Below are 57,671 nucleotides of genomic sequence, written 5' to 3'. Positions count from 1 at the left end.
GTGTTCACCGTCGGCGGCCAGCAACATGGCTTCGAGCTTACGCAGGTATTTGTCGGTGCGCCAGTCCTTGGCCAGTTCCACGGCGGCTCTGAGCAGGTTGCCGGAGTAGGTTTCCAATTTGGTTTCAAAGCGTTCGGACAGCGTGAATGCGTCCGCAGTGGCTCCGGCAAAGCCGACAGTCACCTTGTCTTTGAAGATGCGTCGTACCTTGCGGGCCGTGTGTTTCATGGCAATGGACTTGCCCAGGGTGACTTGTCCGTCACCGGCGACAGCCGTGCCTTTGTCGTCCTTGACTGCAACGATGGTTGTTCCTCTGAGTTCCACTTGTTTACTCCTTGCCTGTATCAGGCGTTACACCACGTCTTGGGCGATTGCGATCCATGTTTCATACGCGGAGCGTCCATGGAGGACCATGATTGCTTCCGTGACCATGTGTGTTTCCAGCCCGTGTTTGAGCGTGGTCAGCGCAATGCGTGCGGCGTCTTTGACTGGGTAGCCATAGACGCCGCAGGAAATGGCCGGGAACGCGATGGTTCCGAGATCGTGTGCGTGTGCGAGCTTCAGGCAGTGCCGGTAGGCGTTGCCGAGCGTCGCGGGTTCGTTATTATGTCCGCCGTGCCAGATGGGACCGACGGTGTGTATTATGTGTTGAGCAGGTAGATCGAATCCGGGGGTTATGACGGCTTCTCCGGGAGGCAGGTGCCCGATAGTGGCGATGATGTCCTGGCAGGCTGCTTGAAGAGCGGATGTACCAGCGGCTTCGTGAATGGCACCATCCACACCGCCTCCACCAGCCAATTGGGAGTTGGCCGCATTGACAAGCGCATCGACGGCGAGTGGTGTGATGTCGCCCTGGCGAATTGTGAGTCGCCCGGCGGAAACGGTCCAGGTCTGCATGATAAGTCGAAAGATAAGACCCCCAGCGGCAAAGGCAAGTCTTTTGGCGTGGATTGCGTCGTATTTGGTGTGATGGGCTTCTGTTTTTGAATTGCTTTCACCTTTGGCAAGGGCGTGATACGCTGTCCGGCATGGCTCCTCGCGAAAAAATATTGATTGTCGATGATCTGCCGGAAAATATTGATGTCATGGTCGAAGTCCTGCAATCGACCTATGATCTCATGGTGGCGACGGATGGACCAACGGCGTTGGAACGGGCCAGGGGCGTTACTCCCCCTGATCTCATCCTTTTGGATGTGATGATGCCGGGGATGGATGGATATGAAGTCTGTCGTCGTTTGAAAGCCGACCCGGGGACCCGGGATATTCCGATCATCTTTGTCACGGCATTGGATGATCCCGAGAAAGAAGCCAAGGGGCTTGAGTTAGGGGCGGTCGATTATACCACCAAACCGATCAGTCCTCCGGTGGTGGCTGCCCGTGTCAGGGCGCATCTGCAACTCATTCAGGCACGTCAGGTTTTGCTGCAACAGAATGATATCCTTGAACAGCGGGTCAATCGGCGGACCGCCCAAGTGGTTCAGGCGCAGGCGGATCGTGTTCAAGGATTGCATAATTTTGCCAATGCCATGGCCCATCAGATTCGTAATCCCATCATGACGTTGGGCGGTATGTCGCGACTGTTGCTTAAGAAGGTGTCGCCAAACAGCCCCTTGTGTGACTATGCCCAGGCTGTTCGCGAAAACAGTTTGCGCTTGGAACATCTTGTCGGTGTTATCAGTGAATATGTGTCTTTGACCGTTGGAGAACGGCAGATTGTGGCTGTGGGGACGCTGGTTGACAACGCTGTGAACGTGGCGCGCGATATTGCGGACGTTTTGGGGAAACGGTTGGATTGCTCGGTTATGGTGGCCGATGGTGAATTGGAGGTCGATGCGGAACTGGCCGTGGTGGCGATCACGGAAGTGCTTCGCAATGCGATTGAATTTTGTGAAGACGAGGCAGTGACGGTGAAGATTGTGGGTGGGCTGGGTGTCTGCGCGAATTCCATGACGGCCTCCGAGCAGTTTTACGCACCGGAAAGTCGGTATGGTTTACGGATAACCGATGCCGGGCCGGGAATTTCGGAAGAGCATCTGACTTTTGTGACCGATCCATTTTTCACGACCAAGGCGTCAGGGGTGGGCCTTGGGCTGACACGAGTCAAACGGCTCATGCACGAAGAATTTGGCGGCGAACTCTGTGTGGAGTCACCGCCAAATATGGGAGCGTCAATCACGCTGCATTTTGTGCTGTATTCAACGTCGGACTAATCGTTTTCCGCATCTCGTTTGACGTCAGCTATAGCTTCGGCATAGGCCTTGAACACGTTGTCCCGGTTGATGAGACCAACAATTTCATTGGTGTCTGTTTTGGAGACGACTGGAATCTGTCCGTAGTCCGTGTTCACGAATCTGAGTAGGGCCTGATACAGATCGTAGTCCGGGCGGACATAGACCGGGCGGGACATGAGGTCTCGGACCACCACCAGATCGTGCAGCTCTTCCTCGAACATCCAGTTGCGGACATTGTGGATCGAAATCATGCCGCAATATTCGCCGTTTTCCGCCCGTCGTACCGGGAAGTACAGTTGGTCCGAGTTGGCGAGAATGTCAGTCAGGGCCTTGAGTGTGGTCCCTTCTTCCAACACGATCACATCGTCCGGATCATAGAAATCGGAGACGTGCATCTGTTCCAACACGTTGATGGTCGCGTCTTCGGTATGGGCCGGAGAGTCGAATTTGTTTTCCACCTGATGTTCATACAACGAATAGTTGCGGCCAAGGACAATGCACATGGCTGAAGCGAGCATGAGCGGCGCGAGCAGGCCATAGCCCTGGGTCAGTTCGGTGACCATGATGAGCGGGCCGATGGGAGCGTTGGCAACGCCAGCGAAAAATGCGGCCATACCCACAAGGATATATGCGCCGGGTTGGGTGACGATATCCGGGAAGAAATGATGACCGGCTTTGCCGACCAATCCACCGGACATGCCGCCCACGAACAGGGCTGGAGCAAACATGCCGCCAGACATGCCGGAACCGATGGTGATGGATGTGGCAACGGTTTTGCCGATGATGATATAACACATGCCGAGTGCGGGAATCTGACCGAGAATAGCCAGTTCGAGCCAGCCATATCCACCGGACAGGATGCCGCCCGTGACCAGACCGTCGGTCGCGGTGTAGGGATACGCAATACCCAGAATGCCCATGGCGAGTCCACCAAGTCCCATGGACCAGATGATGCCTATTTTTTCGCGAAGCGGGAAAAAAATGTGATATTTGATGACGTAGAATGTCTTGATATACATCCAGCCAACAGCAGCGCAGACAAAGGCGAGCAGGGCATAGAAAATCAATTCACGGGGGTCATGGAACGAAAATCGGGGGATGCCAAAGATCGGTTCGGTGCCAAAGAAAAAGGTGAATATGGAATAGGACACTACGGAACTCATGACTGCGGGCAGAATGGCTTCGGCCTCGAAGTCCTCGCGGTAGATGACTTCCACGGCTGTGAGCGCGCCACCCAACGGAGCGCGGAAAATCGCTCCCAGTCCGCCAGCCGCGCCGGACAGCAGGAGCAGACGGCGTTCCTTGGCTGAAAAATTGAAGATCTTGGCAAGCCATGCGCCAACGCCGGCTCCCATTTGGGTGATCGGTCCTTCTCGACCAGCAGAACCACCGGAGGCGATGGTCAGGACAGAGCAGAGTCCTTTGATGATAGCGACTCGTGCCTTGATGATGCCGCCATTATTGTGAAATGCGTTGATGGTGGCATCGGTTCCGTCTGTTCCGCCGTTCATGGTTTCCGGGATGAATCGTTGGACCAGCCAGCCAGTGAGCAGGGCAGTACCAGTGGTGAAGACAGGGATGATCCATGGGCGGAATTCGCCGGTGGGACCGTGAAAAATCCCTTCACCAGCTGGTTCCACGGCAGCAATACCAGCCAGATTGTTCTGGATGATGAATTTGCCGAGTTCGACGAGCCAGAAAAAACCGACCGCGACCAGACCGGACATGACGCCGACCAGAACGCCGATGGTCAACCACCGGAATGAGGTGACCATGCGGTAGGACTTGACGAAGTCCCCCCAGTAATTGATGAGCTTGGAAATGACTTGCAGGGGCATCGGGCTATCCGTCAGAGCGGCCCACGTCGGGGTGCGTCAGTTTGATGGATGCTTCGGGTTGAGACAATAATTGGCGTCCCAGCTCGATATCCTTGGCAATGCGGTCCTTGAGTTCGTCGAGTCCGTTGAATTTCTTCTCATCGCGGATGCGTTGGACAAAGTGGACCTGAATATCTTCGCCATAAATATCGCCGGTAAAATCGAGAATATGCGGTTCCACGGACAGGGCATCGTTACCGAACGTCGGGTTCTTGCCGATGTTGGCTACACCCTTGTGAATGACATTATCCACCTCGACCCAGACGGCATAGACGCCGGGTTTGGGAAAGAGTTCATCCACCAGTTTGAGGTTGGCCGTGGGAAATCCGAGCAGTTTGCCGCCCCGATTCATACCATGAACGACTTCGCCTTTGACTTGATAGAATCGACCGAGCAGCGAACGGACAGCCCAGACCTTTCCGGCCTGGACGAGATCGCGGATACGGGTGGAGCTGACAATGGCGTTGTCAATGGAAACAGGGTCCAGACGATCGACGGAAAAGCCATGTTTTTCACCGAGTTGGGTCAGTGTCTCAAAGTCTCCGACCCGAGCTTTTCCCAAATGATAGTCGTACCCTATGATCATTTCTTTCATCCCCAAACCGTCCACGAGGTATTTCTTGACGAATTCCTCGGGCGAGAGCCTGGCCATATCCATGGTGAAATTCAACAGGAGACAGGCCTGGGGACCGTATTGGGAAATGAGATCGATTTTTTGGTCGGTCAGGGTAATGAACGGCGGTGTCTTGTCATTGCGGAGAACTCGGAGCGGGTGTGGCTCAAAGGTGACAACCACACTGGTGAGGTCCTGTGATTTGGCACGTGAGCACGCCAGTTCAATGAGTTTCTGATGTCCTTTGTGGACGCCGTCAAAGTTGCCGATGGTCACGCATGACGCACCGACCACGTCCTGAAGTTCCGCTATAGTCCTTGCGACGATCATGATAGTCTGTGTCCCTGTTTGAAAAAAAAAGCAACCTACGCCAAAAAGGCGCGGTTCACAAGGTTGGCCTATTTTGTGAGTTCGGCTCTTTCCTTGATACGTTCTTCGAGTTGTTTGACCGTTTCTTTTTGGGCATCGGTCTGTGCCAGTGCCGTGGCCTTTTGGGCGTGCAATTTTGCCTTGCGCATGTTCATGGAGTAAAGACCGCCATAGGCAAGGTGGACATTGCCGCCAAAGGTGTCGCCGGATTCGCCAAGTATCATCCCCAGATGATGATGGACTTCCCAGTCTTCCGGGACCAGTTTTTCGACTTTTTGCATGTTGGCGATCGCCTGCCGGTATTGTTTGGCTTCACTTTGCAACCGGGCAAGATAAAACAGACCGATGGCATCCCTGGAGTTTTGGATGGTGGCCTTTTGCAGCAAGGGGAACGCCTTGTCCGCCTGGCCTGTCTTGAAATAGAATATGCCTGCCTCGCGGGAGATTAATGGATCGTTGCTGTCTTGCGCGAGTGCGGTTTCAAAGGCCTTTTGGGCCTCATCCATTTTTTTGAGTCGGGAAAGAGTAATGCCTCGACCAGCATGTTCCATGGGCGTCAGGCCGGTGGCCATTTTATCATTCCAATATGCCAACGCACTTTTAGGGGGGGACATGTGCCCACGAACGAGCACCTGTACCCGGTGCAATCGAGTGTTGTCATCCGTGCGTTGAGAAAATTCTTTGGGCATTCGGGCAATTCGATCATTGAGATAGGTAATACGGTCATCGGTGCCTGGGTGAGTGGAAAGATATGCCGGCATGTGCGAACCGGAATCAAACCATTTATTTTTTTGCATGATTTCGAACATCTGGGGCATACCCTGAGGATTGTATCCCGCCTTGACCAGTGCGTTGAGACCCACGTGGTCCGCTTCGTTTTCATCCTCGCGAGAATAATTGAGCATGGCTTGGGTCGCTGCACCAGAGCTGCCCATGGCAATGGCAGTGCCAATTTTTCCTGCATCGCCGCTTCCGGACGCGATGCCAAGGAGCAATCCGGTCAAGACACCAACGGTTGAAAGCAGGCCGATTTTTTTCTGTTTTTCGATACGGTGAACCACATGGCGTTGGGAAACGTGTGCCAATTCGTGAGAAATAACGCCGGCCAACTGTGCTTCCGTGGTGACTTCTTGAATAAGGCCGGTAAAAATGTAGATGAATCCGCCGGGAATGGCGAAAGCGTTCATGATCGGGTTGGCGATGACCGCGCTTTTGACCGTGTAGGGCATGGGGCGTTTACCGTCCACGATGCGATTGACAACATCGGTGACGAAATCAGTAATATACGTATCACCCACCATGCCCATTTGGCTTCGGATGACCTGATCGAACTCCCGACCAAGTTTATTCTCATCGCGGAGTGTCAACTTTTCGCCCAGTAAGGGGTTGGCCTGTGCATTGACCATGGGGGTAAAGGTCAAAAGGAGGGCCGCAAAGAATGCGGGCAGTAGTGTGCAAATCCGGTGTGTCATAGTCCTTCCATGTCGTGCATGTTTCACAATGAATCATTTGAACGGGCAAGGCAACCATGTGCACCCGGTTGCCGAAAAAAAGGCGCGACCACAGGTGATCGCGCCAATGAGAGACCTGTAAAAGAGAATTATCTGGCCATGGAATCCAGGAAATCTCGATTGGTTTTCGTGTTTTTCATCTTGCCACGCAAGAATTCCATGGAATCGATGGAATTCATGGGCGAGAGCAACTTTCTGAGGATCCAGACACGGTTGAGTACATCCGGTTCCAACAACAATTCTTCCTTGCGGGTGCCGGAGCGATTGATATCAATGGCAGGGTACACACGTTTGTCGGACAGATGACGGTCCAGATAGAGTTCCATGTTGCCGGTGCCCTTGAATTCTTCGAAGATGACTTCGTCCATGCGGGAGCCGGTGTCGATGAGTGCGGTGGAGATGATGGTCAATGATCCGCCTTCTTCGATATTTCGGGCTGCGCCGAAGAACCGTTTGGGGCGTTGGAGTGCGTTGGCGTCAATACCACCGGACAACACGCGACCACTCGACGGGGTGACGGCGTTGTACGCACGACCGAGTCGGGTGATGGAATCCAGCAGGATGACCACATCCCGTTTCCGTTCCACCAGCCGTTTGGCCTTTTCGATGACCATGTCCGCAACCTGAACGTGGCGCTGCGGAGGTTCATCAAAGGTGGAGCTGACGACTTCTGCCTTGACCGTGCGCTGCATGTCCGTCACTTCCTCAGGTCGCTCGTCAATGAGCAGGACAATGAGGTCCACCTCAGGGTGGTTGGCATTGATGGAGTTGGCGATGGTCTGGAGCATGATGGTCTTGCCGGTTCGGGGTGGGGCCACGATAACGCCACGTTGTCCCTTGCCGATGGGAGCCAATAAGTCGATGATGCGGGAGGAGTAATTCTTGTCCCCATTTTCCAGTTTGAACTGTTCTTCGGGGTAGAGGGGGGTCAGATTGTCGAAAAGGACGAGATTTTTTGAGTGTTTCGGATCTTCAAAACCGATTTCAGAGACGCGGAGTAGAGCGAAATATCGTTCTCCTTCCTTGGGTGGGCGAATCTGGCCGGAAACCACATCCCCCTTGCGAAGTCCGAAGCGACGAATTTGGGATGGCGAGACATAAATATCATCCGGTCCGGCCATATAACTGTACATGGGGGAGCGGAGGAACCCGAATCCATCGGGCAGAATTTCCAGAACACCTTCGCCGAAGATTTGTCCGTCCTGGGATGCACATTCCTGCAACAGGGAGAAAATCAGCTCCTGTTTCCGCATGGTGCTTGGGTTTTCAACACCGAATTCCATGGACAATTCAGTGAGGTCCTGCATGGACTTGAGTTTTAATTCGGTGAGGTTCAGGCTGCCGCCGTTGCCATTGCCGTTCCCGTTTTTAGTACCAGAGGGTTTTGGGGCGACTTTTTTGCCTCGTGGGGGTCTTTTAGGGGCGGGACCTTTGCCTTTGACGTCTTTGCCAGGTTTTTTATTGGCCATAATCGAAAAATGGGTGTTGAGGTTGAAAAAGTATTATAAACAAGTATTCAGTAGACGTATTTGAGCTGTTCGAAAAAAGGGGTGTGTATACGAGTGAGACAGAACCGTCCTCTATGGTCGGTTCACAGGGTAATACTATAAAGCATACCTCTCGTTGAAGTTGTGCTCACAGTCTTTGAAGTCTTTTACAGAAAATCTATGATAGTGGGAAAATAACTACACCGCGACGCGGCATCTTGAATAGGATGTACATGAAAGAGCGGGCCTTGACAAGCCCTGTTACTCGTCTTTCTCCTGTGCTGCAATGACGTCGGCAAACATCTCATTGATGTCTTCTTTGATGGCTTCCTGATCGCGGCCAACAGAGTATGCCAGTTCCATGGAGACCAATCCCATTGCCTGTTCAAGCAGACGCCGTTCACCAAAAGAGAGTTCCTTGTCGCGACCGATCAGAAAGAGTTCTTTCAGGACATACGCCACGTCAGCAAGATCGCCACTTTTCAGTTTTTCGGAGTATTCACGATACCGTCGGTTCCAGTTCTGTCCGGTATACCCGGTGAAACCGGCCCGATCATTGAGGGATTCGAAAATTTCCTGTCCCAGACGCTTGCTGCACACGGACCGGAGTCCGACATTTTCCGCATTCGCCACGGGAACCATAAGGGTCACGTTGTTGCTCAAGATGCGGACTATGTAAAAGTCGGCTTTAACACCGCCGATCTCCTGAGATTCTATACGCTCGACGCGACCGACTCCCTGAGACGGGTACACAACCAATTCATTAACCTTGAACACTTGGACCTAAGCTCCTTGAAAAATGCTTTATTACACACGGCAGAAGAACATCATACCGAAAATACGTGGAGGAGTCCACGGTTACTATATTTACTCTTCATCCAGGGAAAAAGAGTTGATGTGCTGGGTCGCAAACCCCATGCCGCGGCGGTAGAAAATATCTAATCCCTTGGATGCGTGCGTGATGATTTCGGAAAGATGTTCGACATTTTTCGTTTCAAACGGTTCCAGAACCCAATCACTGATCGGTTTGTATGTATCAACCGGACGACCGACTCCGAGTCGAAGCCGATAGAATCCGGGGGTACCGAGTCGTTCCTGAATCGACGCCAATCCGTTGTGTCCGTTATTTCCGCCGCCCTTTTTCAATTTCATTCGGCCAACTGGCAGATCAAGTTCATCATGAACAACGAGCACATCGTCGGGTCGAATGCCGTGACGGCCACAAATCTTTGACACCGCCTTGCCGCTCAGATTCATGTAGGTCATGGGCTTGGCGAGCAGGCGATAGGCCCCGGCGAATTTCATGCGCCACAATTCGTAGTCCCCTGATTCGTCGATCCGTTCCAGTCGCATGGATTTACGGTCGGCTCCCAGACGCAACAAATGATCCACGAGCATGAACCCGATATTATGTCGGGTTTGTTCGTACTTGGGTCCGGGGTTGCCCAGACCAATAATTGCGCTTTTGTACTCCATAATCAGGATGTATTGTGTGAGAGTTTCAGGTGGCTCGGCAGGGAGCAGGATAGCAGCCTCTGTGCGTCGAGGCAAAAAGAATCCCGGAGTGCGAAATCACACTCCGGGAAGGATTCATATTGTACGGAGCTGAATTACTCGGCCTGAGCCTCGTCAGCTGTTTCGACAACGGTTTCAGGTTCATCGGTATCGGCGTCGAGTTCTTCTTCTTCGCGTGCGGGCTGGATACCGACAACAGCGTAGTTTTCATCGAAGACCGGAGAGACACCTTCTGGGAACTGGACGTTGGCAATATGGATGGAGTCCATGATGTCCAATTCAGTGATGTCGATAACGATGGAGCTCGGAATTTCAAGCGGCTTACAAATGACCTCGATGGATTCACGGAAGAGTTCCATGATACCGCCGAGCTTGACGCCCTTGGAGTCTCCAACGATTTCGAAATGAACGTGAACCTTGATCTCCTTGTGCAGATCGACGCCAAAGAAGTCCACGTGTTCGGGGACGCCTTTGACAGGCTCGTTGCGGACGCGCCACAGCAGGGACGGCTTGGTTTCGGTCTTGCCGTCTTTTTCCAGGACCAGTTCAAAGACCTGTGCGTTACCCAGAGAAGCATAGGCTTTCTGCAAAGGGACCATTTCCACCTTGACGGGGATGTTTACACCTTCGGAATCGTAGTAGATGCCGGGGACCATGCCTGTAGCACGGAGACGACGGTTGGGGCCTTTGCCTCTTTCACTGCGTTCCTGAATGTTGAGTTTCAGCAGTTCTGCCATAATGTTTCTCCTGTTACGCTCTGGCCGTTCACTATAAACGGACGCTCACGCTTTAAATGGTCTGTGGGATAATTCCCTTAAACGAAAAGTACGGACACGGACGATTCCGTGTGGACATTATTGATTGCTTTCGCCAACAAGGAAGCGACAGAGCGCTGTTTGATTTTCGAACAGGCCTGAGCCGCTTCGTTGAGCGGGATGGTGTCAGTGACAACCACTTCGGAAAATGCGGATTCTTCAAGGCGTTTGATGGCCGGACCGGACAAGACCGGGTGAGTCGCACAGGCCAGGACGTCTTTGGCACCGTTTTCCATGATGACATTGGCGGCGGCACACATGGTACCGGCGGTGTCGATCATGTCGTCGATAACCACGGCGACCTTGTCTTTGACATCACCAATGATGTGCATGGCCTTTGCCTGGTTCGGGGCATCCCGACGCTTATCGACAATGGCCAGTGTGGCACCGAGGCGCTTGGCGTAGGCCCGAGCGCGTTCAACGCCACCGGCATCCGGTGAAATGATGACGAAATCTTCTTCGTTCCGTTCCCGCAGGTGTTCCAGCAGGGCCGGAGCAGCAAAGAGGTTGTCAACGGGACAGTTGAAGAAGCCCTGAATCTGGCCGGCGTGCAAGTCGATGGTGACCAGACGTTGCATCCCTGCGGTTGAGAGCAGGTCAGCGACCATTTTGGCGGAAATAGGGGCGCGAGGAACGACTTTGCGGTCCTGACGGGCGTAGCCGAAATACGGAACGACCGCTGTCACGCGGGATGCGCTGGCGCGTTTGAGTGCGTCCAGCATCAGACAGAGTTCCATGAGGTGGAAGTTGACCGGTGAGCAGGTGGGCTGAACGACAAAGACATCGTCACCACGGACATTTTCACCAATTTCAATGCGAATTTCTCCATCGGAGAACCGTTCACGCAAAACCGGGGACGCTTTGGTCCCCAGGTGTTCACAAATGGCGTCGGCCAATTTCGGACTTGCAGATCCACTGATGATCTTCAGTTCACCATGCATGATGACTATTACCTCGAGGTTGTAAATAAGTGGCTGGGGCGGGAGGATTCGAACCCCCGAATATCAGGACCAAAACCTGGTGTCTTACCACTTGACGACGCCCCAGCAAAATGTGCCGTGCCCGGTTGATATCCGCGTTTCGTCCACGGTATGGTGTGATACGGTAAGGATATACCCGCACACTGTCCGTGTCTTTCTGTCGCGTGTGCTCTTTTGGCGAACTCTGTTTGGTTATCAGTTGCTGTTTTTCAAGCCGCTGACATCAGTGTTTCGAAGAAGCACGCGATACAACCGTTTCGTTGATGGATCTACTTAATGACATTCCATCATGAAAATTTCAATTCCCTCATTTTCGAGAGCCGTGGCGGCCAGTGCTGCCGTAGTCCGTTTTTGAAAAAGTCCAAAAATGGAGGCTCCCGAACCGCTCATGGCGGCTGTCTCAGCTCCCAGAGTGATGATCTTTTCTTTTATTTCCCGAAGTCTTGGATATTTATCAAAGACAATGGGTTCAAAATCGTTCGTCATTTCTTTGGCTGAAACGGGAGATGGAGTCTTAGTACCAGATTTGCTGGTTGTCAAGGATTCTCGTTGCTTTGCATCGGGATTTTTTTCATCCCAGGCAGCGAAGGCCCATGGGGTGGAGACTTCAATGTCCGGGGATGCTATGAGTAGCGTCATTTCCGAAAGGTTGACCGACGCCGGTTCGAGTTTTTCTCCAATGCCTTCGGCCCAGGCCGGGCCATCCATGAAAAAGAAGGGGACATCGGCTCCCAAAGAGGCCGCTAATTCAAGCAGCTTTTCAGGAGACAGGGCCGCGTCACCTGCTTCGGAATTGAGCCATTTGAGCATGGTCGCGGCATCGGAACTGCCACCGCCAAGTCCGCCACCCATAGGGATGTTTTTTGTCAGGGTGACGAATATTCCAGGCTGAAAGCCAGTGGTCTGCCCGAATTTTTTCCAGGTTGTATACAGAATATTGTCGGTTGTTTCCAAGGCTGGTTTTTCTGGACAGCGGATATAGAAATGTTCGTCATGTCCCGGTTCGATCTTGATGAGATCACAGGGCATGTCCACAGGGAAGAAGAGCGTGCGAAGTTCGTGATAGCCGTCAGGGCGTCTCCCGCGTATTTCGAGATGAAGATTGATTTTGGCAGGGGCGATGAGTGTTGCTGAATTCACTGGATATCCTTGAAAAAAGGGGCTTCGTTTGAAGCCCCTTTGATGTGTTATTTGTCGAGCGGCAGTGCGATGAAGCTGTTCTGGCCCTGTCGTTTGATGAGGAGCATGACCGCGCCGCGATCCTTGTCGCGTTCGATGACTTTTTGTAGTTCGACCACGGTGTTCACGTCCTTCTGGTTGGCCTGGATGATAACATCGCCTTGGCGAATGCCTTCCTCTCCGGCCGGGGTGTTGCGATCAACAGTGACCACAAGCAATCCCTGTGTCGTCTCCAACCCGAGGGCCTGCGCTTCCTGATCGGTCACGGATTTCAACTGCATACCCAGGACCGCACTGGTTTGGGTTGGGCCTTGTTTATTGGGACTCATGGCGGCCAACGTTTTTTCACTGCGTTCGCCCAACGTGACTGTTTTAGTCACTGTCTTGCCATTTCGCCAGAGGTTGAGGCGGACTTTTTCGTTGGGAGAGAGATCCGCGATCTTTTTGAGCAGGTCGTTGTTGTCTTCGACCTTATGGCCGTTGACGCCGAGGATGACATCCCCTTGCTTGAGTCCGCCCTTGGCAGCCGGGGAATTCTTCCCGACCGAGGCGACCAATGCGCCGGTGGGTTCGGACAGACCGAGCGCCTTTGCCTGGGTTTCGCCAACACGTTGAATGGTGACACCGAGCCAGCCGCGTTGGACGGTTTTGCCCTGTTTGAGCTGGCGGATGATTTTTTCAGCCTGTGTGCTGGGGATGGCAAAACCGATGTTGTCGGCTGCGGCATTGATGGCGGTATTGATGCCGATCACTTCGCCGCGCATGTTGAGCAGCGGACCGCCGGAGTTACCGGGGTTGATGGACGCGTCGGTCTGGAGGAAATTGTCAAACGGTCCGGCACCGATGATGCGGTGCTTGGCGGAGATGATGCCTGCGGTGACCGTGTTGTCGAGGCCGAACGGATTGCCGATGGCAAGGACCCATTCACCGACCTGGATGGTGTCGGAATTGCCGAGCGGCAGTATCGGGAGTGGTTTGTCCGCTTTGATTTTGATGACTGCCAGATCAGTTTCGCGATCCGCGCCGACCACGGTGGCTTCGTATATTTTTTTGTTGTCCTGGAAGCGGACAGTCACTTTGTCAGCCCCTTCGATGACGTGATTATTGGTCACGATCAGGCCATCGGTGGAGATGACGAAGCCGGACCCCTGTCCCAACTGTTTGCGGGGTTGGCCCTGTTGCTGTCCAAAAAATTGATCGAACCGGTCAAAAAATTCGCGGAACGGGTGTCCTTCGGGAACTTGTTGCTTGAATTGTTGCCTATGCCCAGGCGCGGCGGTTTTTTCTGTTGAGATAAAAACAACGGCCTTTCCCGCCTTGGCAGCTAATTCCGTGAAAACGGGAAGTCCATTGGCGTGAGCCGCCAGAGGGACGGCCATGACAACGGCAAGTGCGAGAATCAATGTTTTAAGTTTGCGAATCATAATGGCTCCGTTATGGATTCTTGAGGAAACAGGATGGCGGCATACAGCCGCATTCGGGAACTATAGGCCTTTTTTTTCGGTTGTAAACAGTGTGAATGAATTTGCACGCAAGAAAATGTGCATTGCACAGGTTTGGCGATGAAACACTTGCCTTTTCATCCCCGGTCGGATAGGAGAAATTCCCCGTGCCCCCATAGCTCAGGTGGATAGAGCACAGGATTCCTAATCCTGGTGCCGCAAGTTCGAATCTTGCTGGGGGCACCATATTTTGAAAGGCTTCAGGGAAATCCCTGAAGCCTTTTGTCGTTGAGGGCTATTCCCCTGCGGCGCACAGTCGGTCGATGTCGTGACTACAGAGCGCATCAAGGTGTCGTTTCACCTTCTCTTCAGGCCAATCCCACCATCGGAGTCGCAACAGCCTGTCAATGTCGTCATCGCTGAATCGTTGTCGGATGATCTTTGCCGGATTGCCTCCCACGACCGTGTAGTCCGGCACGTTTCGCGTCACCACCGCCCGGGCTGCGATGATTGCTCCGTTGCCGATGGAAATGCCGGGCAGGATCATGGCTTCGGTGCCGATCCAGACATCATTGCCGATGACGGTATCCCCTTTGGGCGTGTACCCATCTGCGGCTTCGGCAAATTCCGGTCTGTAATGGAATGGGTATGTGGAAATCCAGTCATGCCGGTGGCCCTGATTGCCTGCCATGAGAAATATGGCTCCAGAACCGATGGAGCAGTATTTGCCAATGACAAGGCGGTCAACATCGTCCCGTTCGGGATGCAGATATCGCACGTTTTCTTCAAAGTGATGTCCATGATAATAGCCGGAATAATAGCTGTGTTGTCCGACCTGGATATTCTTGTTCGTGATATGATGGCGTATTTCATACCCTTCGAATGGTGATTCAAATGGCGTGTTTTTCATTGTTCTTCTCCTGTGGGTGATCAGCGAAAAGACCGAATTTGTTCGGTCCAAAATGGGGTGCTCGTTCATATGGTGTGAACGATTGACAAGTGGGGGAGGAGGAGAAACGGTCAGACCGCAGTCTTGATCCGACGCGGAACGCGTCTCACTGCATGAAAAGGAAGGATTGTATGATACCGTGTCTTTCGCATGCATTGAATGTATGCCGTGGCATAAGCGGTGTCAATTTTCATGGACCAAAGTGGATTCCGGTCTGTCGGTTGTACTGGGCTTGCCTTCTGTTCGGCATGACGATAGAGCTTCGCCAACCAAATCATTGTGGAGTTATTGCATGAAAAATTCGACCTTTTCCGACCTTTCATTTTCTCTTGATATGCCTGAATGGGCTGCGGATGCGCTGGGTGCGCTCCCATCTCATTTGCCCACGCCGGAAGCGCGTATGGCAGCCGTGATTGAGTTTTCTCGGCAAAACTTTTTACGCAACACGGGTGGGCCGTTTGCCGCCGGTGTTTTTGAACGCGATTCCGGGCGGTTGGTCGTTATCGGAGTGAACCGGGTCATGCCGTTCAATTGTTCGTCGGCCCATGCCGAAATCATGGCCCTGTCTCTGGCGCAGAAGATGCTCGGGACCTACGATCTCGGAGCCGAAGGGGTGCCCGCCCATGAGTTGGTGGTGAACTGGCGACCGTGTGCCATGTGTTTGGGTGCGGTCCTTTGGTCCGGGGTGCGTTCCCTTGTCATTGCGGGGTCCGGTCCAGAATTGGAAGATATTACCGGATTTGATGAAGGGCCTGTCAGTGAGCAGTGGCGGACGGAGTTGGAACGGCGTGGAATTTCGTTGACCGACAATGTTTTGAAAAATGAAGCCATCGCCGCCTATCGGGAATTCACCGCCTTACAAAAAACGGTGTATAACGCGCGACAGGGAAAATAAGGGTAAACGAGATCCTCACGCCGGGCTTTTCCGACGTGAGGATATATTTCTAGATGTCTTTCTGATCGTTTTTGAGAGAATTGATCAATGTTTTGAGTTGGACTGACTGCGAGGCCAGATCCATGATGGCTTCCGTGGCCTGTCCCATTCCTTCTGCCGTTTCGGAGCAGATGGTGTTTATTTCAGTAGCTGCTTGATTGATTTGTTCGCTGGCCGCAGATTGTTCTTCACTTGCCGTGGCGATCGACCGGACCCGGTCGGAACTGTCATTGACCAGACTGACGATATCCTGAAGTTCTTGTCCCGCTTTTTCAGCAAGCCCAGTGGTCTTGTTGACGACTTCATTGGTTTCGTTCATGTGGTCAATATTGCTTTCAGTCAATTTTTGAATCGAGCCGATGGTGCTTTCCACTTCCTTGGTGGCTGACATGGTCTTTTCCGCCAGTTTTCTCACTTCGTCTGCAACGACCGAGAATCCTCTTCCGGCCTCTCCTGCACGGGCTGCCTCAATAGCGGCGTTGAGTGCCAGTAGGTTGGTTTGGTCAGCGATGTCATTGATGACATTGATGATTTCGCCGATACCTAGTGCTCTGTCACCCAACGAATGCAGGCTTTCTCGCATGGTTTCGGTCTTGTTCGAGACTGTTTCGATGGCCGAGATAACCTCTTCAACGACGGTCAGGCCGGATTCTGCCACCTGTCTGGCATTCTCTGTCTTTTCAGCGGCGTTGGCAGCATTGGAGGCGACTTCAAGCACGGTCGCGTTCATTTCTTCAATCGCTGCGCCGGTCTCAATCGCCCGAAGTTTTTGTGTTTCAGCTCCGTTGGCCACCTGCTGGACTTGAGCGGCGAGTTGCTCACTTGCAATGGAAAGGCGGTGTGAGGATTCTTCCAGTGTGATTGCGGCTTCGTGTTTGGCGTCGTCGCCAGCCTGTATCGCGTGTGTCCTGGCTTCGATAGCTATTTCTTTGGCTTTTTGGGCCTGCTTCTCATGAGCTTGGGCGGTTTTGATCTGTTCAATCAGGTTCTCATTCAGGGCGTTGATTTCTTCGGTGCCTTTATCAATTTCAGCATGGAGGAAGGCCTTTTCGTCCTTCGCGTTCCGCCATGATGCCCAGAGGATGGGAATGAGCAGGACAAGCAGTCCGGCCCCCTTGCCGATTGTGCTGAGCAGGTGGGAAAAGAGCATGGCGTTGATGGCATCCATTCGGATGTCGGCTCCGACAATGTATCGAGTGCCGTCCGGTGCCGTAAAGGGGACCAGGATGGAATGGAAGTGGCCTGTGGCATCTTCAAAGTCGTCAAAGGTCGGTTTTGAGGTATTGAATGCCTTTTTCAATGTATTTGTGGCTTCGTCATACGGGGTCATGCATTGGATATAGGTCTGCGATGCAATGGCGTCCCGTGATGCGTTGGCACTGGTGAAAAGCACCTGACCATCCCGGTATATCATGGAATACAGGTTGGCGATTTTCGTATTTTTGATGGCATCGTTCAGATTGATGAGTGCCGTGGTATATGTTGCGTTGGTCGGTCGTTTTTTGGCTATGCCGACATGATATGTTTTTCCGAGAATCGCGGGAACGACATGCGCGGCGTTTTTTAGCTGTTCATTTGTCGATGTCAGAATTTGGTTCTTGGTGGAAACGTATTCAAACCCTGAGATGAGGCACACGCCAAGAATGTAGACGGCAAAGGCAATGGCCAACCGAAGTGCGTTTTTTTTCATGAGAGACTCGTGAGGTGTTGTACGGTGAATGGGGTGCAACAGGGGACGACTGGGCGAGGTGGTCTAAAATAGGCGTTCGCCGGATGCGATGAGAAGCGATGGTGGCCACCTGAACAACCCCGAATCCCTGCCAGTTATTTGTGAAGCGACCGGGAATCGATAACGGGAGTGTCGATATTCAGTCATTTTCATGAAGTCCTTTTGAAGGTGAGTCTGCTCGAAAAATCATGAGAGACGTCATGGTGAACCTATTTTCCGAATTCAATTTTCATGAACGGACTGAATTTATAGGGCATCCATACCGGGTCGTCAACATTTCCTCATATATTCAGGTGGAAAATGGTCTTTACGAAATGTCTGATTGTCGATCGAATATCCCTCCGCGATTATTGATGGCATGAAGCCTCTTTGTGCGTATTTTAAACGCTATCTTTTGTTTGTCGCAAGCATTGTGTGGAGCAGGGAATGAGCCTTGTTGTCATTTTCATATCTATGGTGTTTCAATTCGCTGCCGGAATCATGGCCCTTCGGCTGATCATTGACACGGGGCGGAGTCTGGCCTGGATATTTTTGGCTGCGGGCATCTTTGCCATGGCGTTTCGCCGTGTTCATGCGTTGTATGAGGTATACACTGGCGGTGTTGTTGGCTTCGATTGGAGATGGAACATCATTGTATCTCCATGCGTTCCACTGAGGACGAAGGGACCACCGTGACGGTTCGTCTTTCCATGCTGGGACGGTATGGGGCTGGCGTATGAACCGTGTGCCCTGCGCCGTTGTTTTACCGGTATGTTATGGAACACACGGGATGGAAAAGGAAAAGATACTGCCTGTGCCAATCGATGATTCCACCCAGATGGACCCGCCATAATGTTCCACGATTTCTTTGCAGATGGCCAGCCCCAGGCCGGTTCCTGTGTCTGAAACGTGGAGTGTGTCTCCCAAGGGGGCCTTGTGAAATTTCTCAAACAGGTGAGGGAGTTCTTCCTGGTGGATTCCCGGGCCGGTATCCTTGACAGAGAAGATGGTGCTTCCGCCTCTTTCCTGAAACGAGACGGTCACGCTGCCTCGGGTGGTAAATTTGTACGCGTTGTTGAGCAGGTTGATAAGGATCTGATGTATTTTATCAGGATCAGCATGGATGGGACGGGCCGATGCGGGAATGTCTGAAATGAGCTGAACCCCGGACTTGGCGGCAAAACTGCCAAAAGCGGTGGTCGTGGCTTTGGTGATGACAGCGCATGGATCAAGGGTGGTGTCATGCCACGCTGCCTTGCCTGATTCGATCCGGTTGATGTCCAGAAAATCGTTGATGAGCCGGGTGAGCCGCTCTCCCTCGGTGTCGATGATGGCGAGGTTGTTTTGGATACGACATCCTTTATCCTTGAGGAGCATGTTCTCTGTCAATGGATGAAAATAACGGGCAAAGTCTTTGGCGCAGAGTTTGGCAAATCCTCGGATGGACGTGAGGGGGGTGCGTAGCTCATGGGAGACGGAGGAGACCAGGGTCGATTTGATTTCATCCAGTTTGCGAAGTCGTTTATTGGCGTTTTCAAGTTCTGCGGTTTGTTTTTTGAGTTCCGCAGTCCGTTGATCGACTTTTGACTCCAGCTTTTCGTTCAGCCGGGTCAGGGATTCTTCGTTGGCCTTTCGTTCGATGGCCATGGCCACCTGTTCGGAAACTGCGGTCATGAAGGAGACATCTATTTCTCCATATTGCAGCGGATTGGCATAGTCCTGAACTGCCATGACGCCCATGATTTCACCGTTGAGTTTGAGCGGGACGCCGAGCCATGCTGCCGGCGTTGTCCCGATGATGCCAACATCCTGGGCCAGGGCCACGTCTTTGGGCCGGGCTGCGGAAAATCGGAGGGGTGCGCCTGTCCGGTAGACATGAATGGACAGGCTGTTCATGGTCGAATCGCTGATGCCGGTGATATCGAAGTAGTCGTCCTTTTCATCTCTGAAATAGACGAATTGCATTCTATCGAGTTTCTTGTTGACTTCGGCGATGAAGAAATTTTGGGTGTGGACAACTCCTTTGATAATGGCATGAATGGCTCGGTATAATTCCGAGAGATCATGTGTCATGGTGATGGCGGCCGAGATGGCATACAGGGCCTTGGTGGTGCTCTCATTGAATTTTCTGGTCGTGATATCTTGGAGAAAACCTTCATAATATTCGAGCTGGCCTGCATCGTCATAGATGGCGCGGGCGTTTTCGGATATCCATATCCTGGACCCGTCTTTGCGTTTGATATGGTGTTCGTAGTTTTGGAGTGTGCCTTTTTGAGCCAGCTCCTCAAGGAAAACATCTCGATCTTCGGGGTTGACCCAGAGCTGTTCACGAATATCAGTGATTGTTTCCATGGTGTGCTCAGGACTTTCATAGCCAAGACAGTGGGCCAATGCGGTATTCATGGTGAGGAACCGCCCACCGGGCGTACATTGATAGATGCCGTCCGTGGCGTTTTCGAAAATGGCTCGGTATTGTTCTTCGCTTTTTCGGAGGGCGTGTTCGGCCTGCTTGCGTTTTGTGATGTCCGTATGGGTGCCGGAAATGCGATAGGGGGTGCCGGTTTCATCCTTGGTGTTGCCTCCGCGTCCGAGTATCCATCGGATGGAGCCATCCTTGTGGAACATGCGAAATTCCACTTGAAATTGATCCTGCTTGCCTTCGGCACATCGGCGGTTGGCCTTGATACAACGTTCAAGGTCATCCGGGTGAACCTTGTTGTGCCATGAATCGACATGATTGGGGAAAGTGGCGTCGGTATAGCCGAGAATCTCCTTGTATCGTGGTGAATAATAGACGGCACCTGAATGCAGATCCCAATCCCATAGGCCGTCATTGGCACCTCGGACCATCAGTTCATATCGTTCATCACTTGCCCGGAGAGCGTGCAGGGCCTGGTCCCGTTCCGTGACGTCGATCAATGAACAGACCCGGTCTTCGGTGTCGGCAATGACACCGACAAAAACGTGGACTCGTTTGTGGGTTCCCGTGCGAGTCAAAAATGTGAATTCGTAGTTGTCGGGTGCCCCATTGGTCGAGAGAGTCCGGGTGGCATGGTAGGCCTTCATGCGGTCCAATTCTTCGGGGGGGACAAAATCCCACCAATACATTTTCCCTTCAACCTCTTTGCAAGAGTAGCCGGAAAGTCGTTCATATTGAGAATTGCAGGTGAGGATGACACTGTCAGCCGTGACGATTGTCATGGCCGTACCGGTATTTTCAAATAGGGTACGGTAGTAGTTTTTGCTTTTGGAAAGGGCCTTTTCCACCTGTTTGATGTCCGAGATGTTGACGACAATGCCCCGTATACCCGTCTGTTGCCCGTTTTCGATGATCGGTTGGGAGTACACTTTGACCGGAAAGCTGGTGCGGTCTTTGCGCAGGGCACTGTATTCCCTGCCCATGACTGGTTCTCCGGCAAGGATGGCCTGAATTGATTCACGAGCATGTGCGTATGAATCGGGATGGATAATATCGGAAAGGTGCAGCCCGTTTTTGATGTCTTCTCGTGAATACCCGTAGCTGCTGAGGGCATACTCGTTGGCATATCGTAGAGTACCGGTCGTATCGAGTTCAAAGATGAATTGAGGAAGTCCCTCGACAATCTTGCGATATTTGTCGTCTTCCGAAGTCGCAAGAAGGGCACGGAGCCTGTCGAGTTCCGCGATGAGTTCTTCTTTGGGAGTGTCATAATCGTTTTTCATTACTGCCTCACCGGCAAACTTTAGCAAAAAGAAATCAAGGTCGGCAATCAGAAAGAGTTTATTCGGTCAGAGTCGGAAGGCAATGGACGCAAATTGAGGCTGAGAATAGACAAAAGCCGGCGAATGCTGATGCATTCGTCGGCTTTAATTGTGGATTTGTGTTGGATGAATCCGGGCGAGTCCATGATTTGGACTATGAGGACGAAGAGTCCCTTTTCTTGCCCCGGTTCATGTAAGGCCGTTTGCCTGGGCGTTGGCCACCCTTTTTGTGAAAGTCGCGGCGATACGAGGGCTTTTTCTTATATTCACCAATGGAAATAAGCGGTTTGCCGTCGCGGCTGTTGACCTTGTTCATGACCTTTTCCGATTCGTGGGCGGGGACGGTGAACGTGGTCTTGTTGCCTTGGACCCGGACATGTTGAATAGACCAGGGTTTGATATGAGCTGCCTGGGAAACGAAATCGACGAATTCCTTGGGAGACATGCCATGGGCACGTCCAAGGGCGCAGACCAGATCGGTGCGGCCATGTCCGCCAGATTGCGCGTTGGCACTGTGACGGGTGATGTCGATTTCACGATAGCTTGAAGCATCCAGCTCATTGCCGAAGCTATTTTTGAGCAGGGCTGCCACGACTTCAGTCGGTTCGTGTTCTTCCAGAAGTTCTTTGGCCATGGCCAGGTAATTGCTGTGGCCAGCAGATTCCATGATGGTCTTCAGTTCTTCGACCACCCGGCTTTTCTTGGAGTAGATGACATCTTCAATACGCGGCAGTTTTTCTTTCTTGATTTCAATGCCGGATGTTTTGGAAATGTACATGAGGCGGCGGAATTCATTGGGCGCTATCAAGGTGATGGCAACGCCCTGTTTTCCGGCGCGGCCTGTGCGGCCTGTTCTGTGAACAAAGGTCTGCGGGTCCTGCGGCAAGGCAAAGTTGACCACATGCGTCAGGTCCGGCACATCGATGCCGCGAGCTGCCACATCGGTGGCCACCAGAATGGTCGCTCTCTTTTTGCGGAAACTTGCCAGAATCTTTTCGCGTTGTCCCTGTGACAGATCGCCGTGGATCGGTTCGGAAGGATATCCACGTTGGGTGAGTCGTGCAGCGACCCGGTCCGCGTCGGCGCGGGTTCGGGTGAAGACCAGACCATAGAAGTCCGGCTGGGCATCAATGACCCGGCACAGGGCTTCAAATCGGTCTGAATCAGCCATTTCATGAAAAATCTGACGGGTGAGCGGAATGTCGCTTTTTTCCGGTTTGACCGAAACGACTTCGAAATCGCCCATGAATTCCTTGGCAATACGCATGACCTCGCGGGGCATGGTTGCCGAGAAAAGCAGGGTGCGTCGGTCGTCGTTGGCCGAGGCCAGAATCTCACGAACATCATCGACAAAACCCATGTTGCACATCTCATCCGCTTCATCAAGGATGAAGAAATCGAGATTGTCGATCTGCAACGAGCCACGTTTGAGATGGTCCATGATACGGCCTGGTGTGCCGACAACTACGTCAACGCCTTGTCGCAACGCCTTGAGCTGCATGTGAATGGCCTGTCCACCGTATACGGGGAGAATGCGAATTCGTTTGCGGCCCTTGAGCGAGTTGATTTCCTCGGCGACCTGGATAGCCAGTTCGCGAGTGGGGGCCAGAATGAGCGATTGGACGTGGCGCACTTTTTCTTCAGCCGCTTCAATGACCGGCAGGCCAAAGGCCGCGGTCTTGCCTGTTCCTGTCTGGGCCTGGCCGACAATATCGACGGAGCCGTTGAGAAGTTTGGGGATGGTCAGTGCCTGAATTGGGGTGGGGTCCGAAAACCCCTTGGACTCCAGAGCGGTCAGCGTCGCGGCCGACAACCCGAGTTCCTTGAAACTGGACATAAAAATTCCTTTTAAAAAATATACGATGAAATCCGCTAATGGGACGTTAGCACAGATATCCGCAAACGCACAGACGCGCGTATGCGCATTCAGATAGGCTTGAGGAAGGCGGGAAAAGATGAATGGCTTGGGGGGAGAGGAGAATATGGAACCCGTTCTGCGAGTTCTTCTTCTCTCCTCTTTCCCCAACCGCCGAAATGACTACCGGGGACGGAAGGTGATTCTACCTCGGGTGAGATCGTATGGGGAAAGTTCCACGGTGACGGTATCGCCGGGCATGACACGGATGCGGAATTTACGCATTTTACCAGAGATATGTGCCAGGACCGTGTGACCGTTTTCAAGTTCGACGCGGAACATGGCGTTGGGCAAGGCTTCTTCAACTGTGCCTTGAACGACGATTCCTTCTTCTTTTGCCATCGAGTGCTTCCTCTTGTTTGTTGGAGACGGGAAAAGCCCGCCCTTTTTTGGACAGGGCGGGCTTGTTGTGTCGTAAATCGACGTGAGTGTCAACGTTTACCAGCGGGGACGTTCGGGGCGGGGGCGGGCTTCATTGACTTTGAGATTGCGACCACCAAAATCGGTGCCGTCCAGGTTCTCAATTGCTTCGAGCGCGCCGTGATCTTCCATTTCCACGAAACCGAAACCTCTGGGGCGGCCTGTCTCGCGGTCATTGATGAGTTTTACGGAAATTACTTCACCGTATGCTTCAAATGCTGCGCGTACATCCTCTTCCGTGGAACTCCAGGGCAGATTGCCCACATAAATGTTCTTAGCCATTACGTATTAAACTCCAAAAAAATAAAAATATAGACTTGGCGAATTTTCGCCCGGTGAAATAAGCGTTGAGGAAATTAAAGTGCGCGAGCCCTTCACAACCAATAATCATTTCACCAATTGTCAGTGAAATCCGGTGAAATACCGGCTGCATCCCCATGAATGCCACCGACCCCTGTAGTAAAGGTGCATACGCGGGGTGGTCTGAGCCGTCAAGAAAAAAAATAGCAGAGACGGCTGGCTCTTTTCTTTGGATTTAGATCATGAATTCCATGTCGTTGAATATTTTTTCTGCGTCATACAGTCCCGGATATCGGTTTGCAACTGTCTCCATGGTTGTGAAAAAGTTCACCCATTCAAGCACTTCGGCCACTTTTTTCTTGTTGACGAAAATTTTGAATGTAGTGCCTTTGGGACATTTGGTCAGGTTGATTTCAAGGGTGCCGTCGGGGGTAATTTCTGTCCAGAAAGCGGACCACGCTTTTTTGTCACCTTCGGTTTTCTTATATTTTTCGAAGTAGGCTTCAAAAATACGACGAATATTTTTCTGATCCATGAAATACCTCCGGTCGTCTGGGGTTAAAAATCCTCCAGCGAGAACCGTGTTCCCGCAATATGACTGGAATGGAGTGGCTCATATCCCGGTTCCGTGCCCCCGCCGTGATGATACGCACAGAAAAAAGTCCCATCCGCCAGCCGTGTCCATCCTGAATACCCGAAATCCGGTGTGGCTGCATGACGGTCATTGCGGAGTTCGAGCACGGAATCTCGAACCCACTGGTCCGGCAGTCCCTGTCTTGGTGTCCAGTGCCATCGCTCTTCCCGGTCAAAAGCCGGCTCGGTGACGTGCAGGCTGATGCGATGCCAGCAACAGTCAACGCCATTGTCTTCAAAAGGGGAGGGCGCGCCGATCATGATGGGGCGGGTCTCCGCATGATCCGGATCGATGGCAATCGTGGTTGTTGTGTCGTGATTGACTCGCGCGGTCACGAATCCATTCGCATAGTGCAATTGAATATGATTGACGGTCCCTTTTCGCAAGGGCAGGGCCTGTGCGTCGTATCCGTCTGGCGTAATATGGGTCGTTGTCAATTTCCACCATGTGCCCAGTCGGATGCCGCATCCGTTGGCATCTGCCGCGTGAACGGTGATATCGGTTTCAAGTGTGGCCGTGGCCGTGCGAGGATCTGTCATGGGACGTAGTGCGTATCGAACCACGGATTTTGTCCCTGGTGTCGTTCGGATGCGCAACCCTGCGTCGGTCAATGTGGGATTGGCTGGATTCGTGGTCAGTCCGTGGACCCGGAAGCCGGACATGAGTTCCTCCACCGAGCCGATCCAGGCGCAGGTTCCCTGATCCGGGCCGACGTTTCGGTATGTCACGAGCAATTGGCCGTCCGGCAGGGTGCCGAGCGTCGGGCGATGGCCGATGAGCGGGGTGGCTGTGGGAGCGGACCACGAAATCCCATTGTCTGTGCTGAGAACGCAATACATGGGTTCAAAGACGAAACTGTTTTCCCGCATGAGGGCGAGGATGCATCCGTTCGGCAATCGGGTCATGGACGCCTCGCACAGGACAAGATTGCGGTGTTGGGCGAGAATGGACCATGGTCCCCAGGTCTGTCCGTTGTCCGTGGACCGAAAGACCTTTTGCTGTGTCGGTCGCTGGCGGATGGCCGGGTGCTCGGTGGAGCCGATATGACAATGGCCGGTCGTCAAATATCCGGTGTCACCGAGGGCCATGAGCCGGTCGTGCATATCATGGCTCAGGCCGTGCGTGTGTATCGGCTCCCATGACTGGCCGTTGTCCCGACTGCGATGATAGACCCGCGAGCTGTCCGATATGATGAGGTCCCTGCTCGGTGTCATGACTATTCGGGGACAATGGCTTGACGTGGTTTCCGGATATATCGGTTCCGACCACGTCAATCCGTTGTCCCGGCTCGTTCTGACTACGAGAATCCGGCTGGTGGGCCGGACATGCTTGTCCGCTTCGTTGTATGCCACGACCAGGGTATTGTCTGGCGTTCGGATGACATCCGGGAAGGCGAGATACCGGTCTGATCTGCGGTCGATGACCACATGCCGGGTCGGATCGTCTGACAGACTGGCCATGATACCCTATGCCTCGCCGCGTTCGTCCTGCACTCGTTTGGCCTTGGCAAAACTGCGCGGCAATTCGCCCGGATTGAGGATACGGACTTCGCTGCGGACCAGAATGTGCTTGCGGATTTCCGAGGCCAACCGTTTGGCGAGGGAGTCGGAATCGGCAACCCGTGCTTCGGGCGTGCGTTCCACGTCAACGGCCATGTGATCCAATCCGTCACGGCGTGTCAGGGAAATCTTGTATTCGGCAGACAGGTCGTTGAACTCTTCGAGGACAGCACCGATCTGACCTGGATAGATGTTGACGCCCCGGAAGATGAACATGTCGTCGGAGCGGCCCATGATCTTGTCGATACGCGGCATGGTTACGCCACAGGCGCATTGACCGGGAAGACTGCGGGTCAGGTCGTGGGTCCGGTATCGGATGAGCGGAGCCGCTTCTTTTTGTAATGAGGTGACGACCATTTCTCCCACTTCGCCCGGTGCAACGGGTTTGAGGGTTTCCGGGTCCAAGATTTCCAGAATGAATCGGTCCGCCCAATAATGGATGCCATCATGAGCCTGACATTCCAGCCCCGCTCCCGGACCGTAGAGTTCGGTCATGCCGATGATGTCGAAACTGTCTTCCAGTCCGAGCGCGTCTTCGAATTGGCGACGCATTTTCGGGGTGTGGGCTTCGGCTCCGAAGATCGCTTTTTTCAGGGCGATTTGTTCGAAAAGTCCCTGCTTCTGGACTTCTTCACCCATGAGCAACGCCATGGATGCCGTGGAACACAGGCAGGTGGATTTCAGGTCGGTCAGCATCTGGAGTTGGATTTCCAACAATCCCGGACCAACGGGCAGGGTCATTGCGCCGAACCGTTCACAGCCGTGCTGGAACCCGGCTCCCGCTGTCCATAATCCATAGCCGACACAGATTTGGACACGATCTTCGGTGGTCAGGCCTGCCAGTTCATAGCAACGGGCAAACATGTCCTGCCACAGGTCGATGTCGTTTTGGGTATAGGCGAGAATCTTGCGTTTGCCCGTGGTGCCGCTGGAGCCGTGGATACGCACGACATCTGATTCGGGGACCGAAAGCAGGGGCAGGGGATATCCGTCTTTCAGGTCATCCGCTGTGGTGAACGGGAGTTTCTGGAGATCGTCCAGCGATGTGATATCGCCTGGTTCCAGGCCAATCTTATCGAATTGGGCGCGGTAAAAAGGGCTGTTCTTATAGGTGTGGGCCGTTGTCCATTGCAAGCCTTTGCTTTGAATGTCGGCAATCTCTTCTTCTGTCAGGTTCGGAATGAAACGATGGTCCATTGGTGGCTCCCTTGATGCGTTCGTCGGGCATTCCTTGTGTCGGACTGCAAAATTCGGTAGTCCTCGAAATGCTGCTTACGCAGTATTCATGCAGTAAAAATGGCAACTCTTCAAGTGCCGAAGGGCGTATATGGATGTAATCCCTCACTGGTTTTTCTTTGTGGCCGCTGGAATCCTTGGTTTGGAACTGGGCGGAATCGCCTCGATTTTCATCCAACGATGGATCGATGAAGTTCCGATTCTCAAACCGGGACGGTCTCGGTGTCCGTCCTGCCTGCACAAACTCGGCCTGACGGAAACCATTCCGCTAGTGAGTTTCTTGTGGCTCAAGGGCCGGTGTCGTCATTGCAATGCCGCCATCGGTGCTCAATACCTGCTGGTCGAGCTTGCCTGTATGGCCTGGTCCATTGCCGTGGCGTATCGGTTCGGCTTATCGCCTGAATGGGGCGTGTATTTGGTGCTCGGCGTCATGCTCATTGTCGGGAGCCTCATTGATATCGAAACTTTTTTGCTCCCGGATCGGGTGACGCTTGGTGGGACCTGTCTGGCGTTGGTGGCCAGTTTCTTTCTGGAGAACGGAGTGGATTGGCAGCGTGCATTTCTTGGCGCGGCCATGGGGGCTGGTCTCTTTTGGGTGTTGCAGCAGGGGTACCGGCTGATGCGTGGTCAGGAGGGATTGGGAACCGGAGACATCAAGCTGATGGCCATGATTGGTGCCATGGTCGGTGTGGGCGGCTTGCCCCTGACCCTGTTTGTTGGCTCATTCACCGGAGCTATCGCCAGTCTTTTCTATACCTTTTCTTCTGGAAAGGACGGCATTCATGGCAAAGTGCCGTATGGGCCGTTTCTCAGTCTCGGATGTATGGTAACTGTGCTGTACGGTTCGGACATCATGGCCTGGTGGAAAGTATGAACCGTTTGATCGTTTTTTGGGTGTGTCTTGTGACAGGAAGTCTGTTAGGGATACAGCCTGTTTTTGCTGCGGGTCCTTCTGTGTTGGAGGAATGGGACTGGACCGAAGGCCGTGCTGTTTCCGAAGAAAATCAGGTGAAGTTGTTTGCTGCTGCGAACCCATCCAAGGAACCAGAGTATTTTATTCTCGAAAATCCTGAAGACAAAGAGAGAGTTTCTGTTGAACCCTCGACGCGGGTGTTGCCTTTATGGGGAGAGGAAGCTCGAGCACAGGGGTATACGCTTCCGTTGCCGTTTGGGTTGAGTCTGACCAGTTTGGTGCAACGACAAGAACCGAAAATTACGGATTTGAAGTTCGGATTTGGTACTCCTTCAGCCAGGCCGGGAATCACTCTTGACGGTTCTGAAGTCATCAGTGCGACCATGTTGGCCAGGGCGGATGTCTGGCTGTTTCCCTTCATGAATGTCTATGGTTTTGGTGGGGTGATTGCCGGTCATGCCGATCTTGATATCAACGTGAACGGGTTTACGCTCGGTGGTGTTGCCGTGGACGATTTTCAGTTGAATATCGAGAGTGATTATACTGGATATACCGGCGGTATTGGGGTGACGTTTGCCGGTGGGTACAAACAGTATTTCGGCTCGGTCGATATGAACATGGCCCGGACACAACTCGATTTTCTCGACGGGGAAATAGAAACATATACCGTGACCCCGCGAGTGGGGATACTGGTGGATTCAGAACAGTATGGCAAAGGCAACGTCTGGGCCGGAGTCATGTATCTCAACTTGGAAGAACGGCTGCATGGCTCGATTGAAACCTCTATTCTACCCGGTCCTGGGACTCGGAGTTTTGACTATGATTTGATTTTTACCACCAAGGAAGCGTATTCTGTTCTTGTAGGTGGCATGTGGGAGTTTTCCGAGAAAACACAGGCTTTGGTCGAAGTGAGTTATGGTGGCCGTACCAGCTTGACGGGACAATTCATGTATCGATTCTAGTGGAAGAGGTGTGTCTTTTGGGAATTTTTTTTTTGAGGCACCGTTTTTTCAGAAATTTGACAAGGAGGAAATGGTGCCTTGCGGTTGAATACGTGGTGGAAGAAGTTCTGTATAAAAACCAGGCTGTGCCTTTAAAAGAAAAGGCACAGCCTGGTTTTTTGTGATTTTGATGGGGCTTTAATATTCGCCGAGTCCGTTTTGTGGCCAATAGCCATTGAACCCCTTGCAGATGAGAATGGTGAATTTTCGGGCTGGCTGGCCGTTGAATCGGGACTGATAGAAAATGGGTTCACTGACAGAATCGAACATGTTTTTGAGTTCGGGAACGGCCCCTGAACGGAAGCGTTTACGGACCATGATGGCATCCCATCCCAGTTGACCATTGGTCGCTGGATCGGGCCAGAGGTCGTATTGATTCATGCGTCGGGAATCGGTCCACGGACAATAGGTGATCGGTTGGCCCGGAATGTAGAATGCGAGTTCCGAGGTGAAACCGTAGTTGTCACTCATGGCAAAGACTTTTTCGGGATCGTCGAATTCAGTTTGGGTCAACTGTGCGATATGTGTCCCGAGATCATTCCACCCTTTGAGTCGGTGGGTGGGATTCAGGCTGTCCGGTATTGGCAGGACCGGGGTGATATAGATCAGGGCGGTCAAGCCAATGGCGGTCAGGCTGAGGATGAGTCGGCCTCGGGTTTTGCGACGAGGCGCGTGCCACCAAGTATCCAGTGCCATGCCTGCGAGCAGGGCCCCGGCCATGAAGGCCACGGCGGTCCAGTTGGCTTCGACTTTCGAGAACAGGGCCTTGCCGGTGATGATCGCCCAGAGCGGCCAGAAAAAGAGCACGGATTGCAAGTCGCGGCGGTAGTCCGCATCGAATGCGCCAATGGGACCGACACAGGATTTCGCCAGCGCGCTTCCACTGCCCATGAGGATGAAGACAAACCACCATGGAGCCAGCAGGCCGATCTGTGCGCCGAGCATTTCCAGAAATGGCATGAAGCGGAATGCGAACTCCCGGCCCACGCCGGAAGAGAGTTTGGCAACGTGTTTGTATGCCACCCAGTCGTTGTGCAGGTTCCAGAGGATGATGGGTGTCAGTCCGATCACGGTTCCCACAAGGGATGCCAGGAAAAAGCGTCCCCAGAATCGCGACGGCATTTGACCGCGCATCTGAAGAATCAGGGCATAGATCACCGCCAACGCCAGAAAGGTGAGCATCATGTATTTGGCGAGGATGCCCACGGCCATGCACAGTCCCAGAATGAGGAATGGCCAGTGTGACGGTGTGCGGTCCGGGGCGTTGCGCGTGGCTGCGGCCAGTGCGAAAAAGGCCACGGTCCAGCAGAAAATCAGGGGATTGTCCGTGGTGGCGAGGATGCCCAGTCCGTTGAGCAACGGCATGGTCGAGGCCACGAGCAGGACAAAGATGGCCATGGAATATTCTTTCCAGACCCGTGAAACGCCAATGTACAGGGCGGCCTGAATACCGGCCATGCCGAGGATGGAACCGAAGCGCACCCCCAGTTCCGTATTGCCGAAGACATTGGTCCAGGTCGCGATCATCCAGGCGATGAGCGGTCCTTTTGAATAATAGGACAACTGCGGGCGTCTGATCCAATCCCAGTATTGGGCTTCGTCCTGAACCAGATTCAGTTGACCGGAATCGACAAACCAGTAGCGGACGGCAAAGGAGATGACGATGATCATCAGGGCAAGGACGTCACGCGTGGGTGTATATGTATTGTGGGGCGAATTCATTGTGCTGATGAGGTATAATAAATGAAGGGCAGTTGGCAAGGCCGAACCCGTTTGGCCCCGGGCTTTGCTTTGAGTGGCGGTTTCTCTTGGGGGCTTTGGAAGAACATTCTTTGTTTGTGACGGGAAACGGTGTGGTGAGGACAGAACAAGGGGGAAACCTCTGTGCAGAGATTTCCCCCACTGGATGTGTAACGGTTTTTATGCCCAGGGCTGCATGAATTCAGCACTTGATTTGCCGGATTCGATGTGACTGATGAGGGCGGAACCGAACACGGCGGCGTCCATCAGTCCGTCAAATCGGGCGAGTTGGGCGGGATTTTCAATGCCGAAGCCAAGGGCGATCGGGATGTCGAAGACCGCTTTGGCTTCTGCGAGTTTTTCTTTGATACGGTCGGGCAGGGCCTTCTGCTGGCCCGTGGTGCCGAGGACGGAGACGAAATAGCAGAATCCCGAGGCGTTTTCGGCGTAGAGTTGCATCCGTTCCCGGCTCGTGTTCAGTCCGATCAGGGGCACCAGGGCCACACCGTGCGGTTCGATGGCGTCCTTGACGAATTGGGACTCCTCGTGCGGGATATCGGCGAGAATCAATCCAGATATTCCGGCGGCTTCACAGTCCGCACCAAAGGCCTCCAGTCCGTATTGATAGACCGGGTTCAGATAGCCCATGAGCAGGAGCGCGGCATTGAATTGTCCTTTGCGCGCCTTGAGTTCCGTAAAAATCCAGTTGAGATCGATGCCGTCAGCCAAGCTGCGAAGCGAGGCCTTTTCCACCACCGGACCGTCGGCTACTGGATCGGAAAAGGGCATCCCGATTTCAATGACGGCGGCTCCGGCCTTGTCCAGTGCCTCCAGTTCCTTCCAGAATTGTTCCCGGTTCGGAAATCCGGCGGGAAGGAAGGGGATGAGTCCGACTTTGCCGTGTTGGGTTGCATCGTTTATTTTCATGTGCATATGATTCATATTCTTGCTCCATTCACAGGCTGCACGCGGCTCATGAAGCCGTCGTGTGCCAGAAAAAGTTCGAAGGGGTGCCGTTGTCCCGTCGCTGAGCGGGAGGCCGGGCTGCCCGTATTTTTATAAAATGCGGTCGAGGATACCGAGATCCTTGTCGCCACGTCCTGACAGATTTACGAGCACGGATTGGCCTTTGAGGGCGTCCTTGTTCTCGATGGCATAGGCCACGGCGTGGGAGGATTCCAACGCCGGAATGATGCCTTCACGGCGGGACAGGGTCACGAACGCATTCAGGGCCTGATTGTCGTTGATCGTGACGTATTGGGCGCGACCAATGTCCTGCAAATGGGCGTGTTCCGGGCCGACGCCGGGATAATCCAGCCCCGGGGCCACGGAATGTGAGGGCATGATCTGTCCTGCGTCCGTCTGCAACAACTTGGTTTTCATGCCGTGCAATACGCCGCTTGAACCGAGATTGAGCGGCGCGGAGTTGTCACACCCGGGTTCGCCGGTTCCAGCGGCTTCCACGCCGATCAGTTTGACAGAGGCATCCGGCACGAAATGGTGGAACATGCCGATGGCGTTGGACCCGCCGCCCACACAGGCCACGACCACGTCTGGCAGTGCGCCGTCGGTGCGGTCCATGAATTGCTGACGGGCTTCTTTGGAAATGACCTGCTGGAATTCGCGGACCAGTTCCGGGAAGGGATGGGGACCGGCGGCCGTGCCAAAACAGTAATGGGTGTTTTCCTGGTCGGCCAACCAGCGGCGCATGGCCTCGTTGATGGCATCCTTGAGGGTCCGGGTGCCGGATTCAACGGCCACGATTTCCGCGCCCATGAGTCGCATCCGGTTGACATTGGGGGCTTGGCGCACGACATCTTCCGCGCCCATGTAGATGACGGCTTTCATGTCGAGCATGGCTGCGGCCACAGTGGTCGCCACGCCGTGCATTCCCGCGCCGGTCTCTGCCAGCAGGACTTCTTTGCCCATCATTTTGGCGAGCAATCCCTGTCCGAGGGTATTATTGATCTTGTGCGCGCCCGAATGATTCAGATCCTCGCGTTTGAGCCACAGGTCCAGACCGAGGTCTTCTGACATGTGACGGCAATATGTCAGGGCCGAGGGGCGGCCAACGTTTTCCTTGAGCATCTGGATGAACCGTGTCTGGAATTCCTCGGAAGGGAGGATGGTCTGCATGGCTTCTTCCAGTTCTATGAGCGGTGGCATGAGCAGTTCCGGGATGAACTGTCCGCCAAAATCGCCAAAATATCCTTTTTTCATTCTGTGTCCTCAGCGAGAATCGTCAGGATTTCTCGCAGTTTTGATGCGTCCTTGATACCCGGACGGCTCTCCACGCCGGAGTTGATGTCCACTCCGGGAGAATTGAGGGTCAGGGCCTCCTTGATATTGTGCGGTGCAAGTCCGCCAGCAAGGAACCAAGGTGTATGTATTTCAATATCTTGCAGAGTCTTAAAATCAATAGTCGTGCCGGTGCCACCCTGGCCTGTTCTGCCTGCGTCCAAAAGGAAATGGCCGCAGACTTCTGCGTATCGGTCCAACGCGCGGAGCAGATCGTCGGATGAGGCGTAGGCCTCGGGCCAAAAGACCCGAATGACCCGGTCCGGTCCGATTTTCCAGCACGCGTCCATGTCGTGTCCGCCATGCAGTTGGGCTGCATGGAGACCGCAGCGATCCATGGTCTCGATGATTTCGTCTGCTGTTTGGTCAACGAAAACACCGACCTTGGTGACCTTGCCCGTTTTGACCGAGGCCACGAAATCGGGATCGGCCTGTCGAGGGCTTTTGGGATGGAAGATGAATCCGAGCAGGTCCACGCCGAGATCGACGCAGAGCTCGACATCCTCCATGCGGGTCATGCCGCAGACTTTGACCAGGGGGCGTGACACTAGCGTGCTCCAGTCAACTCGGCGAGGGTTTCGCCAGGATTGTCCGCTTCCATGAGACAGGTGCCGATGAGGATGGCGTCGAAACCGAGTTCGGCCATTTCCTCGACCTGTGCCCGTTTCGACACGCCGCTGGCACAAATCCAGTGTTCACCATCACGTTTTTGCGTGATGAAGTTCCGGCTTTGGTCCAGCGAAGTTTCGAGGGTGTCCAGATTGCGGTTGTTGACTTGGATGATGTCGGCACCGGCTGCACGGGCCATGTCGAGGTCCGCCTGGTCGAATATTTCGACCACGGGACTCAGGCCGGGCATCCGTGCCAGTTCCACCAATTGCGTCAGGTGGGTGGCGTCTTCGCACATGCGGGCGATGAGCAGCACGGCAGAGGCCGGGCTGGACGCGGTCATGGCCACCTGGAGCGGATCAAAGATGAAATCCTTGCGCAACAAGGGGATACCGGGTTGGCTCATCATGAACAGATAGTCCGGGGTGCCGCCGAAGTAGTGGGGTTCCGTGAGGACGGAGATGGCCGCCGCACCGTTGTCCGCGTAGATATCTGCGAAATCCAGTGGGTTGGCATTTTCACGTAAGACACCTTTGCTGGGGCTGGCCGGTTTGAATTCGGCGATGATCGCCCCGGGACCCTTGGCTGTGATGGCGTCCACAAAAGACGGACGATCGCCCTGATAGACGGCAGGCACACGGCCTTCCATGAAGTCCTTGCGGAGGGATTCGATTTCAAGTTGCTTTGCTTCTCTGAATTTATTCAACATACGGAATTCCTTTTGTGAGTCCGGTGTATACGGTGTCTCGGGCCAGTTCGGCACATTCGGCCATGGTCCCCTTGTCCAGTAGGTGCAAGCACCCTGCCAGATTCAGGGCGACCATGTCCATCATGGCAGGGGGACCATCTCCCGCGAGTATCTCCTTGATTTTGACCACTGCGTCTTCCTTGCTGGTGACCACCACGTCTCTGGGATCATGGGGTTTGAAGCCGAGCTGTTGCGCGTTGACCGAGGTCTTTTCCATCACGCCGTCGTGGATGATGTACCCTCGGTTGACGCCCCAGGTGGTCAGCTCGTCAAATCCCCCGGCCCCGGAAAAGAGCAGTGCCCTGTTCACGCCGGTCAGCAGCAGGGTTTCACCCATGAGTCGCAATCGTTCAGGATCGCCAACGCCCATGAGTTGATGTGAGGGACGGGCCGGATTGAGCAACGGTCCCATGAAGTTGAACAGGGTCCGGATGCCGAGTTGTTGGCGCACGGGCATGACGTGTTTGAAAGCCGGGTGATAGGCCGGGGCGAACAGGAAGGCGAAGTGGTGTTTCTCCATGCCTTCAGCAGCCTGCTCCGGGGTCAGGCCCAGTGGAATGCCGAGGGCTTCGAGCGCATCGGCAGAGCCACAGGAGGACGACAGGGCGCGGTTGCCGTGTTTGGCGACCGTGTATCCCATATCCGCCAGAAATAATGACACTGCCGTGGAGTTGTTGAAACTGCATTGTCCGTCGCCGCCTGTGCCACAGGTATCCATCACGGGCTCTTCGCGGGTGCCGTCAAAACCGGGAATCTTGATGGCATGGGCCACACCGGCACGCACTCCGGCTGCCAGATCTGTGGAGTCTTCGCCCTTGACGCGCAGCCCCATCAGAAAGGCACCGGTTTGGGCCTCGGTCATGGAGCCTGACATCAGTGCGGTAAACATGAAGTCGGCCTGGGCATCGGTCAGCGGTTTTCGTTGGGCGATGATTTCGAGTATTTCAGGAATGGTCATATCGTTATCCTTGTATATTCAGAAAGTTCTGGAGCAATTTCGGGCCGTCCGGGGTGAGAATGGATTCCGGGTGAAACTGGACGCCGTGCCATGGACGGTCCGTGTATTGGAGTCCCATGATTTCCCCTTGGCGGGTTCGGGCCGTAACGGTAAGCATGTCCGGGGCCTTTTCTGCCGGGACCACGAGCGAATGGTATCGACAGACCTCGAACGGCGAGTCCAGCCCGGCGAAGACGCCTTGGCCGTCATGGACGACCTGCGAGGTCTTGCCGTGCATGATACGGGCTGCTCGTTGAACGGGTGCTCCGGCAAAATGACCGAGGGTCTGGTGTCCGAGGCAGACGCCGAAGACCGGCACTGTTTTGGGCAGTCGGGCCAGAAATTCCAGACAGAATCCTGCGTTTTCCGGCGTGCTGGGACCGGGCGACAGACAGACGCGTTCAAGCGTGCCGCTGGTGGCCAGATCGAGTATTTCGTCCCGGTCATTGCGAATGACCGTGGGGTCGGCCCCGAGCTGCTGGAAGGCCTGCACCAGATTGAAGGTGAAGGAATCGAAATTATCGATCAGCAAAAACATCGGTGCCTCCCTTGCCGGAAATGACTTCCAGCATCACACGCGCCTTGTTGTGACATTCAATCCATTCTGATTCCGGGTCGGAATCATGGACGATACCGGCTCCGGCTTGCCAATGGCACAGACCGTCTCGAATCCACATGGAGCGAATGGTGATGCCGGTATCCAGTGACACTTCGCCGTCGTCCAATCCCATCCAGCCGATGCAGCCGCCGTATGGCCCGCGTTCTTGCGGTTCGAGGTCGGCGATGATTTCCATGGCACGGATTTTCGGGGCACCGGACAAAGTTCCGGCAGGGAAGGTGGATTGGAGGACATCCACGCCGTCCAGTCCGTCTTTGAGCGTTCCTTCCACATAGGATGTGAGGTGCATGACATGGGAGAACCGTTCGACATTCATGAATTTTTCGACAGACACCGTGCCGGGTTTGGCAATGCGTCCAAGGTCGTTGCGGCCCAGATCGACGAGCATGACGTGTTCGGCCCGTTCCTTGGGATCGGCCAGCAGTTCCTTTTCCAGTCGGCGGTCTTCCTTTTCGGTTTCGCCTCTGTGGCGTGTTCCGGCAATGGGGCGGACTTCGAGTTGTCCTGCCGTGCTTCGGACCAGCAATTCGGGCGATGATCCCAGCAGGGTGGTCCCGCGTGTTTTTCCCATGGACAGGGAGTCCGGGAATTTCATGTAGAACATGAACGGTGAGGGATTGGCCTGTCTGAGACGGCGATATATTTTGAAGGGTTCATCCGGTAACGGCACGGTGAACCGGGTGGACAACACCACCTGAATGCATTCGCCCTGCGCGATGAGGTCCTTGCAGTGGTTGACGCTCCGCAGATATGCGTCCTTGCCCGGGTGAACCGTGGGCATCCCGACCTCGGGAGCGGTCAAGTCCGCACCCCATTGAACCGGAGCGGGCATGGGGGTCGCGCCTTTGTCGAGGCTCAGATAGCAGCAGGAGTGGCGCAGGTGGTCGAACAGGACCATCTGACCGGGGAGGACCAGACAGGCTTCGGCGTCTTCGGGCTTGCAACACTGCGTGAGTTTGCGTTCGAACATTCCGGCCACACCGTAGCCGAAATAGCCGTACAGCCCACGAGTCAACCCGGGGAGTCCATCCCGTCCGATAGCCGTGGATGTATCGCCCGAGGTCTCCTGCGTGATTGAGAGGTATTGGACGGCTTTTTTGAGGCCGGACAGGTAGTCCATGCCGCTGAGTTCCTTGAGTGGAGCGAGCCGGTCGTCGGTGGTTTCGACCACGAGTTTGCCGTCCACGGGAAAGAGCATGAGCCGATAGTCCCAGGCGAGCAGACTGTATCGACCAAGGCGACCATCCACCTCTGCTGATTCCAGCAGAATACCGGGTTGGTCACCTACCAGTCCCATGTAGAGGGAGATGGTGGTCTGGACGTCAGCCGGGAGCCATTTCCCGTACTGCGTCAGTGAAATTGTATTCATCATGTTTCCTTGTTGGGTATGATGCCGTTAATGTAACGGGCGGGGAATGACATCCCATCCCTTGATCTTCTTACGGTTTTCATATGTCTTTCACGTCTTGTTCATTGTGTGCTCCTTTATGAAAAAGGCCGTCCCCTGTGTGGGTGCGGCCTTGGTGTTGTTCGATTCCAAGTTACGGCAAAAGCCGCACCATTTATGGTGTTTCGTGATGCCACCACCACTGTGCCCGGTCTGCGAGCAGATCGAGATCGCCACCGGCGGCCAGGCTGAGATACGCCATGAATTTGCGGTTGACTTCCTGAAGGAACGGATTGGATTCCGAAATGGTTTCAAAAAGTTCCGTATCCTGCGTGAGCATCTTGTGCGCCGAGTCGAGGCGACGTTTGAACGAGGGGGTGATGAAATTATCGATGCCGTCCACGTCTCGGGCTGCGGCCAGAAAGGCCACGGTTGACGTGAAGTTCAATCCCTGGACAAAGGCCATGGCCCGGTCGTGTTCTTCGGCTGTTGTCGAAAAACATTCATAGCCGCAGGATTGCATGAGCCGGGAGACTGCGGAGGCAGCGTCGCGGTCAGTTTCTCGGCCCGGGGCAATGGCGATTCTGGGAGTGAATTCATCCGGAAGAATCGGTCCGAACAGTGGATGTGTCCCCACAACCGGTCCCTGATATCGTCGGATCATGGTTTTCATGGGATGGATTTTGACCGAACCGACATCACAGAGAATGGTGCGTCCATTCAGGTGTGGTGTCATGTGGTCCAAGACGGAATCCATGGCCGTGACCGGCACACTGAGCAACAGCATGTCGCAATCGGTCAGTGCTTCGCGGATTGCAGCTTTGGAAAAGGGGCGATCAAGGGGCACGACGTCGCACCCCTGATCGGTAAAAGCCTGTGAAAAGACCTGCCCCATCTGGCCGCTGGCGCCCACGATGGCGAGTGTCTGTATTGCTGGTTCGGTCATGACCTTATCCGATGATCTTTTTCCATTCGTCCCAGAAGCCGGGGAATGATTTGTTGACGCAGCCGGGGTTGTCCAGAATGACGTCAATGCCACCCAGTTGGAACAGGGACATGGCCATGGCCATGCGATGATCCCCATAGGTGTCGAAATTGATGCAGTGGCCGTTTGGCACCCGGCTGGGCCGAATGATGAGCGAATCATCCACTATTTCCGTTTGGGTCTGGGTTCTGGATATTTCCAGTGCGCAGGCCTTCAGTCGATCGGTTTCCTTGAGTCGCAGATGGGCCACATTGGTGATGGTGGTCGGTGTGGACGCGAACGCCGCGACCGTGGCAACCGTGGGCACTAGGTCCGGGCAGCGGCCCATGTCCACGGTGATGCCGTGCAGGGAACCGGGTTCCACGAGAATGCCGTCAAAAGAGACTTTGATGGACGCGCCCATTTGACTGAGAATGTCCATGATGGCCCGGTCACCTTGCAATGAGTCCGCCGCCAGCCCCTTGATGAGAACAGGGCGTCTGCCAATGGCCCCGGCGGCCAGGAAATAGCTGGCGTTGGACCAGTCGCCTTCCACCTGATAATCCGTTGAATCATACCCGGTGGGTTTGACGATGAATCGGATGGTGCCCGGTGTGACGGCCTTGACGGACCGCCATGGGACGGACTCCCACTGTTTGCCGTCCTTGATCTGGACGTCAAACCCGGCCTTGAAATCTTCCATGATCCGAAGGGTCAGGGCCACATATGGCCAGGAAACCGCTTTCTTGCCGGTGACGGTAATGGTGGTTTCGTGGGAGGCCAGTGGTGCGCCCAAAAGTAGGCCGGACAGATATTGACTGCTTTCTTCCAGTGAAATTTCGACTTTTTTCCCGGTGTATCCCTTGCAGGTCATGACAAAGGGAAGGTGACCGTCCTTTTCCTTGAATTCAAAGGAGGCACCGAGCTTTTTGAGGGCCTTGACCAGTTCGGCCATGGGGCGTTCGTGCATACGGGGGGCACCATGAACCAGGAAGGTTCCGTGTCCGGCAGCAGCCACGGCGGTCATCAGACGGCAGGTGGTCCCGGATTCGTGCATGAACAGTTCGTGCGGCGCGTCTTTCTTGTGTTTGCGGTCGGCATTGCCCCCCTTGGGACCGGATTCCATGCCCGAGACAACGAGATTCCCCGCCTTTTCCGCGATGGTCGCGCCGCAGGCCGTGAGGCAGTCGCGCGTGCGGGTGATGTCGTCGGAGTCGAGCACAGAGGATATTTCCGAAACCCGGTTGGCCAATGCGGCCGCGATAAGAGTTCGGTGAGAGAGTGATTTGCTGGCCGGGGCATTGATGATGATCGGTTCCTTGCTCATGATCTGTTCTCCTGGGTGGGGTATGTGCCGAGGACGCGCAGTGTATGGCACTGCTGGCGAATTGCTTCGAGCACGTCTTGGTGTCTGTCTCCGCTCAAATCACATTCGAGATCGGTGAAAAAGACATATTTCCATTTTTCTCCCTTGAACGGGCGGGATTCAAGCTTGGTCATGTTGATTCCCTGTAGGGCCAGCGTCGTCAGGACCCGGGCCAATGCGCCGGGTTTGTCCGGCAGCGTGAAAAGAATGGTGGTCTTGTCGCGTTGGTCTTCCAGCGAAGGGGCCGCGCCGATAATCAGGAATCGGGTCCAGTTGTCGGGTTGGTCCTCGATGGATTGGGCCAGAATGTTCATGGCGTGCATATCCGCCAGCTTGGCATGACCGATGACCGCAGCGGTCTGTTTCCCTGCCACGACTTCGGCGGCTTCGGCGGTGGATTCCATAGGGATGGTCGGTACCTCGGGCAGATGGGTGCGGAGCCAGTCCCGGCATTGTCCCAACGGTTGAGGGTGCGAGTAGATGACCTCCACGTCATTGAGTGATTCGACTTTGGACATGATGGAATGACTGATTCGGCTGAAGACTTCGGCCTGGATATAGACCTTGTATTTCATGAACAGGTCCACCACCTGACCGATGGTGCCTTCAATGGTGTTTTCCAGCGGAATGACACCGAGTTCCGCGCCTTCTTCGGCAACGGCCCGAAAAATATCCTCGAAATTCGTTTTTGGGGTCAAGGCAGCGGCACTGCCCATGTGTTCGATGGCTGCGAAATAGGAAAACGTGCCTTCTGGACCAAGATAGACCACGCGCTCGGGGCGTTGCAGGTGGCGGGATGAACTCATGATTTCACGATAGATGGTACGCAGGTGCTTGTCCGGCAGTGGTCCGGGACTGGAGCCTGCGATCTTGTTCATGACTTCCTGTTCACGGAACGGCTTGTAAATCGGTTCGCCCCGGGACGCCTTGTATCGCCCCACGCCAAGGCTCAGGTCGGCCCGTTGGTTCAGGAGATCCACGATCTGGCGATCTACGGAATCGATTGATTGCCGTAGTTCGCCGAGGTCCGGGATATTCGTGTTGTCTGTGCCTTTCATGTCTTTCTCCAGATGAAGCTCCGGCCAGTGGGGCCGGGCGTCTGTTTCCGATTCGTTGATCCGAGCCGGTGAAGGCGGGATCATTTCCTATCGAAACAGGACTAGCCTTCCTTGATTTCTTCCGTGATGCGCATACCGAAGTGTCGGCCAGCTTCATCGGTTTTGACCATGATTTTGTCGCCAATTGCGAGATTGACCACCGAGATCGGTTCACCTGTGTCAGCCACGACCCGGATGGTTTCGGCGTTCTGGAGGAAAACTTGTCCTTCAGTGACGCCGGTGTCCGTGGTGATGGCTGCCTTGATGAGCAACATGGGGCGGACTTCTACCTTGACCCGGCCTACCGTGGAAATGGTCGTTGCTCCATCGGCCCCGACGATCAGGACCTCGTCACCGGCCTTGAGTTCATCCAGATAGGTGGTTTTGTCGCTCGGCATTTGGGTATAGGCATGGACCGCCCCCGCATTGATGCGAAATGGCCGCGCCGCCACATAGGGGTTGGATTCAGTCTCGGCATGGACCAGAAAAGAGAAGGCCGAGGAGTTGCCCACGAGCATTCCCTGTCCCTTTTTCAAGATCGAAATGGTGTCCACACAGACGCGATGGCCCAACCCGGTGGGTTCGATGGCGGTGATTTCGGCGGTTTGAAGATCCATGGTTCCCTGCGAAAGTTTGAGTTCCGAGACGATCTGTTTGAGGTCGGCCGCACCTTCCGGCAGGACGACCACGGTGTCACAGCCGCGTTCCAGAATTCCGGCGGCCAGTCTGGCCCGGTCCAGAGATTCGCATTCCAGGGCCAGAGTTTCCACCTGTGCGAGAATGTTTTCGACCGGAATGATCTCCCATCCCTTTTTGAGCACGACGTTTTGACCATCCCGGATTCCCTTGATGGCGGTCGCTTCATCGGCTTTTTCAGTCAATTCGACCACGGGCATGTCTTCGGGAGTGATGACCGTGACGCGGCCAAGAGCCTGAACGGTCTTGACCTGATCCTTTTCGACCATCACGGCGTCCACACCTGATTCCAGAGCCAACGTAACGAGATGCTTGTCAAAGGGGACTGATTTGAAAATGACGTTTTTCATGGTTTTGTACCGTTATCCGTTAAGATGCGTGAGGGCGGCTGCCACTGTTTTGTCTTCGTGAACGATCATGTTCAATGCCTCGACCAGACGTGTCGGGTTCTTGTGTTGGAAAACGTTGCGCCCGACGGACAACCCTGCGCCACCGGCCTTGATCGAGTCGTGGACCATCTGGAGGAAGTCCGTGGTGTTGTCGAGCTTCGGTCCACCTGCGATAACAACAGGAATGCAACAAGAGTCGCACACATGGGCAAAGGTGTCTATATCGCCGGTGTACGGTACCTTGACCACGTCCGCACCGAGTTCGGTTCCGACCCGGGCACAATGCGCGACCACATTCGCGTCGAATTCATTCGGGATCTTGGGACCGCGAGCGTAGACCATGGCCAGCAGCGGCATTCCCCAATTGGCGGCGTCTGAGGCCATTTTGCCAAAGTCGTTGAGCATGGCAGCCTCGGTCTCGTCACCTAAATTGCAGTGGATCGACACCGCGTCCGCACCGAGTCGAACCGCGTCTTCCACACTGGCAACCAAGGTTTTCGCATTGGGGAAGGGGGACAGGGACGTGGACGCGGACAGGTGGACGATGAGGCCGATGTCTCTGCCTTGGGCACGGTGACCGCAGCGAACCAGCCCTTTGTGTTCGATGACCGCGTTGGCTCCGCCATCAACCACTTTACCTACGGCATCACGCATGTTGACCAGACCGTCGATGGGACCGACGGTGACGCCATGATCCATGGGGATGACGATTGTCCGACCCGTATTCCGATTGAAAATTCGTTCCAGCCTGATGGCTTTACCAATGTGCATTTCGTTCTCCTTGCGGTTGTCCCTTCACAGAGCGGGCTTTCCACCGACGAGCAAAAAACAAGGGCCGCCGGCTTATGCCCGCGGCCCTTGAAGAGGTTGTATTCAGTTTGTATCCACCGTCTGGCTACAACGTACCTCTCCCAAGACCACGAGCGTGGCTATACCAATACCAAAAGGTAAAGTTGGAAAAGGATGCGTTAAAGACAGTTGTGGAATTCATGCCTTATTAGCTACACAGCGAATGGCGATCTGTCAACAAAAAGATTCCCAATGATATCAGCATTTTAAAAGAAAACAGTCAAAAATGATGACCTGCGGTCACTTTTTTTGGCTGTTTTTCGGCTGGTGTTGCACCTGGTGTGTGTTGACCTGCAATGGGTCGTCATGGAGTGAATATATATGTAATGGGTCGTGCAGGAAAAGTAGGTTTTGGGAGCATGGTGAATGTGGTTGAGGGAGCAAGTCGTGTTTTACCATTTATGTCATTTTTGAGCGAAGCTGGCTGCGTCAAATGACGAAAACGTAAAATGTGACGATAAAATTTAAAGAGGAAAAAGCTAATTTTACATAAATAGCAAGACAAATCACCTTTGGCACAGGTCTTGATAGAGGGTGCTTGGTGAGCAACGATTTTTACGAAACGAGGAGTACCCAATGTTTTTGAAAAAGACCCCGACCCATGTCACTGGACGGCTTGTGCTCGGAGCGGTTGTCATGGCCGCGATTTTTGCCCCGTCTTTTGCCCATGCGGAAGAGGTGGAATATCTCACTCAGTCAAATGCCAACATTCTGTGGACGCTGATCGCAGCGTGTCTCGTGATGTTGATGCAGGCCGGGTTCGGTTGTGTGGAGGCCGGGTTTACCCGCGCCAAGTCCGCCGGGAATATCATGATGAAAAACTTCCTGGATTTTTCCGTGGGATCGATCATCTTTTTCCTGTTCGGTTTTGCGCTCATGTTCGGCCTTGACGTTGGTGGGGTGTTCGGTTCCTCCGGGTTTGGCCTGACTGGCGTCGGTGACGGTGACATGATGTGGACCTATACCTTCTGGTTCTTCCAGTCCGTGTTTGCGGCCACTGCGGCGACGATCGTGTCTGGTGGGATGGCCGAACGAACGAAGTTTTCGAGCTATATCCTGGTCTCAATCGTGATTACCGGGGTGATTTATCCCATTTCCGGTCATTGGGCGTGGGGATCACTGTGGTTGGGCGATGATGGTGCCGGGTGGTTGGAACGGCTCGGGTTCTGTGATTTCGCTGGGTCTTCCGTGGTTCACTCCGTGGGTGGATGGATTGCCTTGGCTGGAGCTATCGTTCTTGGCCCTCGTCTCGGCAAGTATGGTGAAGACGGCTCGACCAGGGCTATTCCCGGACATAACATTCCGTTGGCTGGTCTGGGTGTTTTCCTGCTCTGGTTTGGATGGTTCGGTTTCAATGCCGGGTCCACGACCACGGCTGATAACACCATCGGACTGATTGCCATGAATACGTCACTCGCTGCCTGTGCTGGTGTGCTCGGAGCCATGGCCGTGTCCTATCTCAGATATGGAAAACCCGACATCTCCATGACCTTTAACGGTGCATTGGCCGGTCTGGTCGGTATCACGGCGGGATGCGCCACTGTTTCTCCGGTCTCATCCGTGTGTATCGGTGCGATTGCCGGTGTGCTGGTGGTCCTGTCCATCGAGTTCATCGACACGGTGCTCAAAATCGATGACCCGGTGGGGGCCACCTCTGTTCACGGTGTCTGCGGTGCCTGGGGAACCATTGCCTGCGGCCTATTCAATGTCGATGGAGGACTGTTCTTCGGCGGCGGTGTGGCACAGCTTGGCGTACAGTTGATCGGTGTCGGGACGTTCTTTGTCTGGGCCTTTGGCTGCGGGTTGCTGCTCATGATGGGCATCAAGGCCATTTTCGGACTCAGGGCCGGGAAGGCGGATGAATTGAAAGGATTGGATATCGCGGAACACGGTTCTGAATCATATAATGGATTCCAGCTTTTTTCCAACGAATAGCCAACGAGTCAATGATGAGAAAGAAGGAATCACCACATCGGATATTTTACGAGGAGAAGACGAAATGAAACTTATTATAGCCTATATCAGACCTGAAAGATTGAATGTCGTGAAGCAGGCACTGTACGCCCGGGAAGTCTATTCCCTGTCTGTCACCAATATCCTTGGATCGGGCCGACAGAAAGGGTTCACCGAGACCTATCGCGGGGTGCAGATGGAAGTGAATCTGTTGAAAAAAGTCCGTCTGGAGATCGGGGTGAATGACGATTTTGAAGTTTCGACCATTGAGGCGATTCAGTCAGCCGGACAGACCGGCAACGAGGGCGATGGTGTGATTTTTGTGCAGGAGCTGTCCAAGGCCTTGCGCATTCGAACAGGGGAGGACGGTATCTTGTAAAGAGAGAGGCACTTTGAATGGCCGGGAGAAGGTGCTCCCTGACTCCCGGTTCTCTTGAGGGAGAGAACAAAGGCCATACCTCCACCCCCACCCCTTCGGCCTGTCTTGGTTCATGACATCTTTCCTGTCGTGCCCCGGACAGGCCGATTCTTTTGGAATTAATCCGCGTAAAGCATCGTATGATACTCAAATGGCAGCGTCACCGATGTTTGACATATCGCGAATGTTCCCGCATACTTAATATATGTATAGAGCTGTAGTTTACAGGGTTTTTCTATATTGCATTTTGTGTATGCTGATTACTGCCTGTCCGGTTTGGGCAGAAGACGTTGTGGTGGCGTATGATGAATACCCTCCATTGAACTATACGGAAAACGGAGAGGCGCGCGGGGACGTTATCGACCGTGTGCGTGAGGCTGGTCGTCGTTTGGGAGTGACGCCGATTTTCGTCAAGCAACCATTTGTTCGTGCTATTCAGGAAGTGGCATTTCGGGGTGTCGATGGCATTTTGAGTGTCGTGAAGACTGAGGAACGAGAAAAATATCTTCATTATCCGACTTTGGCACATTTTTTTGATGGACCGGCCTTGTTTGCCCATGTGAACAGCGGTGTCTGTGTGTCATCTTTGGCAGAGACCAAAGGGTTGAATATCGGAGTGATCCGAGGGTATCGGTACGGTGAAGGTGTTCTGGATTCCGTGGCTGGGAATATTCATTTTGTCAAGGATGGAGAGACCTTATACAAGATGCTTGTGGAGCGTCGGTTTGATCTTGGTTTGGGATATAGGCAATTAGGGACGTATTATCTGGATCGGTTGCCAGGAGGGAAGCAGGTCAAAATCGTCTTGCCCTTTCCTCAACTGCCCATGTATTTTGTGTTTGCCAAAAAGCTCGGGAGCAGAGGCAAGGAGCTTGCCGAACGATTTTCAGTGGAAATGCAGCGAATTCAAGAAGAACGGGATACGCGGCCGAGCCGATGAGAAAAAACCGCCGCCATCAGTTGATGGCGGCGGTTTTTTTATTGATGCTTGAGTTTGGCCCGGGCTGATAACACGATGCCAAGGACGTTGAAACTCGTCAGGACAATAAAGGAAAGATGCATGGCCTTGATGAACAGGGGAGCACTTTCCGTATGCAGGTCGGAGGGACCGACCATGCTGGCCAGAACTGCGCTGATGAAGACCAGACTGATGGTCATGCCGGTGGTCCGCATTCCGGCAACCATGGCCGAGGCGATACCGTAATGTTCCTTTTCAACAGCACCCATGATGACCGCCGTGTTGGCCGTCGCAAAAATGGCACTGCCTGATCCGCAGAGTCCGAGGATGGCGAGAATATGCCACAATGTCGCTTGATCTCCCACGAAAATGGCTGCGCCTAGTCCTGCTGTCGCAAGAAGCATTCCTACGGTTGCGATATGATGTGCTGCCCATCGTTGACATAATTTTCCACTGATCGGCGAGAAGAGCGTCTGCATGAGGGGCTGGGCCATGAGGATGGTTCCGGCCTGGCCTGGCGTCATGCCTTGGGCAATCTGAAGATAAAGCGAAAGCAGAAATGTCACCCCAAAGGTCGAGGCATAGCTGATGAACTGGACCATGCTCCCCAAAGCAAATGAGTGATTGGTCTGAATGAGCGTCATGTCCAGCAGGGGTGCCTTGACATGCTTTTCCCAGAGCACGAAGGCAATGAGGGCGATGATCCCCACGGATAGCATTATTTTGCCTGCGGTCGTGTCAAAAAGTGAACCACCTTGGGAAAGCATGACCATGCCGATGGCAATGAGGATCGCGCCACCCCAGTCAAACGGAGGGCAGGGGGTGCGTTTCGGTTTGACCGGGAGCGCGAAAATTGTGACGACGAGGCAGAGAAAACACGGAATGGCACTGATGTAGAATATGGCTCGCCAGCCCATGGCTGAAGCGATAATGCCACCGAGCCATGGCCCGGCGGAAAGGCCGACATAGATACCTGCCGAGGCAATGCCCAGGGCCATGGACCGTTTTTGGCCGGTGAAAAGATCAGCAAGAATGGCCAGCCCTGTGGTGACCATCATTGCGCCGCCAGCCCCTTGAAAGACGCGGAGCAGGATGAATTGCTCGATAGATTCGGACAGGGGCAGGATCAGACTGATGGTGGTGAATACGGCCATGCCCATGGCAAAGATGAATCCGCGTCCCGTCATGTCGGCCAATCGGGTCACAGGGAACAATAGCATGGTCACTGCCGCGATATATCCTGATTCGACCAATCCGAGTTGTGCGGCGGTTGCGCCGAATTCCTTGCCAAGTGACGGGACAGCCACGGCAACGGATGAAAGCATGAACACCAACGAAAATTGGGTAATGGTAATGGCCCAAAGTCCTGCGGTGCGTTCTTTTTCCGAAATCATGTATTTTTCACTTCCTTGAGTTTGCTGTGAACATTGTCATAAATGCGGTCAAGCATTGTGCGTGCCTGGACCCTTTCCGCGTGGGAAAATCCGTTGAACATGACGTGGTTGTGGGTGTCGAGCAGTGGGATCAGGACAGTGTACAACTCTTTGGCCTTTTCTGTGGGATAGACCAGTTTCTGTCGCCGATTGTTTGGATTTCCCTTTCGTATGACCAATTCCGAAGCCTCCATGTTTTTCAACATGCGGGCTGTTGCGGCTGGACACACGCTAATGAGTGTCGAGAGGGTTTCTTGGGTTTGCCCTTCTTTTTCCACGGTGGAGATGATGTAGGGGATTTGTCCGGAACACAGACCGTGTTTTTCAAGCCAGGCATCAAGAAGACAACTGTTGAGTCGGGAAAGACGACTGATTCTATACCCCAGACTTGTGCTGCGGCGTGTGTCGTGATCGGTCATGTGAACCTTTTGTTGACATGTTAATTGTTCTCGTGAGAAATGGTTTTTAGGGGACAATTGTTGCAATGTCAACAATTGTGTGGAGCGGGGGCTTGATTTTGTATGAGATGGTGGTCGAGGAAAAAGGCTGGCAGGAATGAAGTGGGTCAAATCATGACGCACAGTGACACGTATCGCTAAAAAAAAGCCCGGTCCGACAGTGTCGGACCGGGCGTGTATCTGATGTGTTTTGTCCTTAGATCTTGCAGGCAGTGCGGAGATCGTCAACAGCGTCGGTCTGTTCCCAGGTGAATTCAGGCAACTCGCGGCCAAAGTGACCGTAGTTGGTGGATTTTTGGAAAATGGGACGGCGCAGGTTCAGGCGTTCCAGAATGTAATAGGGACGCATGTCAAAGACTTCGGTGACGGCCTTGGTCAACTGTTCGTCGGAAACCTGGCCGGTGCCGCGTGAGGACACGACTACGGAAACGGGATCAGCGACGCCGATGGCGTAGGCGATCTGGACTTCGCATTGGGCGGCCAGACCGGAAGCGACCACGTTCTTGGCGACGTACCGAGCCATGTAGGCACCGGAGCGGTCCACCTTGGACGGGTCTTTACCAGAGAATGCGCCACCACCGTGACCACCGGCTCCACCATAGGTGTCGTTGATGATCTTGCGTCCAGTCAGGCCGCAGTCACCAACTGGGCCACCAATGACGAAACGGCCTGTGGGATTGATATATGTCTTGAGATTTTCGTCGATGAGCGATTCAGGGAGGGTCTTCATGATGACCTCTTCCTTGATGGCGGCCTGAAGATCGGCCAATTCGATGCCCTCGGCGTGCTGAGAGGAGACCACGACGTTGTCGATGCGCACGGGTTTGCCGTTGTCGAACTCAACGCAGACCTGGGTTTTCCCGTCCGGGCGCAGATAGTCGATGATGCCTTGTTTGCGAACGTCGGTCAGGCGTTTGGACAGCTGATGTGCGTAGTAGATGGGGGTCGGCATCAGGGTCGGGGTTTCGTTGGTGGCATAGCCAAACATCATGCCCTGGTCACCCGCTCCCTGTTCTTCAGGCTTTGCGCGGTCAACGCCCTGGGCGATATCCGGGGACTGCTTATCAACCGCAGAGATGACAGCGCAGGTCTGCCAGTCGAATCCCATGGTGTCGGCGGAGTTGTATCCGATGTCCTTGATGGTGGCACGGACGATCTCGGGGAAATCTGCATATGCGGTGGTGGATATCTCACCAGCAATGAAGGCCATGCCGGTTGTCACCAATGTTTCGCAGGCAACGCGGGCCATGGAATCCTGGCCGATAATGGCGTCCAGAATGGCGTCGGAAATCTGGTCGGCGACTTTGTCGGGGTGCCCTTCAGTCACGGATTCGGAAGTGAACAGGTACTTGCCTTCAATCTGCATCAGAGTCCTCCTTTAAGGATACTGCTGTAAGAAGCGTCGATGAATTCGGGGTGAGATCGCACTCGAGAATTTCGTCGATGCCGTTGTTTTCATCAGCTATGATAACGCGTGGTTTGCGGGTTTTCATTTCGTCTTCATCCAACCAAATGTAGGATGCGATGATGACCCGTTGGCCGACTTTTCCCTTATGGGCGGCTGCTCCGTTGAGACAAATCTCACCGGGACCGCCGGAAATGGCGTAGGTGGTCAACCGTTCGCCGTTGTTGACGTTGTACACATCAATCTGTTCATAGGGGAGAATGCCGACTTCCTGCATCAGGATGGGATCGATGGACAGGCTGCCTCTATATTCCAGATTGGCACACGTAATGGTGGCACCATGGATCTTGGCACTCAAAAAACATCGTTGAGCCATTCGATCATACCTCTATCAAAATGTTGTCTATGAGTCGGGCCTTGCCAAGGTGGATAGCCACTGCGGCCAGGACCGGGGAGGTGATGGTCGTGACGGGTTCAATGGAATCCGGTGTGACCAGTTCTATATAATCCACGGTCCCCATGGGCAGCGTGGAAGCATATTCGTTGGTGAGAAATTCCGTCGCCTTGTGGCCGTCGCGTTCGCCTTCACGGATTTTTTCGGCGAGGCGAAGCAGTCCCTGGCGGATGGCTGGGGCAGCGGCTCTTTCCGATTCGGTCAGGTACGCATTGCGGGAGCTGAGAGCCAGTCCGTCGGCTTCACGGACAATGGGATGTCCGATGATTTCGACTGGAATATTCAGGTCGCGGACCATGCGTCGGAGAATGGCCAGTTGTTGCCAGTCCTTTTGTCCGAAAACAGCGGTGGTGGGCTGAACGAGCTGGAACAATTTGGTGACGACCGTGCAGACACCACGGAAATGAACGGGCCGTGATGCGCCGCATAAATGGGTGCCGAGGCTCGGCACGGTGACCCATGTGGCATGGTCCGGGGCATACATGGCATCCGGTGCCGGAGCAAAAATCAGGTCTGCGCCATGGGCCTTGGCCTTGGCACAATCCCCGTCGAAATCGCTGGGGTAGTTGCCGAGGTCCTCGTTTTCGCCAAACTGTGTCGGGTTGACGAACAGGGTGACAACCAGCTTGTCGCAGGAGGCCCGGGCCATGTCGATCAGTGAAAGGTGCCCGTCGTGCAGGAACCCCATTGTCGGCACCAGACCAATGGTCAGTCCCTGGTTTCGCCATGACAGGCAGTGCTTTTGCAATTCTATTGGATCGGTGAATATTTTCATTGCTCTCTCGAAGTATGATGAACACCTGACAGATTTGCGGGGTGGCGTCAAACAAAATGTTTATATCAAGATGTATTGATATAGTTGAATCAGCCGCCAAGTCGAGCGGGGAGTCTTGGGCGGCAGCGGTTTGCGTAGATTTGGGGCGTGTGCCTGTCAATATCGATCAGCCCATGAGGGTGGGGGCAACTTAATGTTTGAGAAAAAAACGGTCACGTTGTAGTCTCCCGTATTATGAGGACAAAAAAAGATATCTTTGCGGATGGGACCATTTCGTTCACCCCTCAGGAGTTGATCGATTTCGAGCATACCATCAAGGATTGTATCGCTGAATTCCTTCCTTTTACTTCCTACAGCCTGTTTTTCCCCCGCGAGGAAGCCACGACCATTCCCGAACCGGAATATCGGGCCGAGGACAAGGAACTGATTCTGCCGTTGGTGTTTCAGGGCAAGATGCTGTGCTTTTTTATTGCCAAGGGCGTTCGGCTCACGGCTCCGGCCACGGCTCCCAAATACATCATGGCCCTTGCCGGGTCTGTGTTGGAGAAACTCGCCCTGTACAAGAAGGCGATCACGGACCCGTTGACCGGTCTGTATTCGCGAAATTTCTTTTTTGGAGAACTGGAACAGGCCATAGAGCAGGTTCAGGGATGTCTGGCTGCCGGCAGTTGCCGGAGTGGGGTTGAGTCCCGAACGACAGATCTTTCCTTTTCCGGGACCTTTGGTGTCCTTTTTCTTGATTTGGATACCTTTCAGCCGGTGAACGAACGGTATGGGTATTTGAAGGGCGATGATATCCTTGCGGAAATCGGCCATTTGCTCCATATGGTGTGCCCCAAATATACGACTGTCTCCCGTTTTGCCAACGACAAGTTCGCCATTTTGGTGCCGGATGCCAAGCCGCGTGCGTGTTTCCAGCTTTCCGAAGTCATCCGGTCCGGTATCAGCAAGTTGTCTTTCATTGATGAGATGACCCGCGATACCCTTCGCGTGACCGGCAGTCTCGGCTACGTGTGTTACCCGCAGGGGCTTGAAGGGGCGCAATTTCGGCGAACCGGATCGGAGCAGGCGCGGATGATCGTGCGCAAGGCTCGTGAAGGCATGGCTGTTGCCAAGGCTCAAGGTCGGAACCGGGTGTTTGGCTATGCTGACATCCTGGCTCGGGGTGGACGTATCCTTGAAGTGTTGCCCATGAACAGACTCATGGTTTCTCTGGGCGAAGCAGCAGGGGCCAAGGTCGGCCAACGGTTTCTCGTGCGTGCTCCCAAGGGTGGACAGACAGTGGTTCCATCGCCTTTCAAGGGAGAGATTGTTCTGGTTGAGGTTCGGGATGATGTGGCATTTGCCGAAATTTTACATCTTGGCGATGCGGCGTGGACGATTGAAGAGTCTGATCGACTCAAATTGATAGAGGGCGAGGAAAGCCTGTTCACAGATATGGAGGACGTCAAGGACGAGCGTATGCCAAATACGGATGCAGCCACCAAACTTTACCGATATTCAGATTTTGTTTCCTGGTTTTCCGAGGCTCGATTGACGCCTGAAACCTTTGGATTAATCCTTATTCGCATTCTCGATCAACCCGACGAACAGACAGACGGGTATCAGGACGGCATGGATCAGATGGCCATGAATGTGGCCAGACTGGCTCAGGGGGCGTTCGGCGAGACGGCAACCGGCGGCCGATATGGCCTGAATGGTATGATCTTTTTTCAAGAGGGAATCGCCCGGGAGACCCTGCTTGAACGGTGTCTCGAAATAGAGAAACAGGCTGAGGACGGCTTGGGAATCAAGATTTCCATCGGTGCCAGTCATTATCCTTTCTTGAATTTCGACAGGGCTGACATTCTTGAAAATTCCCGCAAGGCTCTGGAACATGCGCTCTTGTTGCCCGAACCGCACGTGGCCGTTTTTGATTCGATTTCCATGAATCTGTCGGCGGATCGAAAATTCATGGACGGCGATATTTACGGGGCGATTGAGGAATTCAAACAAGCCCTGTTGGCTGACGAGAACAATTTGCTTGCCCGGAATTCCCTTGGCATTTGTTATGGCCAACTTGGTCGTTTTGAAGAGGCCCGTCACGAATTCGAGAGTGTGGTGTCGCTGGACAAGAACGACGTGCTCGCCCTGTACAATCTCGGGTGGGCCAACCATCGTCTTGGCGACCTCAAACGTGCGGCAACCTCGTATCATCAGTGTCTCAAGGCGGAACCGGGACATGTCTATTCCTTGGTGCGGCTCGGTTCGATCGAGGAAAAGGGTGGGCGTTTGGACGCAGCGACCGCGTTGTACAAGAAGGCCATTGTGCAGCCGGGCGGTGAACGCATGGTGTATCGCTCGTTGGCTCGTGTTTCCTACAAGTTGGGAGAGGTTGAGGGGACTCGCGAATATCTGCATCTTGCCCTGAAGGCGGATCATAATGACCATCAGGCCATGCACATGCTCGCCAAGCTTTATCTCGATCAGGGAGAAGATCCACAGATTGCCGAGGTCCTGGCTCGACAATCTGCTGCGTTGTCCCCGGGAAGCGATGCCTATTGGGAGACGCTTGTGGAAACGCTTGAAGCGCAAGGCAAGGCAGAGGAGGCCGCCAAGGTTGCGGCTCGTGCTGCGGGCTAAAAGCCTCTCAGTTTTTTTGGACGAAAAGACGGCGCGTCATGGAAGTCCCATGGCGCGCCGTTTTTTGTGGAGTACTTTCTATGGCCGAAGCGAGTGCAACGCCTTGATTCGGTCAATGACCGGCGGGTGACTGTATTCAAGCCAGACCGTGAACGGGTGTGGGGTCAGATTGGACAGGTTGGTGGCCGAGAGCTTTTTCAGGGCTGAAATCAGGCTGTCCGGGTGTCCCGTACTTGACGCGGCAAAGGCGTCCGCCTGGTATTCGTGCGTCCGTGACATCCGATTTGAGATCACGGCCATGACCAGGGATATCGGCGTGTAGAGCAACATGAAAAAGACCAATCCGGCATAGATGGATGGCTGTTTAATGCCAAAGGCGTCAAAAAGTGGGTGCGAATCGAGAAACAGGGACATGAGAAAGAAGACGGCCCCGGTTTTGACGATGCCGGTGAAGAGGCGTTTTTTGATATGCCCCAATTGGGCGTGTCCGACTTCATGGGCCAGGACAGCCACGATTTCATCGGTGGTCATTTCCTTGATAAGTGTATCAAAGAGGGCAATGCGTCGCCGTTTGCCGAATCCCGTGAAAAACGCATTACTTTTGGTAGAGCGTTTGGAACCGTCTATGACAAAGATGCCAGTCAGTTCGAATCCCGCAGACTCAGCATACGCTTCCAGTGCGGACCGGAGTTCTCCCGCTTTCAGCGGAGTGAAGGTATTGAACAGGGGGAGAATCCAGGTCGGGGCCACATAGGTGAGTCCGAGTGAGAACAGGACCGCGAATCCCCAACAATACAGCCAGCCGTAACTTCCGGTTTTTTGGAAAAAGAGAAGAATCGCGGCCACCAGCACACCACCAATCACACCGGTCAGGATCAGCCCTTTTAGTCGGTCCATCACGAATGTGCCCAATGAGGTGGTATTGAAGCCGAATGTTTTTTCGAGCACGAAAGTGTGGTATGTTTCAAAGGGGAGATTCAGGATGCCGCTGGCCAGGGCAAGGGCACCGATATACACGAGACCCGTGGACAATGCGGAGAGATCAAGCGCACGGACCGCCTGATCCAGCAGGTGGAATCCTCCGCCCCAGATGAAGAGCAGCACAATGGCTGTGGTGTATGTGTCGTTCCAGGAGGCAAAGCGCATTGAGGCCCGGGTATACGCTTGTGATTGGCGGTATTTTTCCGCGTCAAAAACATCACTGAATTCTTCGGGCAGAGAAGGCGTTAACGCCCGTGTGTTCATGGTATTGGAAAGAATGCCGAGCAGCCATGCCACGATGAGAGACGCCACGATAATAACGAGATAACTGTTCACAAGTAACTCCGAAAGGCTTCTTGATACGATATATAATGGAAGAGGCTAGCGTGGGCGTATACGGTGCGTCAACTCCTTGAGGAGGCACGCTGCGGTAAAAAAAAGAAGGTCGCATCGGCCTTGCTTGATAAAATGTGGAGCGTGTAGTACTTTCAGTAAGAATCTCAGTGTATTTGATAGAGAAATCGATGTTTTTTTCAGGGGTGAAGATGACTGCCAAGGAAATTCGGGAAGACATTGCCCGTGCCCGTGCATACGCCAAGAAAAGTGATTATTTACGGACTCTTCGCTGTTTGGCAAATGCGATACGAGGACTGATGACCCGTCAGGTCTTTGGGGCGGAAAAGTTCGAGATTCATGCCCATTTGGATGAGGCTCTGCGTGATCTGAACAAGATGAAGATGATGCAAAAGCTTTTCCCCAAAGGACTGAAGTATGAAAAAGGCAAGGAGAAAGCCTTTTATCAGACGTTGATGCGGCTTCATAAGAAGCTTGGGGAAGCCATGGAAAAGGCCCGTGTGGCCAAGATTCGGAAACGATTGAGCGTCTTGGATGACAATCTCATCAAGGCCGCCAATCTGGCTCAGTCCGGCCATCAGCTTGAAGCGCGCAAATTGTATTCGAAGATTTCCGAATATTTTCAGGATATCGACGGTATCAATTCTGATATCGGCAACAGGATGGCGATGTCCGGCATGTTCTCCGAGGCCGTGCCGTATCTGCTCAAGGCCCTGGAGACACAGAACAACGACGCCCGTGCCCACAACGCCTTGATCCTGAGTTATGAAGGAATGCACGAGACCATGAAGGCCATTGCCGCCACCAAGGACGCCATGCGTTGGCTCGGGCCGAGTGAAAGTCTGTATTTGAGGCTGGCCAAATTGCATCTTGCCCAACGCGAATGGGGAGATGTCTACAACAATGCCAAATCGGCATTGGATCGAAATCCACTCAACGCTGAAGCGGCGAAGCTCATGAAGATGGCCGAGCCAAAAATATTCAGTTCCACCAAACAGTCCGGTGGCAAAGGTCGAACCGCCAAGAAGGTCCACACCCTCAATTTCTGATTACGGTTGGCTGTCCAGCCGTTTTTTTGCGGGCACCCGCACCAGTGTGCCATCTTCCATTGCGATATGCAGACCCGCATCCCTGTCTATCCCTATCCCGACAATACGTTGTGTGCCGCGATATACCTCGTCTATCCGGCCATCCAAACGCACCGCGAATATTCGTCCTGATTGCGTTCCGACATACACGATCCGTTCATGATCCACAGCCAGTGCCGTCGCGGTTTCGTCCACCGTTGCATACAGGACGGTCTTCCCGCCAAATGTCGAACAGAATATCTCACCTGTTTGAGCGCAGGCCGTATACACGGTGTGTTTCTTATCCATCACCATGTCCATCGGAGACGCTCCATTTGGACATATGCGTACCGCTGTGTCCCCGGTGGTCTGATTTGCCGATCCGATCCCCGCACTGAGTAGAACTATCATTATTCCCCACAAAAGACGCCGTTCAAATTTTGAATTCCTGTGCATTGGATGCTCCCTTCAGTTTGTTTCAACGATAAAAAAGGAGCTATCAATATGTCCAATATATATTTACACCACGATTGATATGTTGTAGCTCTTAATCATGGAACTCAGACAACTCAGGTATTTTATCGCAGTGGCAGAGGAATTGCATTTTGGTCGGGCCGCCGAGCGGTGTCACATTGCGCAGCCCCCGCTTTCTCAGCAGATAAAGCGGCTCGAAGAGGAGCTGGGGGTCATGCTCCTTGAGCGGACCAGTCGCAAGGTGTCTTTGACCGATGAAGGAAGCATGTTTTTGGCCATTGCCCGCGATACCCTTGCGACCCTCGAAGGGGGAATCGAGAAAATGCACATGATGGCCGACGGGCTTATCGGCAAGTTACGTGTCGGATTTCTCAGTTCCGGTCTGCACACAGATTTTTTCAAGGGAGTGACTGCGTTTCGTAAGAAATATCCCGGTATCATGTTGGATATCAGAGAGATGCAGTCCTCTGACCAGAACAACGCCTTGCGGGCCGGCGATCTCGATGTCGGGTTTTCTCATTATTGTTACGCCAATCATTACCATCTCAAGGCCAAGACGTTCATGGCGGATCGGTATTTCCTTGCGGTTCATTCCGACCATCCTCTGGCAACCAAATCCCTCGCGGGATACAAGGATATCGACAAGGAACCGTTCATCATGTTTTCCCGAGAGCATTATCCCGATGCGTATGATCGGGCGATCGGCCGATATTACAAATATGGTGTGCAGCCCCGCATTGTCCAAGAAGCCAAAACGCATCAGACCAAGCTTTCACTCATTGCCGCAGGCATGGGAATCGGATTTGTCCCGGAACGGATGCGCGCGGTGCTTCCCCATGGCGTTCGGATGGTCCCTTTCGATTTTCAGGGCGAAGTTCACAATACCCCCCTCAAACTCGTGTGGCGCAAAAACGACAAATCCCCAGCTCTCAAGTGTTTTTTGGAGGTCCTTTTCGAGTTTTGCAGCGAGTCCGACGAGGATGAAAATCCCATATGAGTCGGGGGCGGTTGAACTGGTTGGAAGTGTAAGGTTGGGGAGGGAGTGCCTACCGGCGGTCTCCTTCGGAGAGACCAGGACGCTGTCCTGGACCTGCCAAAGGCCGAGGGCCTTTGGAATCCCATGTCGCCTCTCGGCGAGGGGTGCCCGATGACGTGAGGTCAGGGCATGGAATGTCCGCGACAAAAAAGCGCGGGAGACTTTCTTTTATTGGAAAGCTCTCCCGCGCTTTTT

General features: G+C 53.9%; 52 protein-coding genes and 2 tRNA genes (1 of these 54 running past the window's edge). 12 read left to right on the top strand and 42 right to left on the bottom strand.

The genetic code is table 11. The features are described from left to right. Nucleotides 1-324, bottom strand: the 5' portion of a protein-coding gene (gene hslV, locus GO013_RS08315) for an ATP-dependent protease subunit HslV (protein WP_163810047.1). 216 nt of this gene lie to the left of the window's left edge; the window shows 324 of its 540 coding nt (coding positions 1-324); its start codon is at nt 322-324; its stop codon lies beyond the left edge, outside the window. 27 nt (nt 325-351) lie between these two features. Next, on the bottom strand, nt 352-897 hold the full coding sequence (locus tag GO013_RS08310; protein ID WP_203529463.1) for a macro domain-containing protein: 546 nt from the start codon (nt 895-897) through the stop codon (nt 352-354). 131 nt (nt 898-1,028) lie between these two features. Between GO013_RS08310 and GO013_RS08305 the strand changes: the two genes are divergently transcribed. Further along, complete coding sequence (locus GO013_RS08305) at nt 1,029-2,210, top strand: hybrid sensor histidine kinase/response regulator (RefSeq protein ID WP_163810045.1); 1,182 nt, start codon at nt 1,029-1,031, stop codon at nt 2,208-2,210. Here the strand turns inward: GO013_RS08305 and GO013_RS08300 are convergent. The 11 genes from GO013_RS08300 to GO013_RS08250 all read right to left on the bottom strand — a co-directional run bounded on the left by GO013_RS08300 (nt 2,207) and on the right by GO013_RS08250 (nt 14,001). After that, a complete protein-coding gene (locus GO013_RS08300; RefSeq protein WP_163810043.1) occupies nt 2,207-4,069 on the bottom strand; it encodes a chloride channel protein in 1,863 nt (620 codons plus the stop codon). The genes GO013_RS08305 and GO013_RS08300 overlap by 4 nt on opposite strands. A 4-nt stretch (nt 4,070-4,073) precedes the next feature. Next, on the bottom strand, nt 4,074-5,051 hold the full coding sequence (locus GO013_RS08295) for a bifunctional riboflavin kinase/FAD synthetase (protein WP_163810041.1): 978 nt from the start codon (nt 5,049-5,051) through the stop codon (nt 4,074-4,076). Between the two features lie 68 nt (nt 5,052-5,119). After that, nucleotides 5,120-6,562, bottom strand: coding sequence for a M48 family metallopeptidase (locus GO013_RS08290; RefSeq protein WP_163810039.1), 1,443 nt, complete (start codon nt 6,560-6,562; stop codon nt 5,120-5,122). A 128-nt stretch (nt 6,563-6,690) separates the two neighbouring features. Then, nucleotides 6,691-7,938, bottom strand: coding sequence for a transcription termination factor Rho (gene rho, locus GO013_RS08285; protein WP_275406345.1), 1,248 nt, complete (start codon nt 7,936-7,938; stop codon nt 6,691-6,693). 411 nt (nt 7,939-8,349) lie between these two features. Further along, the gene (locus GO013_RS08280) at nt 8,350-8,865 is read right to left on the bottom strand and encodes a CarD family transcriptional regulator (protein ID WP_163810035.1); all 516 of its coding nucleotides are present in this window, start codon (nt 8,863-8,865) and stop codon (nt 8,350-8,352) included. A 90-nt stretch (nt 8,866-8,955) separates the two neighbouring features. Then, the gene (gene pth, locus GO013_RS08275) at nt 8,956-9,639 is read right to left on the bottom strand and encodes an aminoacyl-tRNA hydrolase (protein ID WP_343219549.1); all 684 of its coding nucleotides are present in this window, start codon (nt 9,637-9,639) and stop codon (nt 8,956-8,958) included. Between the two features lie 59 nt (nt 9,640-9,698). After that, on the bottom strand, nt 9,699-10,340 hold the full coding sequence (locus tag GO013_RS08270) for a 50S ribosomal protein L25 (RefSeq protein WP_163810033.1): 642 nt from the start codon (nt 10,338-10,340) through the stop codon (nt 9,699-9,701). Nucleotides 10,341-10,417: 77 nt separating this feature from the next. After that, complete coding sequence (locus GO013_RS08265; RefSeq protein WP_163810031.1) at nt 10,418-11,359, bottom strand: ribose-phosphate pyrophosphokinase; 942 nt, start codon at nt 11,357-11,359, stop codon at nt 10,418-10,420. A gap of 30 nt (nt 11,360-11,389) precedes the next feature. Then, nucleotides 11,390-11,464: transfer RNA gene (locus tag GO013_RS08260), tRNA-Gln, on the bottom strand. A gap of 207 nt (nt 11,465-11,671) precedes the next feature. Next, on the bottom strand, nt 11,672-12,538 hold the full coding sequence (gene ispE, locus GO013_RS08255) for a 4-(cytidine 5'-diphospho)-2-C-methyl-D-erythritol kinase (protein WP_163810029.1): 867 nt from the start codon (nt 12,536-12,538) through the stop codon (nt 11,672-11,674). A gap of 47 nt (nt 12,539-12,585) precedes the next feature. After that, the gene (locus GO013_RS08250; protein ID WP_163810027.1) at nt 12,586-14,001 is read right to left on the bottom strand and encodes a Do family serine endopeptidase; all 1,416 of its coding nucleotides are present in this window, start codon (nt 13,999-14,001) and stop codon (nt 12,586-12,588) included. Between the two features lie 187 nt (nt 14,002-14,188). On the opposite strand from GO013_RS08250, the gene GO013_RS08245 reads away from it, so the two are divergent. Further along, nucleotides 14,189-14,265 (top strand) — tRNA-Arg (locus tag GO013_RS08245). Nucleotides 14,266-14,314: 49 nt separating this feature from the next. On the opposite strand, the gene GO013_RS08240 is transcribed toward GO013_RS08245, so the two are convergent. Beyond that, complete coding sequence (locus GO013_RS08240) at nt 14,315-14,929, bottom strand: CatB-related O-acetyltransferase (protein ID WP_163810025.1); 615 nt, start codon at nt 14,927-14,929, stop codon at nt 14,315-14,317. A 331-nt stretch (nt 14,930-15,260) separates the two neighbouring features. Here GO013_RS08240 and GO013_RS08235 point away from each other — a divergent pair, with 331 nt between their 5' ends. Further along, on the top strand, nt 15,261-15,863 hold the full coding sequence (locus GO013_RS08235) for a nucleoside deaminase (RefSeq protein WP_163810023.1): 603 nt from the start codon (nt 15,261-15,263) through the stop codon (nt 15,861-15,863). A 49-nt stretch (nt 15,864-15,912) separates the two neighbouring features. On the opposite strand, the gene GO013_RS08230 is transcribed toward GO013_RS08235, so the two are convergent. Further along, entirely contained in the window at nt 15,913-17,592 is a 1,680-nt protein-coding gene (locus tag GO013_RS08230; RefSeq protein WP_163810021.1) for a methyl-accepting chemotaxis protein, read from the bottom strand. Nucleotides 17,593-18,057: 465 nt separating this feature from the next. Between GO013_RS08230 and GO013_RS08225 the strand changes: the two genes are divergently transcribed. Next, on the top strand, nt 18,058-18,306 hold the full coding sequence (locus GO013_RS08225; protein WP_163810020.1) for a hypothetical protein: 249 nt from the start codon (nt 18,058-18,060) through the stop codon (nt 18,304-18,306). 78 nt (nt 18,307-18,384) lie between these two features. On the opposite strand, the gene GO013_RS08220 is transcribed toward GO013_RS08225, so the two are convergent. The 7 genes from GO013_RS08220 to GO013_RS08190 form a co-directional block, all read right to left on the bottom strand. Beyond that, nucleotides 18,385-21,312, bottom strand: coding sequence for a PAS domain S-box protein (locus tag GO013_RS08220; RefSeq protein ID WP_163810018.1), 2,928 nt, complete (start codon nt 21,310-21,312; stop codon nt 18,385-18,387). Between the two features lie 193 nt (nt 21,313-21,505). After that, nucleotides 21,506-23,188: a DEAD/DEAH box helicase gene (locus GO013_RS08215; protein WP_163810016.1), complete on the bottom strand. Its 1,683-nt coding sequence runs from the start codon at nt 23,186-23,188 to the stop codon at nt 21,506-21,508. A 201-nt stretch (nt 23,189-23,389) separates the two neighbouring features. Then, a complete protein-coding gene (infA, locus tag GO013_RS08210; protein ID WP_163810014.1) occupies nt 23,390-23,608 on the bottom strand; it encodes a translation initiation factor IF-1 in 219 nt (72 codons plus the stop codon). Nucleotides 23,609-23,704: 96 nt separating this feature from the next. After that, nucleotides 23,705-23,968 (bottom strand): RNA-binding protein, encoded by a 264-nt coding sequence (locus GO013_RS08205; protein WP_163810012.1) that lies wholly within the window; start codon nt 23,966-23,968, stop codon nt 23,705-23,707. 253 nt (nt 23,969-24,221) lie between these two features. Beyond that, nucleotides 24,222-24,521 (bottom strand): hypothetical protein, encoded by a 300-nt coding sequence (locus tag GO013_RS08200; RefSeq protein ID WP_163810010.1) that lies wholly within the window; start codon nt 24,519-24,521, stop codon nt 24,222-24,224. A gap of 23 nt (nt 24,522-24,544) precedes the next feature. After that, nucleotides 24,545-26,080 (bottom strand): sialidase family protein, encoded by a 1,536-nt coding sequence (locus tag GO013_RS08195; protein ID WP_163810008.1) that lies wholly within the window; start codon nt 26,078-26,080, stop codon nt 24,545-24,547. Nucleotides 26,081-26,086: 6 nt separating this feature from the next. Further along, the gene (locus tag GO013_RS08190) at nt 26,087-27,376 is read right to left on the bottom strand and encodes a phenylacetate--CoA ligase (protein WP_163810007.1); all 1,290 of its coding nucleotides are present in this window, start codon (nt 27,374-27,376) and stop codon (nt 26,087-26,089) included. Nucleotides 27,377-27,506: 130 nt separating this feature from the next. On the opposite strand from GO013_RS08190, the gene GO013_RS08185 reads away from it, so the two are divergent. Both GO013_RS08185 and GO013_RS08180 read left to right on the top strand, forming a co-directional pair. Then, entirely contained in the window at nt 27,507-28,289 is a 783-nt protein-coding gene (locus GO013_RS08185; RefSeq protein WP_163810006.1) for an A24 family peptidase, read from the top strand. Beyond that, complete coding sequence (locus GO013_RS08180; RefSeq protein ID WP_163810005.1) at nt 28,286-29,290, top strand: hypothetical protein; 1,005 nt, start codon at nt 28,286-28,288, stop codon at nt 29,288-29,290. The genes GO013_RS08185 and GO013_RS08180 overlap by 4 nt, the downstream gene beginning before the upstream one ends. Before the next feature lie 177 nt (nt 29,291-29,467). Here the strand turns inward: GO013_RS08180 and GO013_RS08175 are convergent, their stop codons facing one another. The 13 genes from GO013_RS08175 to GO013_RS08115 all read right to left on the bottom strand — a co-directional run bounded on the left by GO013_RS08175 (nt 29,468) and on the right by GO013_RS08115 (nt 43,010). Then, nucleotides 29,468-31,051, bottom strand: coding sequence for a glycosyltransferase family 39 protein (locus GO013_RS08175; RefSeq protein WP_163810004.1), 1,584 nt, complete (start codon nt 31,049-31,051; stop codon nt 29,468-29,470). 198 nt (nt 31,052-31,249) lie between these two features. After that, on the bottom strand, nt 31,250-32,011 hold the full coding sequence (gene trpA / locus GO013_RS08170; RefSeq protein WP_163810003.1) for a tryptophan synthase subunit alpha: 762 nt from the start codon (nt 32,009-32,011) through the stop codon (nt 31,250-31,252). 114 nt (nt 32,012-32,125) lie between these two features. Next, the gene (gene trpB / locus GO013_RS08165; RefSeq protein WP_163810002.1) at nt 32,126-33,289 is read right to left on the bottom strand and encodes a tryptophan synthase subunit beta; all 1,164 of its coding nucleotides are present in this window, start codon (nt 33,287-33,289) and stop codon (nt 32,126-32,128) included. Continuing rightward, on the bottom strand, nt 33,286-33,915 hold the full coding sequence (locus GO013_RS08160) for a phosphoribosylanthranilate isomerase (RefSeq protein ID WP_343219548.1): 630 nt from the start codon (nt 33,913-33,915) through the stop codon (nt 33,286-33,288). Before GO013_RS08160 ends, trpB begins: the two co-directional genes overlap by 4 nt. Continuing rightward, nucleotides 33,915-34,685 carry an indole-3-glycerol-phosphate synthase gene (locus tag GO013_RS08155; protein WP_163810001.1) on the bottom strand — a complete coding sequence of 257 codons (771 nt, stop codon included), beginning with the start codon at nt 34,683-34,685 and terminating at the stop codon, nt 33,915-33,917. Before GO013_RS08155 ends, GO013_RS08160 begins: the two co-directional genes overlap by 1 nt. Then, the gene (gene trpD, locus GO013_RS08150; RefSeq protein ID WP_163809999.1) at nt 34,675-35,682 is read right to left on the bottom strand and encodes an anthranilate phosphoribosyltransferase; all 1,008 of its coding nucleotides are present in this window, start codon (nt 35,680-35,682) and stop codon (nt 34,675-34,677) included. Before trpD ends, GO013_RS08155 begins: the two co-directional genes overlap by 11 nt. A gap of 4 nt (nt 35,683-35,686) precedes the next feature. Continuing rightward, on the bottom strand, nt 35,687-36,259 hold the full coding sequence (locus GO013_RS08145; protein WP_163809997.1) for an aminodeoxychorismate/anthranilate synthase component II: 573 nt from the start codon (nt 36,257-36,259) through the stop codon (nt 35,687-35,689). Beyond that, entirely contained in the window at nt 36,240-37,709 is a 1,470-nt protein-coding gene (locus GO013_RS08140; RefSeq protein WP_163809996.1) for an anthranilate synthase component I family protein, read from the bottom strand. Before GO013_RS08140 ends, GO013_RS08145 begins: the two co-directional genes overlap by 20 nt. Nucleotides 37,710-37,902: 193 nt before the next feature. Next, the gene (locus tag GO013_RS08135; RefSeq protein ID WP_163809995.1) at nt 37,903-38,673 is read right to left on the bottom strand and encodes a prephenate dehydrogenase/arogenate dehydrogenase family protein; all 771 of its coding nucleotides are present in this window, start codon (nt 38,671-38,673) and stop codon (nt 37,903-37,905) included. 4 nt (nt 38,674-38,677) lie between these two features. Continuing rightward, nucleotides 38,678-40,018, bottom strand: a complete 1,341-nt coding sequence (gene aroA, locus GO013_RS08130; protein WP_163809993.1) for a 3-phosphoshikimate 1-carboxyvinyltransferase — start codon at nt 40,016-40,018, stop codon at nt 38,678-38,680. Further along, nucleotides 40,015-41,115: a prephenate dehydratase gene (gene pheA, locus GO013_RS08125; RefSeq protein WP_163809991.1), complete on the bottom strand. Its 1,101-nt coding sequence runs from the start codon at nt 41,113-41,115 to the stop codon at nt 40,015-40,017. The genes aroA and pheA overlap by 4 nt, the downstream gene beginning before the upstream one ends. A 101-nt stretch (nt 41,116-41,216) precedes the next feature. Continuing rightward, on the bottom strand, nt 41,217-42,200 hold the full coding sequence (locus tag GO013_RS08120; RefSeq protein WP_163809989.1) for a 3-dehydroquinate synthase II family protein: 984 nt from the start codon (nt 42,198-42,200) through the stop codon (nt 41,217-41,219). A 12-nt stretch (nt 42,201-42,212) separates the two neighbouring features. Then, entirely contained in the window at nt 42,213-43,010 is a 798-nt protein-coding gene (locus tag GO013_RS08115) for a 2-amino-3,7-dideoxy-D-threo-hept-6-ulosonate synthase (protein ID WP_163809987.1), read from the bottom strand. A 654-nt stretch (nt 43,011-43,664) separates the two neighbouring features. On the opposite strand from GO013_RS08115, the gene GO013_RS08110 reads away from it, so the two are divergent. The 3 genes from GO013_RS08110 (at nt 43,665) to GO013_RS08100 (ending at nt 46,399) form a co-directional block, all read left to right on the top strand. Beyond that, nucleotides 43,665-45,023, top strand: a complete 1,359-nt coding sequence (locus GO013_RS08110) for an ammonium transporter (protein ID WP_163809984.1) — start codon at nt 43,665-43,667, stop codon at nt 45,021-45,023. Between the two features lie 64 nt (nt 45,024-45,087). Next, nucleotides 45,088-45,420: a P-II family nitrogen regulator gene (locus GO013_RS08105; RefSeq protein WP_163809983.1), complete on the top strand. Its 333-nt coding sequence runs from the start codon at nt 45,088-45,090 to the stop codon at nt 45,418-45,420. A 292-nt stretch (nt 45,421-45,712) separates the two neighbouring features. Continuing rightward, nucleotides 45,713-46,399, top strand: coding sequence for a transporter substrate-binding domain-containing protein (locus GO013_RS08100; RefSeq protein WP_163809981.1), 687 nt, complete (start codon nt 45,713-45,715; stop codon nt 46,397-46,399). A gap of 38 nt (nt 46,400-46,437) precedes the next feature. Here the strand turns inward: GO013_RS08100 and GO013_RS08095 are convergent, their stop codons facing one another. The 5 genes from GO013_RS08095 to panC all read right to left on the bottom strand — a co-directional run bounded on the left by GO013_RS08095 (nt 46,438) and on the right by panC (nt 50,942). Beyond that, nucleotides 46,438-47,811, bottom strand: a complete 1,374-nt coding sequence (locus GO013_RS08095; protein ID WP_163809980.1) for an MFS transporter — start codon at nt 47,809-47,811, stop codon at nt 46,438-46,440. Then, entirely contained in the window at nt 47,808-48,269 is a 462-nt protein-coding gene (locus GO013_RS08090; protein WP_163809978.1) for a MarR family transcriptional regulator, read from the bottom strand. The genes GO013_RS08095 and GO013_RS08090 overlap by 4 nt, the downstream gene beginning before the upstream one ends. Before the next feature lie 235 nt (nt 48,270-48,504). Next, nucleotides 48,505-49,677 (bottom strand): methionine adenosyltransferase, encoded by a 1,173-nt coding sequence (metK, locus tag GO013_RS08085; RefSeq protein WP_163810201.1) that lies wholly within the window; start codon nt 49,675-49,677, stop codon nt 48,505-48,507. Further along, nucleotides 49,664-50,089 carry an aspartate 1-decarboxylase gene (gene panD / locus GO013_RS08080; RefSeq protein ID WP_163809976.1) on the bottom strand — a complete coding sequence of 142 codons (426 nt, stop codon included), beginning with the start codon at nt 50,087-50,089 and terminating at the stop codon, nt 49,664-49,666. Before panD ends, metK begins: the two co-directional genes overlap by 14 nt. Before the next feature lie 4 nt (nt 50,090-50,093). Continuing rightward, on the bottom strand, nt 50,094-50,942 hold the full coding sequence (gene panC / locus GO013_RS08075) for a pantoate--beta-alanine ligase (protein WP_163809974.1): 849 nt from the start codon (nt 50,940-50,942) through the stop codon (nt 50,094-50,096). Nucleotides 50,943-51,176: 234 nt separating this feature from the next. Between panC and GO013_RS08070 the strand changes: the two genes are divergently transcribed. Beyond that, complete coding sequence (locus GO013_RS08070) at nt 51,177-53,564, top strand: diguanylate cyclase (RefSeq protein WP_163809973.1); 2,388 nt, start codon at nt 51,177-51,179, stop codon at nt 53,562-53,564. Between the two features lie 78 nt (nt 53,565-53,642). Here the strand turns inward: GO013_RS08070 and GO013_RS08065 are convergent, their stop codons facing one another. Continuing rightward, entirely contained in the window at nt 53,643-54,881 is a 1,239-nt protein-coding gene (locus GO013_RS08065) for a M48 family metallopeptidase (protein ID WP_163809971.1), read from the bottom strand. A 209-nt stretch (nt 54,882-55,090) separates the two neighbouring features. Between GO013_RS08065 and GO013_RS08060 the strand changes: the two genes are divergently transcribed. Beyond that, a complete protein-coding gene (locus tag GO013_RS08060) occupies nt 55,091-55,948 on the top strand; it encodes a hypothetical protein (RefSeq protein ID WP_239057793.1) in 858 nt (285 codons plus the stop codon). Here the strand turns inward: GO013_RS08060 and GO013_RS08055 are convergent, their stop codons facing one another. Next, entirely contained in the window at nt 55,949-56,275 is a 327-nt protein-coding gene (locus GO013_RS08055) for a hypothetical protein (RefSeq protein ID WP_163809966.1), read from the bottom strand. It abuts the gene before it with no gap. Between the two features lie 244 nt (nt 56,276-56,519). Between GO013_RS08055 and GO013_RS08050 the strand changes: the two genes are divergently transcribed. Then, a complete protein-coding gene (locus GO013_RS08050) occupies nt 56,520-57,437 on the top strand; it encodes a LysR family transcriptional regulator (protein WP_163809964.1) in 918 nt (305 codons plus the stop codon). Nucleotides 57,438-57,671: the final 234 nt, after the last annotated feature.

Origin of the sequence: Pseudodesulfovibrio sp. JC047 (assembly GCF_010468615.1) — a bacterium.
Lineage (GTDB): Bacteria > Desulfobacterota > Desulfovibrionia > Desulfovibrionales > Desulfovibrionaceae > Pseudodesulfovibrio.
The sequence above is the reverse complement of the archived record's forward strand: the minus strand, read 5'-3'. Positions and strand labels throughout refer to the sequence as shown.

Bases quoted from the DNA above. Each gene is read 5' to 3' on its own strand.
- GO013_RS08145 (WP_163809997.1), bottom strand. From the start codon at position 36,259: ATGTTTTTGCTGATCGATAATTTCGATTCCTTCACCTTCAATCTGGTG.
- GO013_RS08115 (WP_163809987.1), bottom strand. From the start codon at position 43,010: ATGCACATTGGTAAAGCCATCAGGCTGGAACGAATTTTCAATCGGAAT.
- GO013_RS08225 (WP_163810020.1), top strand. From the start codon at position 18,058: ATGAGCCTTGTTGTCATTTTCATATCTATGGTGTTTCAATTCGCTGCC.
- GO013_RS08230 (WP_163810021.1), bottom strand. From the start codon at position 17,592: ATGAAAAAAAACGCACTTCGGTTGGCCATTGCCTTTGCCGTCTACATT.
- GO013_RS08215 (WP_163810016.1), bottom strand. From the start codon at position 23,188: ATGTCCAGTTTCAAGGAACTCGGGTTGTCGGCCGCGACGCTGACCGCT.
- GO013_RS08190 (WP_163810007.1), bottom strand. From the start codon at position 27,376: ATGGACCATCGTTTCATTCCGAACCTGACAGAAGAAGAGATTGCCGAC.
- infA (WP_163810014.1), bottom strand. From the start codon at position 23,608: ATGGCAAAAGAAGAAGGAATCGTCGTTCAAGGCACAGTTGAAGAAGCC.
- GO013_RS08240 (WP_163810025.1), bottom strand. From the start codon at position 14,929: ATGAAAAACACGCCATTTGAATCACCATTCGAAGGGTATGAAATACGC.
- GO013_RS08095 (WP_163809980.1), bottom strand. From the start codon at position 47,811: ATGATTTCGGAAAAAGAACGCACCGCAGGACTTTGGGCCATTACCATT.
- GO013_RS08270 (WP_163810033.1), bottom strand. From the start codon at position 10,340: ATGGCAGAACTGCTGAAACTCAACATTCAGGAACGCAGTGAAAGAGGC.
- aroA (WP_163809993.1), bottom strand. From the start codon at position 40,018: ATGAGCAAGGAACCGATCATCATCAATGCCCCGGCCAGCAAATCACTC.
- GO013_RS08180 (WP_163810005.1), top strand. From the start codon at position 28,286: ATGAACCGTTTGATCGTTTTTTGGGTGTGTCTTGTGACAGGAAGTCTG.
- GO013_RS08205 (WP_163810012.1), bottom strand. From the start codon at position 23,968: ATGGCTAAGAACATTTATGTGGGCAATCTGCCCTGGAGTTCCACGGAA.
- GO013_RS08310 (WP_203529463.1), bottom strand. From the start codon at position 897: ATGCAGACCTGGACCGTTTCCGCCGGGCGACTCACAATTCGCCAGGGC.
- GO013_RS08155 (WP_163810001.1), bottom strand. From the start codon at position 34,685: ATGTTGAATAAATTCAGAGAAGCAAAGCAACTTGAAATCGAATCCCTC.
- GO013_RS08290 (WP_163810039.1), bottom strand. From the start codon at position 6,562: ATGACACACCGGATTTGCACACTACTGCCCGCATTCTTTGCGGCCCTC.
- GO013_RS08135 (WP_163809995.1), bottom strand. From the start codon at position 38,673: ATGACCGAACCAGCAATACAGACACTCGCCATCGTGGGCGCCAGCGGC.
- trpA (WP_163810003.1), bottom strand. From the start codon at position 32,011: ATGAATCATATGCACATGAAAATAAACGATGCAACCCAACACGGCAAA.
- GO013_RS08120 (WP_163809989.1), bottom strand. From the start codon at position 42,200: ATGAAAAACGTCATTTTCAAATCAGTCCCCTTTGACAAGCATCTCGTT.
- GO013_RS08090 (WP_163809978.1), bottom strand. From the start codon at position 48,269: ATGACCGATCACGACACACGCCGCAGCACAAGTCTGGGGTATAGAATC.
- GO013_RS08140 (WP_163809996.1), bottom strand. From the start codon at position 37,709: ATGAATACAATTTCACTGACGCAGTACGGGAAATGGCTCCCGGCTGAC.
- pheA (WP_163809991.1), bottom strand. From the start codon at position 41,115: ATGAAAGGCACAGACAACACGAATATCCCGGACCTCGGCGAACTACGG.
- trpB (WP_163810002.1), bottom strand. From the start codon at position 33,289: ATGAAAAAAGGATATTTTGGCGATTTTGGCGGACAGTTCATCCCGGAA.
- trpD (WP_163809999.1), bottom strand. From the start codon at position 35,682: ATGACCATTCCTGAAATACTCGAAATCATCGCCCAACGAAAACCGCTG.
- GO013_RS08220 (WP_163810018.1), bottom strand. From the start codon at position 21,312: ATGAAAAACGATTATGACACTCCCAAAGAAGAACTCATCGCGGAACTC.
- GO013_RS08070 (WP_163809973.1), top strand. From the start codon at position 51,177: ATGAGGACAAAAAAAGATATCTTTGCGGATGGGACCATTTCGTTCACC.
- GO013_RS08265 (WP_163810031.1), bottom strand. From the start codon at position 11,359: ATGCATGGTGAACTGAAGATCATCAGTGGATCTGCAAGTCCGAAATTG.
- panC (WP_163809974.1), bottom strand. From the start codon at position 50,942: ATGAAAATATTCACCGATCCAATAGAATTGCAAAAGCACTGCCTGTCA.
- GO013_RS08185 (WP_163810006.1), top strand. From the start codon at position 27,507: ATGGATGTAATCCCTCACTGGTTTTTCTTTGTGGCCGCTGGAATCCTT.
- GO013_RS08200 (WP_163810010.1), bottom strand. From the start codon at position 24,521: ATGGATCAGAAAAATATTCGTCGTATTTTTGAAGCCTACTTCGAAAAA.
- panD (WP_163809976.1), bottom strand. From the start codon at position 50,089: ATGGCTCAACGATGTTTTTTGAGTGCCAAGATCCATGGTGCCACCATT.
- GO013_RS08300 (WP_163810043.1), bottom strand. From the start codon at position 4,069: ATGCCCCTGCAAGTCATTTCCAAGCTCATCAATTACTGGGGGGACTTC.
- GO013_RS08235 (WP_163810023.1), top strand. From the start codon at position 15,261: ATGAAAAATTCGACCTTTTCCGACCTTTCATTTTCTCTTGATATGCCT.
- GO013_RS08175 (WP_163810004.1), bottom strand. From the start codon at position 31,051: ATGAATTCGCCCCACAATACATATACACCCACGCGTGACGTCCTTGCC.
- GO013_RS08110 (WP_163809984.1), top strand. From the start codon at position 43,665: ATGTTTTTGAAAAAGACCCCGACCCATGTCACTGGACGGCTTGTGCTC.
- GO013_RS08050 (WP_163809964.1), top strand. From the start codon at position 56,520: ATGGAACTCAGACAACTCAGGTATTTTATCGCAGTGGCAGAGGAATTG.
- GO013_RS08305 (WP_163810045.1), top strand. From the start codon at position 1,029: ATGGCTCCTCGCGAAAAAATATTGATTGTCGATGATCTGCCGGAAAAT.
- GO013_RS08195 (WP_163810008.1), bottom strand. From the start codon at position 26,080: ATGGCCAGTCTGTCAGACGATCCGACCCGGCATGTGGTCATCGACCGC.
- GO013_RS08055 (WP_163809966.1), bottom strand. From the start codon at position 56,275: ATGGATAAGAAACACACCGTGTATACGGCCTGCGCTCAAACAGGTGAG.
- GO013_RS08105 (WP_163809983.1), top strand. From the start codon at position 45,088: ATGAAACTTATTATAGCCTATATCAGACCTGAAAGATTGAATGTCGTG.
- GO013_RS08295 (WP_163810041.1), bottom strand. From the start codon at position 5,051: ATGATCGTCGCAAGGACTATAGCGGAACTTCAGGACGTGGTCGGTGCG.
- GO013_RS08100 (WP_163809981.1), top strand. From the start codon at position 45,713: ATGCTGATTACTGCCTGTCCGGTTTGGGCAGAAGACGTTGTGGTGGCG.
- GO013_RS08060 (WP_239057793.1), top strand. From the start codon at position 55,091: ATGACTGCCAAGGAAATTCGGGAAGACATTGCCCGTGCCCGTGCATAC.
- GO013_RS08250 (WP_163810027.1), bottom strand. From the start codon at position 14,001: ATGATTCGCAAACTTAAAACATTGATTCTCGCACTTGCCGTTGTCATG.